52 protein-coding genes and 2 pseudogenes (2 of these 54 cut by a window edge) are annotated in these 57,671 nt (G+C 52.4%); 20 read left to right on the top strand and 34 right to left on the bottom strand.

Going from position 1 to position 57,671, the window contains the following annotated elements; translation table 11 throughout:
- From PD282_RS14110 to PD282_RS14065, 10 genes are all read left to right on the top strand, one after another.
- On the top strand, positions 1-262 hold the 3' portion of the coding sequence (locus PD282_RS14110) for an aldo/keto reductase (protein ID WP_274651308.1). The gene continues 635 nt to the left of window position 1, outside the view; 262 of the gene's 897 nt are visible here — the last part of the coding sequence; its start codon lies beyond the left edge, outside the window; it ends in the stop codon at positions 260-262.
- Positions 263-617: 355 nt separating this feature from the next.
- The gene (locus PD282_RS14105) at positions 618-1,358 is read left to right on the top strand and encodes an SDR family NAD(P)-dependent oxidoreductase (protein WP_274655221.1); all 741 of its coding nucleotides are present in this window, start codon (positions 618-620) and stop codon (positions 1,356-1,358) included.
- A 286-nt stretch (positions 1,359-1,644) separates the two neighbouring features.
- Complete coding sequence (locus PD282_RS14100) at positions 1,645-3,369, top strand: sensor histidine kinase (protein WP_274655219.1); 1,725 nt, start codon at positions 1,645-1,647, stop codon at positions 3,367-3,369.
- The gene (locus tag PD282_RS14095; RefSeq protein WP_274651307.1) at positions 3,366-4,793 is read left to right on the top strand and encodes a helix-turn-helix domain-containing protein; all 1,428 of its coding nucleotides are present in this window, start codon (positions 3,366-3,368) and stop codon (positions 4,791-4,793) included. The genes PD282_RS14100 and PD282_RS14095 overlap by 4 nt, the downstream gene beginning before the upstream one ends.
- A 121-nt stretch (positions 4,794-4,914) precedes the next feature.
- Complete coding sequence (locus PD282_RS14090) at positions 4,915-6,666, top strand: extracellular solute-binding protein (RefSeq protein ID WP_420832295.1); 1,752 nt, start codon at positions 4,915-4,917, stop codon at positions 6,664-6,666.
- Between the two features lie 78 nt (positions 6,667-6,744).
- A complete protein-coding gene (locus PD282_RS14085) occupies positions 6,745-7,635 on the top strand; it encodes an ABC transporter permease (protein WP_274651306.1) in 891 nt (296 codons plus the stop codon).
- Positions 7,636-7,653: 18 nt separating this feature from the next.
- Positions 7,654-8,538 (top strand): carbohydrate ABC transporter permease, encoded by an 885-nt coding sequence (locus PD282_RS14080; RefSeq protein WP_274651305.1) that lies wholly within the window; start codon positions 7,654-7,656, stop codon positions 8,536-8,538.
- Between the two features lie 357 nt (positions 8,539-8,895).
- On the top strand, positions 8,896-9,747 hold the full coding sequence (locus tag PD282_RS14075; RefSeq protein WP_274651304.1) for an NAD-dependent epimerase/dehydratase family protein: 852 nt from the start codon (positions 8,896-8,898) through the stop codon (positions 9,745-9,747).
- A 74-nt stretch (positions 9,748-9,821) separates the two neighbouring features.
- Positions 9,822-10,127, top strand: a complete 306-nt coding sequence (locus PD282_RS14070; protein WP_338045191.1) for an NAD-dependent epimerase/dehydratase family protein — start codon at positions 9,822-9,824, stop codon at positions 10,125-10,127.
- Positions 10,128-10,261: 134 nt separating this feature from the next.
- Positions 10,262-10,648, top strand: a complete 387-nt coding sequence (locus PD282_RS14065) for an IDEAL domain-containing protein (RefSeq protein ID WP_274651303.1) — start codon at positions 10,262-10,264, stop codon at positions 10,646-10,648.
- A 185-nt stretch (positions 10,649-10,833) separates the two neighbouring features.
- Here the strand turns inward: PD282_RS14065 and PD282_RS14060 are convergent, their stop codons facing one another.
- The 6 genes and pseudogenes from PD282_RS14060 to PD282_RS14035 form a co-directional block, all read right to left on the bottom strand.
- On the bottom strand, positions 10,834-10,998 hold the full coding sequence (locus PD282_RS14060) for a hypothetical protein (protein ID WP_274651302.1): 165 nt from the start codon (positions 10,996-10,998) through the stop codon (positions 10,834-10,836).
- Between the two features lie 197 nt (positions 10,999-11,195).
- Entirely contained in the window at positions 11,196-11,369 is a 174-nt protein-coding gene (locus PD282_RS14055) for a hypothetical protein (RefSeq protein WP_274651301.1), read from the bottom strand.
- A 697-nt stretch (positions 11,370-12,066) separates the two neighbouring features.
- Positions 12,067-12,630, bottom strand: coding sequence for an NAD(P)H-dependent oxidoreductase (locus PD282_RS14050; RefSeq protein WP_274651300.1), 564 nt, complete (start codon positions 12,628-12,630; stop codon positions 12,067-12,069).
- 41 nt (positions 12,631-12,671) lie between these two features.
- The gene (locus PD282_RS14045; RefSeq protein ID WP_274651299.1) at positions 12,672-14,429 is read right to left on the bottom strand and encodes a DHA2 family efflux MFS transporter permease subunit; all 1,758 of its coding nucleotides are present in this window, start codon (positions 14,427-14,429) and stop codon (positions 12,672-12,674) included.
- Between the two features lie 715 nt (positions 14,430-15,144).
- Positions 15,145-16,393, bottom strand: a pseudogene (locus PD282_RS14040) (IS110 family RNA-guided transposase).
- Positions 16,394-16,600: 207 nt separating this feature from the next.
- Positions 16,601-17,188 (bottom strand): DUF421 domain-containing protein, encoded by a 588-nt coding sequence (locus PD282_RS14035; protein WP_274651298.1) that lies wholly within the window; start codon positions 17,186-17,188, stop codon positions 16,601-16,603.
- A gap of 251 nt (positions 17,189-17,439) precedes the next feature.
- Here PD282_RS14035 and PD282_RS14030 point away from each other — a divergent pair, with 251 nt between their 5' ends.
- Complete coding sequence (locus PD282_RS14030; protein WP_274651297.1) at positions 17,440-17,580, top strand: MerR family DNA-binding transcriptional regulator; 141 nt, start codon at positions 17,440-17,442, stop codon at positions 17,578-17,580.
- A gap of 781 nt (positions 17,581-18,361) precedes the next feature.
- Here the strand turns inward: PD282_RS14030 and PD282_RS14025 are convergent.
- Entirely contained in the window at positions 18,362-19,354 is a 993-nt protein-coding gene (locus tag PD282_RS14025; RefSeq protein ID WP_274651296.1) for a D-2-hydroxyacid dehydrogenase, read from the bottom strand.
- 456 nt (positions 19,355-19,810) lie between these two features.
- Here PD282_RS14025 and PD282_RS14020 point away from each other — a divergent pair, with 456 nt between their 5' ends.
- The 4 genes from PD282_RS14020 (at position 19,811) to PD282_RS14005 (ending at position 25,349) form a co-directional block, all read left to right on the top strand.
- A complete protein-coding gene (locus PD282_RS14020; RefSeq protein ID WP_274651295.1) occupies positions 19,811-21,835 on the top strand; it encodes a beta-galactosidase trimerization domain-containing protein in 2,025 nt (674 codons plus the stop codon).
- A 14-nt stretch (positions 21,836-21,849) separates the two neighbouring features.
- Positions 21,850-23,382, top strand: a complete 1,533-nt coding sequence (locus PD282_RS14015; RefSeq protein WP_274651294.1) for an extracellular solute-binding protein — start codon at positions 21,850-21,852, stop codon at positions 23,380-23,382.
- 129 nt (positions 23,383-23,511) lie between these two features.
- Entirely contained in the window at positions 23,512-24,435 is a 924-nt protein-coding gene (locus tag PD282_RS14010) for an ABC transporter permease (RefSeq protein ID WP_274651293.1), read from the top strand.
- Positions 24,436-24,476: 41 nt separating this feature from the next.
- Positions 24,477-25,349, top strand: a complete 873-nt coding sequence (locus tag PD282_RS14005) for a carbohydrate ABC transporter permease (RefSeq protein ID WP_274651292.1) — start codon at positions 24,477-24,479, stop codon at positions 25,347-25,349.
- 4 nt (positions 25,350-25,353) lie between these two features.
- Here the strand turns inward: PD282_RS14005 and PD282_RS14000 are convergent, their stop codons facing one another.
- The 6 genes and pseudogenes from PD282_RS14000 to PD282_RS13980 form a co-directional block, all read right to left on the bottom strand.
- A complete protein-coding gene (locus PD282_RS14000; RefSeq protein WP_274651291.1) occupies positions 25,354-27,618 on the bottom strand; it encodes a helix-turn-helix domain-containing protein in 2,265 nt (754 codons plus the stop codon).
- A 735-nt stretch (positions 27,619-28,353) separates the two neighbouring features.
- Positions 28,354-30,504 carry a beta-N-acetylhexosaminidase family protein gene (locus PD282_RS13995; protein ID WP_274651290.1) on the bottom strand — a complete coding sequence of 717 codons (2,151 nt, stop codon included), beginning with the start codon at positions 30,502-30,504 and terminating at the stop codon, positions 28,354-28,356.
- Between the two features lie 331 nt (positions 30,505-30,835).
- Positions 30,836-31,375: pseudogene (locus tag PD282_RS13990) on the bottom strand (alpha-N-arabinofuranosidase); the annotation flags it as partial.
- 93 nt (positions 31,376-31,468) lie between these two features.
- Positions 31,469-32,272 carry an alpha-L-fucosidase gene (locus PD282_RS13985; RefSeq protein ID WP_274651289.1) on the bottom strand — a complete coding sequence of 268 codons (804 nt, stop codon included), beginning with the start codon at positions 32,270-32,272 and terminating at the stop codon, positions 31,469-31,471.
- A 7-nt stretch (positions 32,273-32,279) separates the two neighbouring features.
- Positions 32,280-32,465: an alpha-L-fucosidase gene (locus tag PD282_RS27570; protein ID WP_476703960.1), complete on the bottom strand. Its 186-nt coding sequence runs from the start codon at positions 32,463-32,465 to the stop codon at positions 32,280-32,282.
- The gene (locus tag PD282_RS13980) at positions 32,389-33,582 is read right to left on the bottom strand and encodes a zinc-dependent alcohol dehydrogenase family protein (protein ID WP_274651288.1); all 1,194 of its coding nucleotides are present in this window, start codon (positions 33,580-33,582) and stop codon (positions 32,389-32,391) included. Before PD282_RS13980 ends, PD282_RS27570 begins: the two co-directional genes overlap by 77 nt.
- A 115-nt stretch (positions 33,583-33,697) precedes the next feature.
- Between PD282_RS13980 and PD282_RS13975 the strand changes: the two genes are divergently transcribed.
- Entirely contained in the window at positions 33,698-34,144 is a 447-nt protein-coding gene (locus PD282_RS13975; RefSeq protein WP_274651287.1) for a winged helix-turn-helix transcriptional regulator, read from the top strand.
- Here PD282_RS13975 and PD282_RS13970 read toward each other — a convergent pair.
- Positions 34,029-34,373, bottom strand: a complete 345-nt coding sequence (locus tag PD282_RS13970; protein WP_274651286.1) for a peptide-methionine (S)-S-oxide reductase — start codon at positions 34,371-34,373, stop codon at positions 34,029-34,031. The two genes, PD282_RS13975 and PD282_RS13970, sit on opposite strands and share 116 nt — an antisense overlap.
- A 250-nt stretch (positions 34,374-34,623) precedes the next feature.
- Positions 34,624-35,454: an SDR family oxidoreductase gene (locus PD282_RS13965; RefSeq protein WP_274651285.1), complete on the bottom strand. Its 831-nt coding sequence runs from the start codon at positions 35,452-35,454 to the stop codon at positions 34,624-34,626.
- A 96-nt stretch (positions 35,455-35,550) separates the two neighbouring features.
- Between PD282_RS13965 and PD282_RS13960 the strand changes: the two genes are divergently transcribed.
- Positions 35,551-35,964, top strand: a complete 414-nt coding sequence (locus PD282_RS13960; RefSeq protein WP_274651284.1) for a MerR family transcriptional regulator — start codon at positions 35,551-35,553, stop codon at positions 35,962-35,964.
- Between the two features lie 404 nt (positions 35,965-36,368).
- Here the strand turns inward: PD282_RS13960 and PD282_RS13955 are convergent, their stop codons facing one another.
- Positions 36,369-37,166: an SDR family NAD(P)-dependent oxidoreductase gene (locus tag PD282_RS13955; protein ID WP_274655215.1), complete on the bottom strand. Its 798-nt coding sequence runs from the start codon at positions 37,164-37,166 to the stop codon at positions 36,369-36,371.
- A gap of 342 nt (positions 37,167-37,508) precedes the next feature.
- Entirely contained in the window at positions 37,509-37,667 is a 159-nt protein-coding gene (locus PD282_RS13950) for a hypothetical protein (protein WP_274651283.1), read from the bottom strand.
- 153 nt (positions 37,668-37,820) lie between these two features.
- Between PD282_RS13950 and PD282_RS13945 the strand changes: the two genes are divergently transcribed.
- Positions 37,821-38,237: a VOC family protein gene (locus PD282_RS13945; RefSeq protein ID WP_274651282.1), complete on the top strand. Its 417-nt coding sequence runs from the start codon at positions 37,821-37,823 to the stop codon at positions 38,235-38,237.
- A 79-nt stretch (positions 38,238-38,316) separates the two neighbouring features.
- Here the strand turns inward: PD282_RS13945 and PD282_RS13940 are convergent, their stop codons facing one another.
- The 7 genes from PD282_RS13940 to PD282_RS13910 all read right to left on the bottom strand — a co-directional run bounded on the left by PD282_RS13940 (position 38,317) and on the right by PD282_RS13910 (position 43,978).
- A complete protein-coding gene (locus tag PD282_RS13940; protein WP_274651281.1) occupies positions 38,317-38,742 on the bottom strand; it encodes an SRPBCC family protein in 426 nt (141 codons plus the stop codon).
- Between the two features lie 76 nt (positions 38,743-38,818).
- Positions 38,819-39,775: a sigma-70 family RNA polymerase sigma factor gene (locus PD282_RS13935; protein WP_274651280.1), complete on the bottom strand. Its 957-nt coding sequence runs from the start codon at positions 39,773-39,775 to the stop codon at positions 38,819-38,821.
- Positions 39,776-39,930: 155 nt separating this feature from the next.
- Entirely contained in the window at positions 39,931-40,536 is a 606-nt protein-coding gene (locus tag PD282_RS13930) for a flavin reductase family protein (protein ID WP_274651279.1), read from the bottom strand.
- An 87-nt stretch (positions 40,537-40,623) separates the two neighbouring features.
- Positions 40,624-41,310, bottom strand: a complete 687-nt coding sequence (locus PD282_RS13925) for an ArsR/SmtB family transcription factor (RefSeq protein ID WP_274651278.1) — start codon at positions 41,308-41,310, stop codon at positions 40,624-40,626.
- Positions 41,311-41,625: 315 nt separating this feature from the next.
- Positions 41,626-42,543, bottom strand: a complete 918-nt coding sequence (locus PD282_RS13920; protein WP_274651277.1) for a LysR family transcriptional regulator — start codon at positions 42,541-42,543, stop codon at positions 41,626-41,628.
- A gap of 223 nt (positions 42,544-42,766) precedes the next feature.
- On the bottom strand, positions 42,767-43,579 hold the full coding sequence (locus PD282_RS13915; RefSeq protein ID WP_274651276.1) for an MOSC domain-containing protein: 813 nt from the start codon (positions 43,577-43,579) through the stop codon (positions 42,767-42,769).
- 249 nt (positions 43,580-43,828) lie between these two features.
- A complete protein-coding gene (locus PD282_RS13910; RefSeq protein ID WP_274651275.1) occupies positions 43,829-43,978 on the bottom strand; it encodes a hypothetical protein in 150 nt (49 codons plus the stop codon).
- Between the two features lie 685 nt (positions 43,979-44,663).
- On the opposite strand from PD282_RS13910, the gene PD282_RS13905 reads away from it, so the two are divergent.
- Complete coding sequence (locus tag PD282_RS13905; protein ID WP_274651274.1) at positions 44,664-45,299, top strand: peptide-methionine (S)-S-oxide reductase MsrA; 636 nt, start codon at positions 44,664-44,666, stop codon at positions 45,297-45,299.
- Positions 45,300-45,534: 235 nt separating this feature from the next.
- Here PD282_RS13905 and PD282_RS13900 read toward each other — a convergent pair whose 3' ends face one another.
- The 10 genes from PD282_RS13900 to PD282_RS13855 all read right to left on the bottom strand — a co-directional run bounded on the left by PD282_RS13900 (position 45,535) and on the right by PD282_RS13855 (position 57,003).
- The gene (locus tag PD282_RS13900; protein ID WP_274651273.1) at positions 45,535-47,004 is read right to left on the bottom strand and encodes a sulfatase family protein; all 1,470 of its coding nucleotides are present in this window, start codon (positions 47,002-47,004) and stop codon (positions 45,535-45,537) included.
- 818 nt (positions 47,005-47,822) lie between these two features.
- Positions 47,823-48,161, bottom strand: coding sequence for a carbohydrate ABC transporter permease (locus tag PD282_RS13895; RefSeq protein WP_274651272.1), 339 nt, complete (start codon positions 48,159-48,161; stop codon positions 47,823-47,825).
- 415 nt (positions 48,162-48,576) lie between these two features.
- On the bottom strand, positions 48,577-50,004 hold the full coding sequence (locus PD282_RS13890; RefSeq protein WP_274651271.1) for a glycoside hydrolase family 36 protein: 1,428 nt from the start codon (positions 50,002-50,004) through the stop codon (positions 48,577-48,579).
- Between the two features lie 29 nt (positions 50,005-50,033).
- The gene (locus tag PD282_RS13885) at positions 50,034-50,726 is read right to left on the bottom strand and encodes a GntR family transcriptional regulator (RefSeq protein ID WP_274651270.1); all 693 of its coding nucleotides are present in this window, start codon (positions 50,724-50,726) and stop codon (positions 50,034-50,036) included.
- A gap of 377 nt (positions 50,727-51,103) precedes the next feature.
- A complete protein-coding gene (locus PD282_RS13880) occupies positions 51,104-51,688 on the bottom strand; it encodes a PspA/IM30 family protein (RefSeq protein ID WP_274651269.1) in 585 nt (194 codons plus the stop codon).
- Positions 51,689-51,694: 6 nt separating this feature from the next.
- On the bottom strand, positions 51,695-52,795 hold the full coding sequence (locus PD282_RS13875; RefSeq protein ID WP_274651268.1) for a hypothetical protein: 1,101 nt from the start codon (positions 52,793-52,795) through the stop codon (positions 51,695-51,697).
- 141 nt (positions 52,796-52,936) lie between these two features.
- Positions 52,937-54,193, bottom strand: coding sequence for a mechanosensitive ion channel family protein (locus PD282_RS13870; RefSeq protein WP_274651267.1), 1,257 nt, complete (start codon positions 54,191-54,193; stop codon positions 52,937-52,939).
- Positions 54,194-54,424: 231 nt separating this feature from the next.
- A complete protein-coding gene (locus tag PD282_RS13865) occupies positions 54,425-56,008 on the bottom strand; it encodes a GMC family oxidoreductase (RefSeq protein WP_274651266.1) in 1,584 nt (527 codons plus the stop codon).
- A complete protein-coding gene (locus tag PD282_RS13860) occupies positions 56,005-56,601 on the bottom strand; it encodes a gluconate 2-dehydrogenase subunit 3 family protein (RefSeq protein WP_274651265.1) in 597 nt (198 codons plus the stop codon). The genes PD282_RS13865 and PD282_RS13860 overlap by 4 nt, the downstream gene beginning before the upstream one ends.
- A 3-nt stretch (positions 56,602-56,604) precedes the next feature.
- Positions 56,605-57,003 carry a hypothetical protein gene (locus tag PD282_RS13855; protein ID WP_274651264.1) on the bottom strand — a complete coding sequence of 133 codons (399 nt, stop codon included), beginning with the start codon at positions 57,001-57,003 and terminating at the stop codon, positions 56,605-56,607.
- Between the two features lie 170 nt (positions 57,004-57,173).
- Between PD282_RS13855 and PD282_RS13850 the strand changes: the two genes are divergently transcribed.
- Positions 57,174-57,671: the start of a thiamine pyrophosphate-binding protein gene (locus PD282_RS13850; RefSeq protein ID WP_274651263.1), read on the top strand. 1,161 nt of this gene lie beyond the right edge of the window; 498 of the gene's 1,659 nt are visible here — the first part of the coding sequence; its start codon is at positions 57,174-57,176; its stop codon lies off the right edge, out of view.

Here is a 57,671-nt window from a genome sequence, read left to right as displayed (position 1 = left end):
CGCTCATACCTATTGGGACCGCCTGAGCGAGCTGAAATACGATTTTCTGCAGGCCGATTTGAAGGAATCGGTCGGTACGGCGCTTCGTTTTACGCTTTCGGTCCCCGGCGTTCAAACGGCGATTGTCGGTACGGCCAATCCGGACCGCTGGCTCGAGAACGCGAAGCTGCTGGAAGGCGGCCCGCTGCCTCAGGAGCTGTATAATGCCATTCGCGCCCGCTGGAAGGAAGTGGCGGCAGCCGAGTGGGTCGGACAAGGATAACGCTTTATCGGATCTCGCAATCATAGTGCTATTGAAGCCGCTCTCTCGTTCGGGAGAGCGGCTTTTTGCCGCCATGTGGTAAGGTGAAGACTTGCTAAAGCATATATGGAGAAGGATTTTTGCCAGTAGGAGTAAAACATGCTGCCTATTGCTGCAGTTGTTCTTCTTCGGCCGTTTTCACGAAACTGATCCTGCCGATCCGCCAGCGGATGCTTTCAGGTCCATTTGCTCATCTCCGTAAATTCATTCAGTAAAATTGAATTTAAAGTTCGTTTCTTTCAATTATACAAAACCGGCGGTGTGCTTTAAACTGATCTGGGGAACGAAAATTCGAAGCAAGGAGCGATGAAGGATGATCGAATTACAAGGAAAAGCGGCGCTGGTGACGGGCGGCGGGACCGGCATCGGAAGAGAAGTCAGCCTGCTGCTGGCGAAACGGGGAGCGGCGGTTGCCGTTAACTATTCGCGTTCCAGGACCGAGGCGGAGGAAACGGTCCGGATGATCGAGTCCGAGGGCGGCCGGGCAATCGCCATCCAGGCGGATGTATCCAAGAACGAAGAAGTGAAAGCGATGACGGCTTCGGTCGCCGAACAATTCGGCACGATTGATTTCCTGGTTAACAATGCCAGCATTACCCGACATATCGAGCTCGGCGATTTGGATGCGGCGGAGGGGGACGTTTGGGACGAACTGTACAATGTGAACGTCAAAGGGATGTTTTTCTGCGCGCGGGCCGCTGCTGCTTACATGAAAGGCAGCAAAAACGGAGCGATCGTCAATGTCGGCAGTATCGCAGGGAGTACGGGAGTCGGCTCATCGATGCCGTACGCCGTATCCAAAGCGGCGGTGCACGGGCTGACGAAATCGCTGGCGCATGCGCTCGCTCCGGAAATCCGGGTCAACTGCGTCGCTCCGGGCGCGGTGGCCACCAGATGGTGGGCGGGACGGGAGGAGAATATGGGCCGGCTCACCGGCAGCATACCGCTGCAGCGCATTTCGACCGCCAACGATATCGCCGCGCTTATTGTTGCGATTCTAGAGCAGGAATCGATGACGGGTCAAATCGTGACGGCCGACTGCGGTCAGACGATGTAAAGGTTCCCTGAAACGATTTAGAAACATAATTATATTTATGTTAACTAAATAGGATCTGCCAGTTTTAGGGTGAGGCCTCGTAAAATGTCTTTTATCTTACACTACATAATTAACATTATGTAAACTGAAGCTCTGTACAAGCGTACAGAGCTTTTTTGCGCTGCGTTCATTTTTGCGTAAACGGTTCTCGAAAAAGAAGAATAGATGATATGATTCAGTTCGAGACCCTATTTCGACAAGGAGGCCGCAATGATTGATCAAGCGAAAGAAAGCTTCACATCGTTCCATGACCCTGAAGCGCAGAATTATGATCATTTTTTTGTCCAGCTCGTTCGTTCCGTTCGTCTGTATCGCCCTGATTTCGTATTACGCTATCTATTCCATCCTGACGAACAAAATTCATGCCGGCATTCAGAGCAATCTGAGGCAGGTGGAGCTGTCGCTCGAAGGCTCGATCAACAACCTGAATCATGTTTCGCAGCAATTGGCGATCGGAGGCTCGGTCGGCAACAATCTCGATCTGCTGCTGTCGACGAACCAGCCGTTCCAGAAATCGGTCATCCGCGACGATATCAAGCGGGATTTGAACCTCAGCCTGTTCGCCAACCCGAATATCGGACTGACGATGTATTATTTCGCGGACGACGGGACGTACGATTTCGAGTCGCTTCCGGTCAAAGACCATTTTTCACCCAAAAAGCTGCCGCTGCTGGCACAATATTACATGATCGATTATTACGGTCCGCACATCAGCGAAAGCCGGTTCGACAATCAATACGTGCTATCCGCGCTGCGGAAGGTCAATTTGCCCGAACGCGACGATGTATACGTATACATCGAATCGGGATTTCAGCTGACGCAGAGCATCCTCGACAATGCGCAGTTCGGAAGCGGCGGCATTCATCTGTTCCTGGACAATAACGGACGGATCGCTTACAGCGACAACCAGGACGTCTTCAAAATCGACAGTTATTTCCCGGAAACGGCGGAGAACGTCCATTCCGGCACATTCAAAGGGTATTACTGGTTCCGTGAAGTAAGCAATCAAGGCTGGAGCGTCGTTTCCGTCATTCCGAAAGCCGATTACAATCGGGAAATCAACCGATGGCTGAAGGAGATCAGCCTGATCGCGCTGTTTTTTCTGGTTGTCAGCTTTGTTCTTGCCTGGCTGCTCTGGAAAATGGTGTACAAGCCGTTGACGAAATTTAACGGGGAAATGAAGCGTTTGACGCAAAGCGAAGCGCAGTTCGCGCCGGCTGCCGTCATCCAGACCGCCGCCACGCGGATTCCCGAATTCGATTATTTGCTGTATCAATTTCATGAGATGAAGAAGCAAATTTGGAATTTATTTCGCGAAGTGGAGCAAAAGGAAAAACGCCGGGTCGATCTGGAGGTGGAAAAGCTGCTGTACCAGATCAATCCGCATTTCCTGATGAATACGCTCGATACGGTGCATTGGCTCGCCGTCATGAACGGCCAGGACGAAATCGACCGGCTCGTGTCGTCGCTCAACAAGCTGCTTCATTATAACCTGGGCAAGCTGGGGCAGGTTTCGACGATCCGGGAGGAAATCGGCGCCCTGCAGGAATATTTGGCGCTGCAGCAGGTCCGTTACGATTTTCATTTCGATGTGCGAATCCATGTGGACGAAGAAGTGCTGCAGCTGAAGGTGCCCCGGTTCATCCTGCAGCCGCTTGTCGAGAATGCGCTGTATCACGGGCTGCGGGACGACGGCTGCATTCAGGTCGATGTCAGGCTGGAGGAACGGATCGAAATATCCATTCGCGACAACGGCGCGGGCATGACGGAAGAGGCGGTCCGCAAGCTGTTGGACAGCGGGCAGGTCGAGCACGAGCGGGTCGGGATGGGAATCGGCATGAATTACGTGAAACGCATGATCGACGCGCAGTATGGCAGCCGTGCCGAGCTCGTCATCGAAAGCGCGGTCGGTCAAGGAACGACCGTTTTTTTAAGGCTTCCAACCGATTATGAAGGAGGAATTCGCGGATGAAGGATGTTTTGGTGGTTGAAGACGACAAATTGGTGCGGATGGGTATCATTTCGGCCGTTCCCTGGCACGATTACGGCATGCGTATTGTCGGCGAAGCGAAAAACGGAGCGAAAGCGATGGAGTTTCTCGAAACCCGTCAGGTCGATTTAATCTTGACCGACCTGGCCATGCCGGTGATGTCGGGCATTGAGCTGATGCGCGAGGTTCGGGTGCGGTACCCGGACATCCTGTTTATCGTGCTGACGATGCACCAGGATTTCGAATACATCCAGGAAGCGCTTCGGCTCGGCGCGATCGATTATATCGCCAAAGTCGAGCTCGAGAAGGACAAGTTTGAAACGATTCTGGCCCGCATCGTGAAAAGAATGGAGGAGCGAACCGCCGGGTTTAAGCAGGAACGCAAGCCGGATGCGCCGGAACGATTAACGGCCGGCGAAATTTTCGCCTGCGTCAGGCTGGACCGTTCCGAGAAAACGGCGCCGATGCCTGAATCGGTCGCGAATCTGGCGGCGGAGCTTGGAATCGACGCTCTCGAAGCCGGACCCGGGCTTTGGCTTTGGATTCCGCAGCCGGAGGCGAGCATGGCCCAACAGCTGAAGGAGCGATTATCCGGCATGTCCGGCTTCGCTTTGATCCGATTGCATGGACTGGCGGAAATGCACCTGGAGGAAGCGAAGCGCCGGCTGCGCGATTACGTGGAGAACGATTTTTTCTATGATTATGTTCCGCTGCAGCCGGTCAGTATTGTGGATCTTCGTCAATCGGAACGAGAGGCAGGCGATGATGACAATCTTTCGCAGCTGCGTAACGAATGGCTCTCCCGCGAGTGGATTTACAGCTTCCCGCTGTTTCAGCGTCTGATCGGAGAGCTGAAAGCGATGCGCCTGCCGCAGCCGAGACTGCTGGGACTGCTTTACTCGCTGTCCGACGAGTGGAATCGGCGGTTTTCCGCCGTCGAAGGAGCCGTAATCGAAGCACCGGAACGGCTCGATTATTGGTACCAGGCAGAGGAATGGCTCGCGCATATCCGCGATGCGGCCATACGGTCGGTTGACCGACATACGTATTCCGAGGAAGTAACGCTATGCGTTATGAAAGCCGTCGCGATTTTGCACGAAGAGCTGGATCGTCCGATCACGGCGGGCGAAACGGCGCGAAGGGTCAACATGAGCCGCAGCTATTTCAGCCAATGCTTCCGGGATGTTACGGGCCGGACGTTCAACGATTATGTAAGACATATCCGGATCGACAAAGCCAGGGAGCTGCTGCTCTATTCGAATAAAACGGTGCAATGGATCGCCGAGCATACCGGTTACCGGGACGAGAAATATTTCAGCCGGCTGTTCCGGGAAGAAACCGGCATGCTGCCAAGCGAATACCGGCAGTCGGGCAGAAAAGGAGAGAATTGTTCGCCCAAGGGGTAGACAAATGATCGGAACCGGGCGACAGATCGATGCGCAACTGCGAACATCGCCCCCACTGCTTTTGAAACGGCTATCTATCTAAAGCTTCGCTAAGAATATGGTACGTTTTGGATGCGGCAAAATGAAAAGGAAGGCAGGGACGAAAATGCGTTATGTGAAAATCAGTGTTATGGCTGCAGTCGCGGCATCTCTTGTATTCGTAAGCGCTTGCAGCGACAAGTCTTCCGGCGGCTCTTCGGAGGCAAGCTCGGGAAACGGTTCAAATTCGGGAAGCGGGGGACAGACAAACAGCGGGAAGCCGGGGGATCCGTTCGGCAAATACGATCAGACCGTTACGATCAAGATCGGGCAGGCCGTCGATCCGACTGACAAAAGTCTGCCCGCCGGCGATACGCCGGCCAACAATCAGTATACGCGCTACGTGAAGGACAACCTCAATATCGACACGCAGGTCGCTTGGCAGGCGGCTACCGGAACGAACTACGATCAAAAGGTCAACCTGTCGATCGCCAGCAACGACCTTCCGGATGCGATGGTCGTCAACGACGCCCAGCTGCGGCAGATGGCCAAAGCGGGCGAGCTGCAGGACTTGTCGGATGCCTACAACAATTATGCGTCCGAGCCGCTGAAAAAAATTATCGACTCGACGAACGGCGTGGCGATGAAATCCGTTACGTTCGACGGCAAAATGCTCGCGCTGCCGAACGTAACGGTTCAGGCGGACGGCATTCACGAGATGTGGATCCGCAAGGATTGGCTGGACAAGCTGCACCTTCAGCCGCCGAAAACAATGGACGATCTCGAGAAAGTGGCAAAAGCGTTCGTTGAGCAGGACCCGGACGGCGACGGCAAAGCGGATACGATCGGCATCGTCGGTCCGCAAAGCGGCGGTCATATGTACGCGACCTTCCTGCTGTCGACGAACAACTTATACGGCTTCGACCCGATTTTCGCGGCTTACGACTCCTATCCGGGCTTCTGGCTGAAAGGGGACGATGGTAAGCCGGTATACGGATCCATTCAGCCGCAAACGAAGGAAGCGCTTGCGAAGCTGCGCGACCTGTATGCCAAAGGACTGATCGACCAGCAGACCGGCGTACGCAAGGATTCCTCCGAGCCGATCATCAGCGGCCAGGCGGGTATTTTCTTCGGGCCCTGGTGGATGGGCTACGGTCCGCTCGGCAACGCGGTCAAGAACGATCCGAAAGCGAACTGGCAGGCTTATGCGCTGCCGCTTGACGGGAACGGTCAATTCAGTCCGCATGTCGGCACGCCTTCGAGCCAATTCCTCGTTGTCCGCAAAGGTTACGAGCATCCGGAAGCGGCGATTAAAATGGAGAACCTGCTGCTGCGCGACGAATCCAAGTTCGACGTCAGCGTCGCCATCGGCAACTATCCGCTGCGTATCGTTTATGCGCCGAACGATGAAACCGAATTTACGGTGAAAGCGCTCCGCGAGGTGCTGGCCGGCACGAAGAAGCCGGAAGATTTCGCGAACAATCCGGAATACAAGCTGCTGAATAACGATGTGAATACGGTCAAAAAAGTCAAGCTGCAGCCGTACGACAAAATGGATATTCAGTATTGGAAGCCGACGGCGGATTGGGGCGTGTGGAACCGGATGTATTCGCTGCTCGTCGGCGATGCGCCGATCGTCGATCAGCCGATGAACAAGGTGCCGAGCCTGATTTATTCCCAGACGAAAACGATGGAAAGCCGCTGGGCAAACCTTCAGAAGATGGAAGACGAGACGTTCCTGAAGATCATTTTGGGAGCCGCACCTTTGGACGATTTCGACAAGTTCGTCAAGGACTGGAAAGCGCAGGGCGGCGAACGGATTACAGACGAGGTTGCGGAGGAAGCGAAGCAATAGGAAATCGCGGGCGCCGGAGGAGCAAACTCCGGCGCGCTGCCGCTTATCCGGCAATCGCTTCAGGAGAGGAGAGGAAGCATGCAAAACAAAGGGTTCGCCAAACATTATTACCTCATGCTGCTGCCGGGATTTGTCTGGCTTGCGATCTTCAGCATCGTGCCGATGTTCGGGCTGGTCATCGCCTTTCAGGATTACAATCCCGGCGTCGGCGTGTTTCATTCCGACTGGATAGGGTTCGATAATTTCAGCTACATGTTTTCGCTGAACGACAGTAGGACCATTTTCTTCAATACGATCTTCATCGCCGTCTTGAAAATTATTGCCAACCTGATCGTGCCGCTCGTGTTCGCCTTGATGCTGAACGAGCTGCGGATTACGGTATTTAAACGCTGGATCCAGACGATCGTTTATTTGCCTCATTTTCTGTCATGGGTCATTCTGGCCGGCATTCTGCTCGATATTTTATCCTATACCGGTCCGGTCAACCAGGTGCTGTCGCTGTTCGGGGTGAAGCCGATCCTATTCTTCGCCAAAGCGTCGTGGTTTCCCGGCATCGTCGTCGGCAGCGACGTGTGGAAGGAGTTCGGGTTTAACACGATCATTTATTTGGCGGCGCTCACCGGAATCAACCCGTCGCTTTACGAAGCGGCAGCGGTCGACGGCGCGACGCGGCTGCAGCGGCTGCGAAACGTAACGCTGCCCGGCATTTCCGCAACGATCGTGCTGCTGGCCGCACTCAGTCTCGGCAACGTGCTGAATGCGAATTTCGATCAAATTTTCAACCTGTACAATCCGCTTGTCTACTCGACCGGCGATATTATCGATACGTGGGTGTACCGCACGGGCCTGCTTAATCTGCAGTACGGCCTCGCGACCGCCGTGGGCCTGCTCAAGTCCGTGGTCAGTTTCCTCCTGATTACGCTGTCCTATATTCTGGCGTCCAAATTCGCCAATTACCGAATTTTCTAACGTAAAAGGAGCATCGTTATGGTCAGAGAAAAAACGTTCGGCTCCCAGGCGTTTGACGTGCTGCTGATCGTCCTGCTGTCGCTGATTGCGCTGGTCTGCATTTTGCCGATCTGGTACACGCTGGCCGTTTCGCTCAGCCAGAAAACGGCGGCCGCCGCCGGTCTCGTGCATTTGTGGCCGGTCGGTTTTAATTTCAATTCGTACAATGAAATCATGGGCGACCGCAAATTTTTTCATGCTTTCGGCATCTCCATCGAGCGGGTGCTGCTTGGCGCCTCGATCTCCTTCATTGTGACGGTGCTGATGGCGTATCCGCTGTCCAAAAACACGCGCGATTTCCGCATGCGCAACGCGATCATGTGGATTCTCGTATTCTGCATGCTGTTCAACGGCGGCCTCATCCCGTGGTACGAAACCGTCAAATCGATCGGGCTGATCAATTCGATTTGGGGGCTGGTGCTGGCCAATTCCGTCCCGTTCTTCAACGTGATTCTGGTCGTCAACTATTTCCGCAATTTGCCGAAGGAACTGGAGGAAGCCGCGCTGGTCGACGGCGCCGGTCCCTGGTATATTTTGTTCAGGCTGTTCGTCCCGCTGTCCGTTCCGGTGCTTGCGACGGTCACGCTGTTTATGATCGTGTATCATTGGAACGAGTTTTTCAACGGACTGGTGCTCACGTCAACCGTCGACCATTACCCGCTGCAAACGTACATTCAACAGCTGGTGGTCGTGATCGATACGCAAAACATGACGGAGGATCAGCTCAGGAAGCTGAGCGAGCTGTCCAACCAAACGCTGAACGCCGCAAAAATCTTTATCGCGATGATACCCGTGCTGGTTGTTTACCCGTTTCTGCAGCGCTTCTTCATCCACGGAATCACGCTCGGTTCGGTTAAGGAATAACCGAATTTCCGAGAAAACTGCATAGGAGATAGGGGAGCCGCATCGTGCGGCTTTCCTTGTTTTATGGAGGATTACCGCGGTCTGGTCGTTGTGTTTCTTCATTAATATATGGAACGCTTAAACGAAATTATCGAAACGAACGAGCTCAGGTGTACGGCCGCCTGCCGCCAGGCAATCTGCTGCCGCCTGAATCCGAAACCACAGGGGGGGGAAGGGAGAGGAAGCGGCCGGTATAAATTTTATAGTACATATATTCAATATCATTAAATAATAATTTATTCACTACTATTCAGTGTATAGGACTCAATTTATAATGAAGGAGTTATGGCGCGAATTCATACCAAGGAGGGCAACATCATGGCAAAAGTGGTTGTAACCGGCGGAAGCGGCATGCTGGGCAAATGGGTGGTCAAGCATTTTGTCGAGCAGGGGTACGATGTGGTGAATGCGGACGTGAAGCGCCCGGAGGAACAGCTGTGCCCGACGCTGGTCGTCGATTTGAACAATTTGGGCGAGGCTTACGGCGTGCTCGCCGGTGCGGATGCCGTCGTTCATTTGGCAGCGGTTCCAGCGGCCCATATTGTGCCGAGTGAAGTGACTTTCCGGAATAACGTCATGTCGACGTACAACATTTTGGAAGCGGCTGCAGGACTCGGTATCCGAAAAGCGGTCATCGCTTCGAGCGAATCGTCGTACGGCATCGTGTTCGCGGTTAACCGGTTCGGCCCGCAGTATGTGCCGGTAGACGAAGATCATCCGCAGCTGCCGCAGGACAGCTACGGCTTATCCAAAGTCGTGAACGAGAAGACGGCGGACATGTTTCATGAGCGGACAGGCATGCAGATCGTTTCTTTCCGGATCGGCAACGTCATCCCGCCGGAGCGGTACGAGCGATTCCCGTCGTTCATCCACGATTCCAAACAGCGCGACCGTATCCTGTGGAGCTATGTCGATACCCGGGATATCGCGGAAGCATGCCGGCTTGCCATCGAGGCCGAGGGACTTGGATCCGTTGCGATCAACTTGGCTGCGGACGATACCAGCATGGCGATCTCGAGCCGCGAGCTGCTGGCTGCACAGTTCCCGGAGGTAACGGATTTCCGTGCGCCGCTTGACGGATTCGAGACGATTTTAAGCAATGCGCGAGCGAAAAAGCTGCTGGGCTGGCAGCCCAAGCATGCATGGCGCAGCTATGTAAAACAAGACTGAGTTTTAACCGTAAGTGAGATCGTTGCCCTTCAATCCGGCTTCAGTACGGATCGAAGGGCATTTTTAAATGGGGATTGCAATTCGATTCCAAACAGCGCGACCGTATCCTGTGGAGCTATGTCGATACCCGGGATATCGCGGAAGCATGCCGGCTTGCCATCGAGGCCGAGGGACTTGGATCCGTTGCGATCAACTTGGCTGCGGACGATACCAGCATGGCGATCTCGAGCCGCGAGCTGCTGGCTGCACAGTTCCCGGAGGTAACGGATTTCCGTGCGCCGCTTGACGGATTCGAGACGATTTTAAGCAATGCGCGAGCGAAAAAGCTGCTGGGCTGGCAGCCCAAGCATGCATGGCGCAGCTATGTAAAACAAGACTGAGTTTTAACCGTAAGTGAGATCGTTGCCCTTCAATCCGGCTTCAGTACGGATCGAAGGGCATTTTTAAATGGGGATTGCAATTCTTAACTGTAACTATTATAATTACAGTAACAAAACGACAGGCGGTGAGGGCAATGAAATTTCAGATTGGCGATTGGGTAAAAGGAAACACGCATCAAGGCGAATTGGTACACGGATACATCGGCACATTGAATACGGCCAAACATACGGTAGGCGTTCACGTTGTGGCCTCGGATCATGAAGCCGCCATCGGTCAGCTGGTCGAAATTCAGGACCAATCGGTTAGTAAACTGGCCGACGCGCCGCTCGATCAAGAGGAACAGTTCAATAGTTTAATCGATCTTGCGCTGGCTACACGGGACGAACCATGGTTTAACGAGCTTACCGCACAACTGATTTCCCTGCGCGGGCAGCAAGCAAAACGTTCCGCTAACGCCAATCGGCAGCGCAGCACGTCAATCAACAATCGATTGGGTCGTTTGGGTCACGGAACGGTATGAACGTGAACAAAGATGAGCAGGATTATTGAAAATCCTTTTCCAATATAATGGAGAGGGATTTTATTTTTTGTCTGGAGTTTTTTATATAGAACTGCACAAAACCCGTATTTTGTACATATGTCGTTTTGTTCTAAGCCATGAAAAAACCGACGCATTCCTGGAATTCGGATACGTCGGCTTGCCTTCTATCTGTACAGGGAGTCTGTTGCATTATCGTAACGTATCTCCTCGGACTGAACTTTCGTATCATCCCTTTGCGGGTGTTCCGTCGATTGTTCAAATTCGGGAAAGTTTTGCTGTTCGATTTCAGGGCTGTCGGGTTGCTTGATTTCCGACTCGCGATCCGGCATATCGGATCACCTCCTATACAAATTGGTTGAACTCTTTGAGTTTAGAATGCCACAGCGAATGGAAGTTATTCATGCTCGTACCAAATTCCCATAAACTGGCTTCGGCGCATGTGAATCGGCCAGTCACAGCGGGGCTATTAAATAAGCCGATTAATTTATTTGAAAAAACAAGGGATAATTTCCTTCCACCCATTCACTTATTTTACTTTGTGCTGCAGCGCCTCAGGCAGCGATTCCTCGGGCGGTAATGAAGCGATACGAAGCAACAGCTGTACATCATTCGCTACAGGATAGCGCCTAAGTCCTCCTTTTTTTCGAAATTTATAAGTTTTCCCTCCGTTGGAGAACACCTTGGAAATATCGTCTGACATTTGATTCCAGCTTCCATCATTTGATCGATCTAACTTTACGGAAACTTTCGTCTCCCCCATTTGTCTCTGATAAACCGAATCCTTACTCCGGATTGTGACCGTTCGATCAACATATCTCTAATCAGGTTTCCCACCTGACCGTTTCGATATATCCATATCAATGATTTTTTCGCCTTCTGCGGGGATTCTGGAGCTTCGCATAGGTTTCAATGCCGTTCATTAGAATTTGGACGCGGCTTTTACTCAGCCTGTGCACACTCATTTTCCGCTGTGTTTGTGCACCGGGTTTGCAAGGATGAGATACGAAGCAAGCCAATTATGCCGGAATTCTGAATCGGCGGGTCGACTCCCGCAACGCCGAACATGGGATCGTTCAGGAGAGCCGCGCCGGCAGTCCAGCCAAAGCGTCGCATGGTGAATGAGCTTGATTTTCATAAGATGCACCTCTTCTCGGGTAAATAATCTGTTACTCTGACCTTGGTAGCATGTTCGTCGGCGACATCCTGCGCTCTCATTGGTGTACGTCCGGCTATGGGTGTCATTTAGGGTGTAAGCCCAACGGGGCTGGGAAAGCCTAACGCAGCCAAGGGAAATGGCTGCCGCAGCCGGACGAGTCACCTTGCCAAGACGAAAGCCGAAGCCGCCGATGTCTGTAGCAGTAAACTTTGGCGGTCGCGGGGTACTTGACTTTGGTAAATCAATTCATATCATGAGATTTTTTACCTGCTGCAAATGTGATTGCCGCGTTGGCCACACGGTTACCTAAGATTTCTCCTAACGCGAGACCCTTCCCAAAAAGCGACTGACTAAGCGCATCATCGGTATCTTCAACTGGAGATGTAACCCCTACTCCATAATAACTGCCGTATAGCGCATTCTCTGGAATATTGGCCGGCAAGCCGACAATCATCATGCCTTGATGCAGCATCGGCGTAATCAGGTTAAGCAAGGTTGCTTCGTTACCGCCATGTATGGATGCCGTTGTGCAGAATACAGCACCGATTTTATCAACTAATGTCCCATTTGCCCATAAATATCCGAGCCTATCGATCCATTCTTTTAATCCGGAGCTAATCGTGCCGAAGTGTCCGGGACATCCCCAGACAATCGCATCCATCTGTTCAAGATCTCTGACATTTGCCTTTTTGACGTGATTAATGAAAACCTCTGCCCCTTCTACACGTTCAGCCCCTTTGGCAATGGATCGGGCAAGTTGTTCCGTATGACCCGCTTCGCTATCGTAAACAATATAAATTTTCATGTTTAATCTCCTCTCTTTAATGGGCATTCAAGCGCGATTCCTCACTCGTTTTCATTTAGAGGTCCCGTCAATTTCTTAAGCGTCTCCCGGTATCCTTTATCGTTCATTTCTTCCTCTTTGTGTGTATCCTTGAGAGCGGTACCCTTTAACTTAAGAAGTGCCTTCCGATAATCTATATCGTTAAAATGCTTATCGTCATTCGCGGGTTGAGGTGTCTTTAAAAATCCTCTGATGGCATTGCGAAATTCACCGTCCGCGCTGTGCCGGTCCGTGTACTCCTGGTTTTCCGCTCGTTTCGGTATCGGCGCCACACCACTCTCTTCCGACACCTTAACCGGTTCCTGCACCGCATCCTCTTGAGGTTTCACCTTGCGGATGAAGAACGCCAGGACGAGTGCGGCGACAGTCACCCAAGTCGCGACGACGAAGGACTGATTGATGCCGTAGATGGTGGCTTGCTGCGTGACTTCGCCCATTTTGGCGGCATCGTTCGGATCGATCTGGCCTGCAATAATTAGATCCTTGGCGTGCGCGGACGCTTTGTTAGTCATAACCGTGACGAGCAGGGCCGTACCGAGCGCGCCGGATACGTTCCGCAGCGTCTGGGACATCGCCGAGCCGTGCGCGTTCAGGCGGCGCGGCAGCTGGTTGAGGCCGGCGGTCTGGATCGGCATCATCAGCATGGACAACCCGAACATCCGAGCCGAATAGACGATCATCATGTGGGCATACGTCGTGGTTGCTTCCAAATGACTGAATTCGTACGTGGTGAAGGTCGTGATGGCGAGTCCGATGACGGCGAGCCAACGTGCTCCGATCTTGTCAAACACTATGCCCGTGATCGGCGACATGATGCCCATCAGAATCGCGCCCGGCAGCAGCAGCAAACCGGATTCGAGGGGCGTGAAGTGCCGAATGTTCTGAAGGAAGATCGGCAGCAGGATCATGCCGGAAAACATCACCATCGTGATGATGACATTGATCAGCGACGTGAGCGAGAACATGGAATACTTGAACACGCGCATTTCAAGCAGCGGGGTCTTCACCAAGATCGAACGCGCGATGAACAGGATGAGCGCGAGGGCGCCGACGCCCAGGCAGACGATGACTTCGGTCGTGTCCCAGCCCTTGGCGCCCGCTTCGCTGAACCCATACAGCAGGCTGCCAAAGCCGAGGGTCGACGCGATAACGCTCAGAATATCGAGCTTCGGTCTGGAGGTCTTGATGACGTCCTTCATAAAGAAGGCGCCGAAAATAACGGCGATGATGGCGAGCGGCAGCACGATGTAAAACAGCACGTGCCAGTCGTAGTTCTCGACGATCCACCCGGAGAGCGTCGGACCGACCGCCGGCGCGAAAATCATCGCGACGCCCATGAGTCCCATCGCTTTCCCGCGTTCCTCGACGGGGAAGATTGTAAGCGCGACGACGGTCATGAGCGGCATAAGGATGCCGGCGCCAACGGCCTGCACGAGGCGACCGGTCAGCAGGACGCTGAAATCGCCGGAGACGGCGCAAACGATCGTGCCGACTGCGAATACAGATGAAGCCGTAAGAAACAGCTTCCGGGTCGTAAACCGGTTGACGAGGAAGGCGCTGATCGGCACGAGCACCCCGTTTGCCAGCAGATAGCCGTTGGACAGCCACTGGATCGTGCTTTCTCCTACGTTAAGATCCACCATCATTTTCGGCAGCGCGACGTTAAGCACGGTCTGGCTTAACAGTGCCACGAACGCGGCAATGAGCAAGGAGGCCATGATCGGCCATGTGCGCAATTTATTGGATATCATAGTAGTCATGGCTAAGCCTCCTCTCTGGATTTTCTTAGAATGCGTAAAACGACTTGCTGAATGCGCTCGATCTCCCCCAGGTCATACCTGTGTTCTCCTGGTCAATTAAGCCTCAATTATTAATGACGGCAATGCGGCGCTAATAAGCCATACCATCAAAGGAAATGAGATTCATGCCGAAATGGCATTCAAGGTAATTTTGTGTCTCGAGTAACCCACACTGAATTTCGTCGTCATTGTACTATTGTACCCCCGTTAGCATAATAACTCGCGTATTTTAATCCCATCGGCCTTGTATAAAAGTTCTTGGCCTAATACCGGCTCTGTATAGAAGTTCTTATCTTGAACTCCCTCGGTTCGATTCAGTTTTCTCACGAATGCTCGTTTATTCGCAGGATCTCCCCAATGGATAAATCGTTATTCGGATAGAAGAGGGGATGTACCGTCAAATTCAGCAACCGAAGCGCATGCGGGAACAGAAGGGGCGAGTTTTCGCTCCTTTTTTACGGCTCTGTTGCACGCTGCTCCACGTACCTCCGGAGGCTTTCACTCCCATTTCTCGACGGGTCGATGCCCTTTCATTCCTTCGTTACGCCTATCCGGTGGGTGGAGGCCGGTTATCCTAACGGTACGGGTCCATGCCCTTTTGTTCAACGCAATCCGGTACTCCGTGCAGTCTTGAGATCCCGCGAATAAGCCAGTATTCGTGCGAATTGAGAAGCGGTTAAGCAGATTGTTTCATAGGAAGAGCTCGATCCGGTTCGTAAGCTTCGCCGCTCTTTGCCATGGCAACCAGAAGGCGTGCCAACTTGCCGCAAAGCTTCATAACCGAGCGCATTGGCTTCATACCTTTTGTCTTCACATTCACTTCGTGCTGTCGTTTAAACGATACATCGTTCATGATGAGGGCCATGGTTGCCATGAACAGGGCATGCCGAAGCCGTGGTCGGCCACGTTTGCTGATGGACATCTGGCCTTTCCATTTGCCTGAACTCGCTTCAGCCAGGTTGAGGCCGGCATGCCGTAGCAACGCATTGCCATGTGCATAGCCGCTGAGGTCGCCAGCTTCACCGAGAATGCCGGCGACAGACAAGATGCTGCTTAGCCAGTGGGATCCGGGCCAGTGCGGCCGTCACTTCATCTTCGATGACCTGCAACTGCTCCATGGTCAAATCATATTCGGCCAGCAGTTGTTGCAGATGAAGCTTGTAGGCTTTCTCTGCATGCTTGGCGCCGACCGAGCGAGCTGAAAGAGCCAGCAGCTCGCGAGCTCTTCGTTCACCACTGTGGCGCTTCATGACCGTTTTCCAGCCGTCGACTACCTGTTGAACGGTGAGTTTTTGAAGATCGGCAGGCGTAGGAAAGAGACGCAATGTGGCAAGCGATCCGGAGCCCATGAGGTGTTTGTATACCTGCCGCAGCTCCGGAAACACCATGTCGACCCAGCGGTGGATTTGGTTTTTCACGCTGACGAGACGATGGACGATGGTCTCCCGATTTGCCATGAGCACGCGCAGCTCCATGAACACTTCACTGGTGTCTTTGATGGAGGTGTAGTAGCCATTTTTCACCATGTCGGCGATAACCAAGGCATCCTTGACGTCGCTTTTTGAAGGCGTGTTGTCGCGGTTCTCCTTGTTCTTTTTGACCAAATGAGGGTTTACCAACACTACCTCGAGGCTCCGGTCCTTGAGCCAGGCAGCTAGACTGAGCCAGTAGTGGCCGGTTGGTTCCATGCCGATGATGGTGTCGCTTAGCTGGTGCGTTTCCTGCAGATCTTTTATCCACTGCAGCAGTTGGCCGAAGCCGGCATCGTCGTTGGAGAAGTGAAGCGGAGTGCCGAGTAGGATTCCGCGAAAGTTGACGGCACGAGCAACGTGGGACTGCTGGGCGATGTCGATACCGATGACAATGTGCTGGGTTGAAATGCGTTCAAGCAGTTGATTTTGTTTGGCTTGGGCTTTAAACTTCAAGATAGAGCGACCTCCTTAAGATGGCTAAAGGGCTATGACCCATGACTACCCCATCGTACCGGAGGCGCTCGTTTTTGTGCAAAGCGCAAAATTAACGCTCTACAGGAATCCTAACGAATAAGAACTTCTTACACAATAAATAAAAGCCGCATTTTATTTATGCGACTTTTTATGTATAATAAAAATGTTCTTGTCTTCTGACACTTTTCATTGAAGTTGTTCGAGAACCTTATCGGGATGAGAATTGGTTTCCACTTCGGAAAAAATGCTCTCCTTGTCAGGTGCGGACTGCGTTTTAATCTGCGGGAAATAAGCTTTTAGCAGTTTTTCCAAATCCCCCTTAGTTAGGGGTTTAGCGTCAGAATACAGGTCATAACCAAGGTCGCCGTTACTTTCGATTGTACCTGATTCCACATCTTCGATACGCGAGATCCCTGCAATACGCAGCCGCTTTTCCAAGTCGTCAACAGACATTCGGAGCTTGCGTAGGTTCTGAATAACCAGTTTCCCTTCTTGTATGATAGGCACTGCTTTTCCTTTCAAGATCGTCTCCGCTCGATTCCAATGTAAAGTTACCCACTCGACAGCAATCAGGAACACAATAAACGTACCCAACGCTAAAATCGTCTTCGCCATCCCCTTGCCGCTCACCTCAGTGCCGATCACAGTTCCAATGCTCAGTAAAATTACAAACTGCTGTGCCGTCATCTGTGAAATCGATTTTCGCCCACTTATCCTTAAAAACAAGGTACCGACACATGCCAAAAGAATTGAGCTCCAAATAATGGACCACATCTTTACCCCTCCAACTGTTATATCGCTTTTCGCTTTGTTAGAAAGCATTCCCTAACAGTGGAAAATAATAATAAAAATGGTGGCTTTGAAAAAAGATCGGGACAACAAGGATGATCGTTTCCCCCTTGGCCCGCAGATCGGTTCGCTATACGCATAATCGTGTACGCCTCCTTAAGCGTTTGACGAAGATATGACTTCAGTCTAAACTATGAAGTACACTCTAAGGTAAGCATTTGGAGGTATGTAATCATATGAAAATTCAAGAATTAGTCGACTTGATGAGTTTAACACCCCACGCCATTCGTTTTTATGAGAAAGAAGGCTTGCTTGACAGCAGGCATGTTCAGCGAGAGAAGAATAATTACCGCAACTACTCAGACGAAGCAAACTGAGCGGTTAAAGCTGATTAAGAAATTTCAAGGCATCGGCTGTTCGTTAACTGAGCTGAAGACGATTTTGCAGGATCACGATACGAACGCACGTACGAACCAAGTTTATGGCATAGAAGTCGTTAACAGTAAACAACGTCTCTTGGCCATTCCGCCTGTTGAAACCCAAAGACTAGTTGAGTTATACTATGCACAAGCGAGTTGATGCTCATGCGCAAATCAAAACCTTTAGTCGCCGGCCGGGTATCAATTTCTGGTCGTCGTCCTGTTATTCGTCCACTCAAATGATGGAATCATGGCTGTTCCGATCTCGAATGATCAACGTGTGGATGCAGATGCAGAAATGAAGGATTTTATTAATCGTCATAATCAAAAAACAAAATTTTTGAAAAAATAGAGTTCCTATATTCTAAGGTTATTAAAGAGCCCAGTTACTATGGGCTCTTTTTCTGGATGCGAGATTTTCCCCCTGGCGGCGTTTGCCGATCAGCTCCTCTGCCCCATTCCATCCCTTCAATTTCGAGGCTTACGCCAACGCATGTTCATGAATCTTCCCTCTCGTGTTTTGATCCATGCTTTCATTAGCGATCAGTAGGAAATCCGTTTGATTGTGACGAATATTGTCATCCTAGTCCCCTAAGGTCTTTTTATATTCATATCCAGCCCCTGTTGTATCCAGGACTTCAACTTGATTGTCAGATCCTCCCCTCTAGTCGGGCCTATAGCCGTTTCCGTTTGCCATTCGCCAGGCTTCTCGTCCGCCGCGGCTTCGCGCGGGCGCAATTTACAGGTTTGAAGGGGTGTAGACATCCTCCGGCCGCAGCGCATTGAGTAACGGCAGCTCTTCGCGGTACCGCCGGACATTTTCGCATATGATGTCCAGCGACCGCCCCGTACGGTCGGGAACCTGCGGCGTGGTGTGCGGCGTAATCAGCGTGCGCGGCGCATCCCACAACGGGCTATCCGGGGGAAGCGGCTCCTGCGAAAAGGTATCCAGTCCGGCGCCGCCCAGCTTGCCGGCGCGCAGGGCGGACAGTAGCGCGGCTTCATCGACCACCGCTCCGCGGGCCATGTTGATGATGCAGGCCGAAGGCTTCATCAGCGCCAGCTCCCGCTCGCCGATGAGATGATGCGTCGCATTGGACAGAGGAAGGGCGAGCACGACAAAATCGCACTCGGGCAGCATGTCCTCCAGTCCCTCCCCCCTCTCCTGAAAGAACAGGCGGTCGACTCCCGACGGAGGCGTACCGGCGCTTCGCCGATAACCGAGCACCCGCATGCCCATCGCCTTCGCGCGAACCGCCAGCTCCGTCCCGATATGGCCCATGCCGGCAATGCCAACCGTCCTACCGTACAACCCCCTCAGCTTATCCTGCTCCGGAATGCCCCACCTGCGGGCCCGCTGCGCGTCGAGAAACTCCGGATACCGGTACGCCAGAGCCAACATGAAGAATAGGGCGTGCTCCGCCAATACCGGCGCCGACCGTCCCGCGGAGCTCGTAACCTGCAGACCGCGATCGAACAGCTCGGGCCAGGCACACTTATTCAGTCCCGCATGATCGCAATGAACCCATCGAAGCTGCGGCGCATTCAGAAACCGCTCATCCAGATCGCCGCTCAGAACGGCCGCATCGGCGCGCTCCAGCGCCGCCGCTATTCCCGGCGAGTCGTCTTGAAGGAGCCGGATAATCTCCGCCGGCTCGAAGGCTTGGCGGAGCCTCTCCCAATGCTTATCCTCATACCGCACCGTTGTCAGGACGACATTAATAGATCTCATGTCTATTCCCTCCGACTGTAAATGGATTTTGACTCCAACCGTTTACCGTCAACTATAACGGCTCCACGATCCGGCGCGGTATAGTCAATTTGTGACTTTCGCGCCCAGCATCCATAATCGGCCAGGCGCCGCCGATCATTCGCCGCGAGACGCGCTCGACCCGACTGCGAACCGCATCTCGTCGGTAGGTTCGCCCGACCCGGACAATTATTGACTTGGTCCGCGGAAAGCCTGTTTTTTTGCGGAAGTCATAGGAAGTCCATTGAAGGCCGCACGGTTAAACCGATAAGCTGGAGGAAGCAAGCCGGATTGACGACAGTGCTTGAAGGAGGGATGCCGCCGATCTTGACGATCGCAGGAACAGACTCAGGGGCGATTATATTTGCAGGACGGCATAGCGGAGAGTTAGCCCAAGCAAGCAATTATCCTAAAGAACGTAACGGAGGTATTATTTCAATGTCCATAGAAGCGGGAAGCAGATCGAATTGGTGGACCAAGCGGCCATGGAGGCAAATTCAGACGAACCTGCGCGAAATCGATATGATCGATATCGACGCCGACCGGTTTGTCGCCGACCTTCAGGAGTTTAAAACAACTTCGGTCTTGATAAACGCGGCGGGCATCATTGCCAGCTATCCGACCAAGCTGCCGTTTCATTTCCAAAGTCCGTATCTGCAGGGAGACAGCCTGAAGGATATTATTGAAGCCTGCCATGAAGCGGATATTGCGGTGACGGCTCGAACCGACTTTTCCAAGGTCCGCAAACCGATCTACGAGCAGCATCCGGAATGGGCGTACAAGAGCGTCCAGGGAAACATCGTCGACTATAACGGCGACGTCCATGTGTGCCTCAACAGCGAATACCAGCAGAGCTATGCGATCGAGATTATCCGGGAGCTTCTGACGACTCACGATTTTGACGGCATCTTCTTCAATATGGGCGGCTATCAGGTGAAGGATTACAGCTACAATTACCATGGCATCTGCCAGTGCGACAGCTGCAAGCGCAAGTTCGGCGACATGTTCGGCCTCCCGCTGCCGACCAGGGAGGATATGAGCGATCCGGTATTCCGTAAATACAAAATTTTTAAAAACATGACGTTGAAGGAGCATTCCAAGCGGATTTACGACGCGATCATGGCCATTAATCCCGATCTGCTCGTCTCCAACAACCTGAACCAACGCGGCGTATTCAGGCAGGAATCAAACACGGCGATCGCCCGCGCGTTGCCCCATTGGCAGTACGATGCTTCCGACAACACCAAATATGTGGTCAGCTCCTACAAGCCGATGGTCTCTTCAAACACGACGGTCGACTTCATCGATTATCAGTACCGTCACGTCACCGTATCGCCGCATCAGCAGGAGCTCCGCCTGTACCAGAACCTGGCCAACGGAGGAGGACTCGACTATTATCTGATCGGCCGGCTGGACAATCACGAGGACAAGTCGGGTTACGAGCGGATCAAGCAAGCCTTCGCATTCCATTCTGAGCATCAAGACGAATTCAGGAACATTATGTCGAAGTCGACCATCGCCCTGCTGCGGGGCCCGGACGGCAACACGGCCGAATACCAGGGGTGGTTCCGAATCCTGACGGAAAATCATTTCCCGTTCGACGCCGTCATGGTGCCGGCAGCGACCGGGGTACCGCTGGATAAATATAAGGCAATCATAATTCCGGACTATCAGCCGATCGGCGACGAGCTTGCCCGGAAGCTGGACGCCTTCGCCCATGCAGGAGGCGTTGTCATCTCCGTCTCGCGCAGTGGATTTGCCGACGAGTCCTACGAAAATCGCTCCGCTCCTGCATTGAAATGTCTCGGCATCCGCAGAGTGAACGAGATTGCCCCGGATATGACCTCCGCCTGCTTCAAGCTGAATGACAAGACGGGGCTGACCCGTTTCCCTGTTACCGACCTGGCATATCTGGACGGAAGCTATATATACGCCGATTACGAAGATACTGCGGAGAAGCAACTGCAGCTGATCCCCCCGCATATGTTCGGGCCGCCGGAGCGCTGCTATTACACGCAGATCACGGATCATCCCGGATTTACTATCAATTCATACGGCAAGGGCAAAGGCATCTTCATCCCCTGGCAGCCGGGGGCGCTGTTCCACCGTCAGGGACATACGAATACGATCGATCTGATGGCTGACCTGCTGGAGCATGCAGCAGGACTTCAGCCGATCGGAGGCAACCTGTCGCCGATGGTCGAGGCGACGGTGTTTGCCAAGGAGGACGGCTCCTCGGAGCTGCTTCAGCTGGTGAACGCGTCGGGGCATTTCGGCGTTACCTTTTACGCCCCCGTAACGATGTCCGATCTGGAGGTCTCGATTCCCTATGATAAGACCCAGCCGCCGCAGTCCGTGAGAAGCCTCGTAACCGGCAAGGACTGCGAGTTCACGGCAGACAGCGGCACGTTAACGGTAAAAATCCCAAGTCTTAAACTTTTCGAGGCGATCAAAATCAGCTGATCGGGGTGGATGCAATGACTAGGAAATGGGTGAAATTCAGCCTGCCCTTCATACTCGGTCTTCTGGTGCTGAACGGCTGCAGCGGAGGCGGCGCAGGCAATAAAACGCCCGGCACGGCTGAAGGCGGCAAGGAGTCCAAGACGGAGGATTCAGGGCCAGTTCCCATCGAGATCATGACCAATTTTACGAATACGATACCGAAGCTGGACAATGCGTTTTATACAGAATTGCAAAGGCTTACTAATACGAAACTGAACATCTCCTTCGTGCTGGACGGAAACGATTATAACTCCAAGCTGGACCTGGTACTCGCATCCGGGGACATTCCCGAGGTGCTGAAGGCGGACTTTACCCGGCCGACGCTTGTCAATGCGATCCAGGAGGGCGCCTTCTGGGATCTGACTCCCTTCCTCGGCGATTTCTCCAAATACCCGAATTTGCGTGACAACATGGTGCCCGGCTCATGGAATTACGTCAAGTACGACGGCAAAATTATGGGCATTCCGAGAAGCCGGGCGCAGATCGACAATACGATCATGATCCGCAAGGATTGGCTGGATAAAGCCCATATTCCGATGCCGACGACGGTCGACGAGTTCAAGGAGGCGCTGAAGGCCATCGTCAAGGCCAACCCCGCCGGCGGAAGCGGCACGATCGGTTACGACATCGCCGATGCGACCAGCTCGCCCTCCCTGAATGCGGCCTTCGGCGTGGCCGATCCAACCTATGACGCGGACGGCGGCCTGATGTATTCCTATTTGACGCCGCAGTTCACTGAGCTGGTTGCCTGGTTCCGCGATCTGTATGCGGAAGGGCTGCTGGCGAAGGAATTTTCCGCGCTCACCGTCACACAGCAGAAAGACATGTTCAGCTCGGGCCGTGCGTTTGCCTTCGACGCCAGTGCCTATTACAGCTTCGTCTATACGGATAATGTGAAGAAGACGCAGCCGGAGGGTAACGTCGTGTCGCTGCAGCCTCTTAAGGGCCCCAAGGGCTACGGGGCGATGCTGGATATCGGTACCCGCGGCGGCCAATATATCAGCAAGAAGGTACCCGAGGAAAAGGTGCCGAAGATTCTGGATTATTTCGAAAAGACCGCCTCGAAGGAGCTGACCGACCTCGGATACTACGGCAAGGAAGGCGTTCATTACAATGTCGTGAACGGCGATAGGGTGATGACCGACCTGGGCAAGCAGGAAATTACGGTCGATACGATTGCGGCCATGACGCCGGCTTACTCCAAGTGGGGCAAGGTCGCTTACGCGGGCGCCTCACAGGCCGCCAACGAGGCCAAGGAGAAGGAAATGGAAATTTACGGTAAGCTCGGCAAGACCGACATGTTCGGCTACCTGTACTCCCCGACCTGGGTCGACGTCTGGCCGACCTATGAAGCGGAATTAAAGAGCACCCGGATCAAGGCGATCGTCGGTCAAATTACGATGGATCAATACAAGCAGTACGTCGACAAGATCAACAGCGACCCAAAGATCAAGAAGGCGTACCAGGAATTCGCCGCCGACCTGAAGTCGCGGACGCAGAAGCAGTAACGCAAGGCGTCGTTTCACGTTTCTAAAAATCTATAAGAGGGGCCGGGGCTTTCAGCTTCTGTCGATCATCTTCTGCCAGCAACCCTGAAAATCCGGCCCTTCCTGCCGTTTCTCGAATGGAGGGAAGTCATGGAGCGGACAGCGACAACCGGTAAGCGGTGGGCCCGCATCAAGAGGAATCGCTACATCTACCTGATGATGTCGGCGGGAATCATCTATTTTTTCCTGTTCAAGTTTTTGCCTGTCTGGGGCCTGCTCCTGTCGTTTCAGGACTACAGCCCTTTCAAGGGCTTTTTCGGTAGCAGCTGGGTCGGGTTCAGCCATTTCACCGAGCTGTTTCAGAGCGAGAAATTTTATACTATGGCCCGCAATACGTTTGTTATCAGCATGTTCAACCTCGTATTCTTCTTCCCGCTGCCGATTGTGCTGGCGCTGATGCTGAACGAGGTCAGGCATGAAGCGTTCAAGAAATGGAACCAGTCAATCGTCTACCTGCCACACTTTTTGTCCTGGGTGATGCTGGTCAGTTTAACTTTCTTCGTGTTTTCTTCGGACATCGGCATCATCAACAAGCTGATCGTCGCCTCGGGCGGCCAGCCCGTACTGTTTATGTCGGAGCCGAAATTTTTCTGGATTCTGCTGACGCTGCAGAACATATGGAAGGATACCGGATGGGGCACGATTATCTTTCTCGCCGCCATCGCCGGAGTCGATCCCGCCCGCTACGAAGCCGCCGCCATCGACGGGGCGAGCCGCTTTCGGCAGATCTGGCATATTACACTTCCGGCGATTCGTCCCACCATTATTATTCTCCTCATCCTCCGGTTCGGGAATATGGCCGACGTCGGGTTCGAGCAGGTACTTCTGATGATGAATCCGCTCGTCAACTCGGTGGCGGAAGTATTCGATACGTATTCCTATACGCAGGGTATCATCGGCGGGAAGATCAGTGAGGGCATCGCCGTCGGGATGTTCAAGGGCGTGATCGGGCTCGTTATGGTCGTCGCTGCCAACCGGATCGTCAAGCGGCTGGGCTATGAGGGCATTTACTGACGTAAATCGGCTAATCATTGAAGACGAAGAAGGTGATACGAATGAGCTTCGTGTACAGAAAAAGGCTGACGGCGGCGGACTGGATCAATTACAGTGTGCTGGCCCTCCTGTCCCTGATCTGCCTCTTTCCGTTTATTTATATTTTCAGCGTTTCCTTCACGGATCCAGACGTCTACGTGCCCTTAAAATTTTACCTGTTTCCTCCCAGATGGTCGCTTGATGCCTACAAGTACATCCTGTCGACGAACAGCTTCATCAATGCTATCAAGAGTACGGTATTCATTACGGCTGTCGGCACGGTGCTGCAGGTTATCGCCACCTTCTCCATGGCTTACGGACTGACGCGCAAGGACCTCGACGGACGGAGTGTCGTGCTCGGCTTCGTCGTCTTCACGCTGGTGTTCCACGCGGGCATTGTACCCAATTATTTGATCGTAAAAGGGCTCGGCCTGCTCAACTCGTACTGGGCCTTAATCTGGCCTAATCTGACGAACGCCTGGACGCTCATCGTCGTCAAGAGCTTCCTCGATTCGCTACCTCCGGAGCTTGAGGAGTCAGCCAAGATCGACGGAAGCAATGATGTCGGCATTTTTTTCAAAATCGTCCTCCCACTGTCGATGCCGGCTATCGCAGCCTTTACGCTGTTTTTTGCGGTGGCGCAATGGAACATTTATTTCAATGCGCTCATCTATATTTCCGACGCGAACAAGTGGACGCTGCAGGTGCTGATCAAGGCGCTCGTGCTGGATTCCACGCCGCTCGGCGCTTCCGGCACGGCGGCGGACGGCATTCCGCCGCTCGAGACCGTCCGCATGGCCGCGGTCATGTTCGCGATGGCGCCGATTCTGATCGTCTATCCTTTCCTGCAAAAGTATTTCGCCAAAGGCGTCATGCTCGGCTCGGTCAAGGGCTAGCCGTCTACCTGTGATGATTCCGGTAGTCGCTGGGCGACATTTTATACAGCCGCTGAAAGACGCGGTTGAACGAACGGTGCGAGAAGCCCGTCATTGAGGCGATCTGGCTGATGGTCCGGTCGCTGTCGAGCAGCAGCCTCGTCGCTTCGCCCAGCTTACGATTGATCAGATAATCGTGGAAGGTGACGCCCGTTTCTTTTTTGAACAGCCGGCTCAGGTAAGAAACGTTGATATGGAACAAGGAGGAGCATTCGGTTAGGGAAATGTCCTTTTCCAGATTATCGCCGATGTACCTGCACACTTCCCTGACCGCCGCCTTACCTGCCGTATTATTGTTCTCTCTCATAATCTTCAGGTATAGCGGCAGCACCGTATCGATAAACCACTGGCAGATTTCTTCCGTGCTCTGGTATGCTCTCAATTGATTGAACAGGTCGTATTCCAGTATGCCGAGTGCGGTACCGCATTTCTTCTCTGCCGAGGACACGAGGGTGGCGAGCAGGACGTGATAGCTCTGGTAGACAAAATAGTAGGACTCCGTTCGGATGAGGAATTGGTTGAATTCCCGCACCCCCTGCTCGAACCTGGCGGAGTCTCCGTTAACCAGCGCTTCCGTAATGACCGCTTCGATCTCATGCGGATATTTGGGAAACGTCATCTTCTCGGGCACGCCATCGTCGTATGTTAGAATCGATTCCGAGTCCTTGAGCAGGCGGAGCTGCAGGGCTAGCTGGGCTTCGCGGTAGGATAATGCGATATCCGCGATATGCGGATACGGCCTGCCGATTCCGACTGACGCCTTGACGTTTAGGTAGGTTTGTAGGGCGGACTGTATTTTCCAGGCATAGGTCCAGGTTTCCTGATTGACGCTCTCCGCTGCGGCGTCGCGGTCGAAGAGGAGTACGGCTACGCCGTAACCGCGAAAATCGTGCAAAACGTAGCTGTTGCGTGAAGATACTCCGCCCAGCAGCTCATTCATTACATTCATCAGCGCATAACTCAACAGCGGCTTATCCTTGGGCTGGAACCGGCCGTTTTTGCCGAAATCCTCCACTCGAACTAGCAGTACGATATACATGCAGTCGGTTTGGATGCCGTAGTCCCTGCAATCCTCGTACAGCGAATCCGGGGACAAGTAATCCCCCTGCAGCAGCTGCTGCATGAACCGTTCGATCAAGGACGGCTCCGACCTCTTGATCCATTCGCTCGACAACTGCAGCTGGGTGTTGAAGTAGTCGAGGCATTCCCCGATATACGATATTTCCTCCTTCGGAGTGCCGATCCGGTTCTGACTAAGCCGCCTGCCGAAGTTCACCAGTTGGCCGATCGGATGGTAGGCCCACTTGGAGTTAAAGATTGTCAGAAAGATGCCCATCGCCAGAAATACGGTAACGGCGAAGATCGTCGTCCATAATATCCACCCCAGATCCTTGACAATTTCGGCGCGGGAAATGACCGATACGTACGTGATGCCGAGGTCGGATTTTCGATAGGAGTAAAAATATTCGTTCCCGTCGACGTCCATGACCGAGGCATTGCTCGATTGCAGCGCGCTGGAAGCGGTTGCACGGGCGACCTGTTCTCCGACCAGCTTGTCGGTGCTCGTCTGCTTGTTAGATTGAAACAATACCTGGTCGGTCCTATTCACGACGAAGATCGACTCGTTCCGGGTGAGTGACAGAATGGTGGAAAGATATTCGTTTATTTGCTCCACTTCTACCTGGGCCACAAGCATGCCCTGTGGATTTTGCGACGTCGTGGGCAAGGTCATAATTAATGAGATGTAGCCGTCTTTCCGGCTGGCCGGAAGGTAGAGCCAGTAAGCAGACTTGTGAATTTCGCTCAGCGCCGCCAAATCTTCTTTATATTTGAAATAAGGTTCGGACACGTTTCCCTGCTCGCTGGAGAGGATGAGCCCGGAATTTCTGTTCAGGTAATAGACGTTCTTAATAAATTTGTTGCGACCCAGAAGATCGGACACTTCCGTCAATATGGAAATGTTGTTTTGGACTCTCGAAGACTCGTCCAGCGTCAGGAAGGATTCGTATATGGCGGGCTTCAGGGCGCTCTTGGACAACTGCTCCACCACATCGAACATGGCGTCGTCGATAAACTTCTCGATAATATCCAGCGAATTCTGGTTGTTCGTCTGAATATGCGCGATTTCTCGCTTCATTGAAGTGTTGTAATAGACGATGCTGGCCAGCACCAGGGGCAGACAGACGGATAGGCATCCCAGCCAGATCAGACGATACAAGTAAGATTTCATCCCGTACGTCCTCCTTTAGCACCTCAACTGATGATAGACAGCTCCATTCTAGTCCCTGTGGGCACGCGCCAACAATAGACAATTGTTTGCCTCGCCCATTGCACGAAGTAAAAAGCGTTCAAAAAAGCTGCTCCGGGAAGAGCAGCTTTTGCATCGTGCGAATGTTCATCACTTGTACAAGTCATATTCGACGGCCGGTGCGATTATGCCGGCTGATCTCCGGAAGCTGCTTCAACCGTCCGGCAATACTAGCCGTCAGGAATATCCCTCCAGATGGAATGCGGAGCAGCGGTCAAGGGCTTACTTCCGGTCGCCCGGTTGATCAAGCCTCCGCGCTGCTCCGTGAACCGCGTCTGTACGCACATAGCCGCGGGATTACGGGGCTGTTTTGAAGTTCTTTTCCTAATACGGCTTTGTATAGAAGTTCTTGTCTTGAGCAAACGACAAGAACTTTTATACATAAAATAAAAATGCCGCAGTTTATGCGACTTCCGTTGTGTAGATATTGTTGTCGTCCGACACCGGAGGAGCTGCTGCGTCAGACGGACCGGACGTTTGATTTAATAAAACGGCAGCGCCGCGGCTGAGCGTCTGCGCAAAGGCGTTGCCGGCCATACGTACAAACAAGAGGCCGGGAATCTTCTTGGCCTCTTGTTTGTGCCCCGTCTGTCTCCCAAAGTCTGGAGGCGAGCGTCGCATACGCTCTAGCCCGCCGACCGAAGAGGATATGCGCGCCTACGCGTTCTCAGCTATGGCGATATCCTCGTCTACCCGCGCCTGGAGCGCCGCAATGTCAACAACATTCCATCCCTGGCGCGTCAACTGCTGTGGCACGTATTGGCTCACGGTTTGCGCGACGTAATCCTGCCAATGTTCGGACGCCGACCGCAGATGAGCAACCGCCTGCGCTTGACAAGATGGATCGTCCGTCTGCCGGAATAGGCACAGCTGCAGCGCGCCGGATATTTTGGCTGCGTAATATCTGCCCAGGTACGCCATCGCCCGCAGATCGCCGAGCGTCAGGCGGAGCTGCTTGTCATCCCCCGGATCAATTCCACCCGCCAGCTGCAGCGCGCGCTCCGCATATTCGCGCAGATCCTGCGCTACCCTCTCCGGCGTTATGCCGTCGAGGGCGCGATTGCCACTCAGATGCGCGCAATAATCGGGAATGCTCATCAGTCCGCTCCCAGGCATCGGCGCATCGTTTATGAAGTGCTCCACCGTATGGAACCCCTTGGCGATTCTCGGATTGCTGTAGCACGCCTCGGGATACCATTGAAAATCCAGATGGTTCTCTTCCCAGTGGAACGTTGTGACGAGCGGCAAAATGCGCGACGCCGCCGACCAGGCTTCAAGCAGCGCATGGCTCGGCGCTTCCGGAAAACGGAACGCAAGCTGTCGCTCGAAACAGGAGTCAGGAAGCGTCGGCTCGTACGCCAGCCGGCCCCACAGCATGAAGCTGTACCAGCGCTTGCGAATGATCGACTGGCGAGGCGTATCCGGCTCTGTACTGACGAATTCACGCCCCCAGACGACCCCGTCCGGTCCCATATAGAAGCCTGCCAATTGCTCGGCCGGAGGCATGTTCAATATATACTGCCGGGCAAATGTGGGATCGCCCCAGCGGAAATAGTAATAATCGTCGTCCCGCACGGTAAGCCACGTCTTGCGGCCCTCCGGCAGCTCGGTCAGGAAGCTGCCTTCCAGCTCCTTGTAGCCGCTCGTCTGATAAATGAACGGTGGATGAGCCGACGAATACATGTGCGCCAGCGAATATTTGTAGCTGTAATCGAACGTATCCGGGTATGCGGCGAACGCGCGGTCGATGGTGGACAGCGCCGACTGGTGCGCCCGGTGGATGAACCTGATCTTGCGCGAGGGGTCCTTGCGCTTGATATCCATTACGCCTTCTCCGTATGTGCGCCACAGCCAGTCCTCATTGGCAAGCGGTTCGCCGTGCTTCATGTTTTCGCCGGCGGTCACGCCGATTCCGGCAAGCAGCGGATACGAGTCCAGCAAGGCGCGGACGCTAGCCCGGAAGTAGTCGACGGTCGTTTCGTTGTCCTGAGCGCAGGAGATGCCGTAGCTGTTGCCCTCTGTGCCGTATGTGAACATATTCCACGTGATGATGAAGACCTCGATGTTGCGGTTCTTCGCATGCTGCATAACCTCGCGCCAGAAGTCAACCTTTTCCTCGATGCTCATAACGCGGACGGTCTCAAGCGAAGCGAGCGTCTTCTCGGTTGACATGTCGGTTCCCATCAGGCTCGCTTGAATCGGAACGGTAGTACGCTTCACGTCGCTGAGGGCGATGTCGGGATATTCGGGCACGCGGACCATCGATGGGAACGGGTGAAGATTCCACAGAGACAGCGCATTGTACCGGTACAGCGCCATATCGTCCAGAAACTCCTTCCAGAAGTCCATGCTCCACATCTCGGGGATATTGTGCTGCGCGGAGTCGCCGTTGTCGGAATAGCTCGGCGTGCGCGCGTCAAGGGGGAGGTTGAATTTGATCCCGCGTCCGGCGATATGCGGCTTGCTCGACTTGTTCAAGAGATTGACGACGCTCGTTCCGGCATTGATCGAATCCGCGACATCAAGCCCTCCATACATTGCTCCGGCCGGATCGGCGCCGGTCACACGGCACAGCGCAACGCCGTCTCCCCGTTCCATCCGGATCGTGTAGCCTTCCGCCGCGAGAGCGGCGTCCCCCTCCTGCGCAACGGTAAGCGCAATACGAATCGAGGCATCCGTTTCGGCCAGCGCGGAGAGCGAGATACCGGCAACGGTCGCGCCACGCTTTTCCAGCGCCTCCCGTAGCTTCGCAGCCGCAAAGGAAACGGCCGGGATCGTTTCATCCCAAGCAATAACAATCCGTTCCATCTTCCACATTCCTTTCCTGTCCGCTGCGTGCGGACGTTCTATGTTCAGTTCGGCGTTCAGTGAGAGTTCGGGCGGCTATGTTCTATTCCATTTCCAGTACGGCGACGGACATCGGCGAATTTCGGCGGAGAACCCGCTGCCGGCCAGGCGCGCGCCGGTCAAGAACACGGGCTGCACCCGATCCGGATGATCAAATGAATTATGGCTGCTCATTCCGGGGGCTGTCAGCGCCCTGCCGGAAACATGGTTCCCGCGAAGCCGCCGGTATCGCATTCCACCTGTGCGGGTCGGTATTGCAGAGCGTGCTGTAATCCTGCACCCGTATATATTAATGGAGCGCCAGACCGTCCATGAAATAAACTGCTTCCCGCATCAGCACCTCCGTCCAGTGGTAATCGTCGCCGCGCGGTCCGGCGGCGATTTTGTACAGCGGGGGCGCCGTAATCGCGGCAGTACATGCTGTACTGCCGGTAAGCGTCAGCGTACGCTTCCGCGCGCATCCGCCCGCCACAGCCCCAGTTTTCATTGCCGACGCCGAAAAAAGCAAGCCGCCACGGCTTCTCCCGGTCGTTTTGCGGCGCAGTTCGGACATTGGCGATTTGCCGCCGAAATTCATGTACTGCACCCACTGCTCATCTCAAGGACCGTCCCGCTGCCGTCCATCCAGTGGTATTCGTCGGCGAAACAGCCGCCCGGCCAGCGCAGAATCGGAATATTCAGCTGTTTAAGCGCTTTCACGATATTGCTCCGAATGCCGCGCGTATTCGGAATGGACGAATCCTCCCCACCCAGAGTCCCTGGTAAATACAGCGCCCAGATGCTCTGCAAAATGCCCATAAATCTTACGATCGATTGTGTGCTTGCCGGCCATGGCGTCAATTTGACGACGTTTCTCATCATCTGCTTCCTCCTCTGCATTAGCCCTTCAGGGGACGCCTGAAGGGCTAATGCAGAAGTCTAGGCGTCAATCGCTTAACGATTCGTCAAAGTCAAGCCTGATGACCAGTACTTCGTCCGTCAATTCATTGACAGGCAGATTTCGAATTCTCAGATAAGGTTTCTCTCTCCAGTGCGAGGGAATTAAATCGACACGGGCTTCCAGCTCCTGTCCGTTGTTCAGAAGCACCGCTCTATTAGGCAGAATATCCCAAGGCTTCAGCACGATCGCCGTGGCTTGGATATCCCGGTACAGATGAACGTAGAGCGTGTGTCCTTTTTTCGTCGCCAGTACATGGTCTCTTTCAATCCTGTCTCCGCCGGACGTGACAACGACATCCTTGTGAATCAAAGCTGAGGCGGGGAGCGCCTGTTCGAACGACTCTTTGACTGTATTATACCATTTTCCAATTATTTGCAAAGCCTGAATGCTCTCTTCAGGGAATGAGCCGTCCGCCTTGGGACCGACATTCAGCAAATAATTTCCACCCATCGCCAAAATTTTATCAATGCTCTGCATCAGAAATTTGTGGCTGTAATAATCCTCGTCGCTTTTGTAGGACCAGCTTTCCCTGCCGAGTGACTGGTTGGCCTCCGCCGGCGAGCGGAATTCGTTCCCTTCGGGAAGAATCCGTTCCGGGGTGCTGTAATCACCCTCGCCCGGTCCGCGATTGTTGATCAGAATGCAAACTCGTAATACCGGTCGATATCGGGCTCTTCGCCGGCCCGGGGAGCGAACATCTCGTGATGCCGGTCCATGTTCGGATAATTGGGATGATGCCAATCCGGACAGGAGTAGTAGAGACTGAACGGAAAGTTTCTCCGCTCGCACGCCTCAGCTAGCATTGCGAGTATGTCTTTGCCGAAAACCGGGTGTCCCACAGGCAGAAGCCGTCATGATGCTTGGTTGTAAAGCAGATATATTGCATACCCGCGGCTTCCGCCATATCAATCCAGGCGTCCGGATCGAAGCGGCCAGGATTGAATTGATTGATCAGCAGCTCGTATTCGCTGCGCTTCAACATCCCTTTTCCGCGCCACAAAATCTGTTCGTGCCAAGCAGGGATGGCATATAAGCAGCAAGGATAAAAGGGCTTGCCAAGGCAGCCCTTCATCGCTTGATCGGATCATTACATTTAAATACAAACTTTCCCATAATGTGTTCCCTGTCCAAAATACCGAATTCGCTTCGATGGACTGGTCAAACGGGAATACACGGTCGATGACCGGACGGAGCCCGCTCTGTTCGATTGCCTGGTTCATATTCTCAAACATGCTGCGGCTGCCAACATTAATCGCTTGAAGGCGAGCCTTCTTTAAGAGGGCAGGCACGATATCCAACTCCGCGCGAGCCCCCGAAAGAAGGCCGACGATGCTGATCTGACCACCCACTATCAAGGCAGAGAGCGAGCGGTTCAGTGTAGCGGCTCCGCCAAGATCGAGAATAAGATCGGCTCCCCGATCATGCGTCTGCTCCAGAACGGCCTTGTCCCAATCGGGTGACAGCTTATAATTGATGCCGTAATCCGCTCCAAGTGACTTGGCTCTCTCCAGCTTTTCGTCGCTGCTCGAAGTGATGATCACATTGGCACCATGCAGCTTGGCGAATTGCAACGCGAACAAGGAGACACCGCTTGTGCCTTGAATGACGACTGAATCTCCGGGCTTGACTCTGCCTTCCTCGACGATAGCATGCCACGCCGTCACTCCTGCGCAAGGAAGGGCAGCAGCCTCTTCGTCCGTCAAATGTTCAGGGACACGGACCAAACCTTCCTCCGGCAAAACGGCATATTCTGCAAGAAGCCCTTGCAACGGAGACCCCAATGTGCTGCCCCAGTTCGCCTGTGTCGGTTCATCGGAAATCCAACTTTGGGTAAATATAGCGCTGACCCGGTCTCCCGGTTTGAATTTATTGGAGCGTCCCCCCATGCTTACGACTTCACCGACACCATGGGATAACGGGATAAGCGGCATTTTCAGGTTCGGTTCATACACTCCGTTAATTACACCAATATCACGGGAATTAAGTGAAACCGCACGCAAGCGGATAAGAACTTCACCTGGTCCGGGAACCGGAATTTCACGTTCGACGGATTGTACATGTTCAAGACCGAATCCGCCTTGAATTTCGAATACTTTCATTAATCTATACCTCCATTCAAGAATGTAGACAAATCATAATTTAAAAAACTAAAATAAAGTAAGTAGGCACTTTAAAGTTCGTTAGTATCCCGTAAGTGGAGAAGGAGGCCGTGGAATGAGGGAAAACGTCGAAAGCATCCGTTCCGACCTTTCGGTGAAGGTCTGCGCTAAGGCTCTCGATATAATCGCCAATAAATGGACCGTGCTGGTTGTTTATACATTGGAAGGGGGCAACCTGAGGTACGGGGAAATGAAAAGAAGAATCGACGGTATATCGCAGAAGATGCTGACCCAAACGCTGCGGCTGCTGGAACGAGACGGATTGGTCAGACGTGTCGTCACGTTGTCTGTTCCTCCAGCCGTTGACTATTCGCTTACACCGCTAGGGGTTACGTTAGTGGGCCATCTGCAACCCTTAAAGAAATGGGCAAATACTGTCTTCCCGATTATCGAAAGTGCGAGAGAGAATTATGACCGGAATACTGGTGTGACCACCATAAATTCCGAAGATGACGAAGGTAAAGATTCAAACACGAAATCCGAATCCCCCTTCGTTGTATAGAGCCGCGGGAATTGTCTTCTTGCGCGGCACGCTTGGCATGGGCTGTTTTTGGGGTCCCGATGCCTTGTTCGGACAAATAAGAGGAATTATAAGTATCATAATCCATTTCGACCGTTTCCGTATGATCTCCAAGCTGCCGATAAGTAGGATGAACCTGGGTTCCTCCGGCATAACCAACGCGGGTTGTACATGGCCGATCAGTGAGGAAGAAAAAGGAAACATACTCCATCTTATTAAACAAATCATATGGTGATTGCTTTTCTCCACACTTGGCGGTTCTGACAATGAATCAAGATAATTCTGCTATATCCGAATGGATATTTTAACACCCACCTTTCGGCAAAAAATTACGGTCTAACTGACTTGAGAAATTGAAACAGCGACAGCCGAGAACGAGAAAATATAGTCCTGGACTACCGCTGTTTTATAGAATTTACGTTCTTACGATCGCTTAATGATCTGTCTATCCAGGTCTTACACTATATTTTGAAATAATGTCCTTGCTCCAGATCTGCGAGAAGTCCATGTTGGATAGGCTTCCAGCCGAGCAGCTCCTTCGTTTCATCACTCGATCTTGCTAAGTCAAGCGACGCGACCATGCCTAGAAAACCGTAAATTGCTTGCGCCTCTTCACGTGTGATGCTGACTACCGGCACATCTATGTGACGACCGATGACTCCGGCAATGTCGCGGAATGGAATACCTTCGTCGTCCACGCCATCCAGTCGTGAGCCTGCAGGCGCAGATTCAACAGCAAGGCGGAACAAAACTGCGGCATCCAAGCGATGAATCGCTGGCCAACGGTTGGTTCCGTCTCCAATGTAAGCCGATAGGCCTCTTTCCCGGGCGATCCGGATTAATTGCGGCACGAAGCCTTTATCTCCCTCTCCATGAACGGAAGGTGCAAGCGAGACGATTGATGCTCTCACGCCTTGTTCTATAAACGCAAGTGCTGCATCCTCGGATGCCTTGCCATTTGCATGAGCTGTGATAACAAGTGGTTTACCGGAGCCCGCAAGCCCCTCTCCCATTGCTTCGATGGCACGAAGATCAGCTGCTAGTGATGCGGCGAAATTAAAGAAATCGTGGTTAAAAGCCAGATGAATAACACCGTCTGAAGCGGCTGCATTGCTTCGCATTAAACCCAGGTCCTCTAATACACCGCGAGCCACCTCGGCTCCCAAGCTTTCTAATACATGAGCACCACTCTCTGAACGGGTCAGACCAACCACCTGATGGCCCGCACCGATGAGTTCGCGGACAACTGCTGTACCAATGAAACCTGCTGCACCCGTAACGAATATACGCATAATTGTGTACGCCTCCTTAAGCATTTGACGAAGATATGACTTCAGTCTAAACTATGAAGTGCACTCTAAGGCAAGTATTTGGAGGTATGAAATCATATGAAAATTCAAGAATTAGCCGACTTGATGGGATTAACACCCCACACCATTCGTTTCTATGAGAAAGAAGGCTTGCTTGACAGCAGGCATGTTCAGCGAGAGAAGAATAATTATCGCAACTACTCAGACGAAGCAACTGAGCGGTTAAAGCTGATTAAGAAATTTCAAGGCATCGGCTGCTCGTTAACTGAGCTGAAGACGATTTTGCAGGATCACGATACGAACGCACGTACGAACCAAGAAGTAATAGAATGGATTCTTCAGAAGATCAATGAGATTGAGCGCAAGAAGGACGAATACGATCATATGCTTGTAACGCTGAACTGGATGCTGACATACAGGAAGCTGCTGAATGAAGATCCACAGCAAGCTGAGGCTATGATGGCGGAATTACGTCTTAGAATTAACAGCTAGCCTTATGATCGTGAAAAGCGTCAGCAGAAAACGCAAAGCTCGGATTTTGTACAAATGTTTATAAAAAGGTGATCAACCTTGCTGCCCGCCGGGATTTTTGTCCGTACGTATGTTCCTTATGATAGTTCAGTTCCGACTCATAACCGTATCTCGGCCAACCTCTTTGATACGTTATAGGTTTTGATCCTGTCGGATGTGGGCAACCAATCGATCTCGTAACACAGTCAATTGTAATTGTTCTGTTTCAGCAAAATATTTGAGATGCAAATAAACCAGCTCCGAAAGGATCTGGTTTATTTGATTGGCTATGAGTTAAAGCCCATACTTTTATGATTTGATACTGTCCAATGCGTTTTATCACACCTTGACTCTTGTCCGAAAATCCTTCCGGACTAGATTTTCATTTAAATCATCTTGGTCATATTCCCATCGATGATATAATTGGCACCGGTTATCATGGAGGCCTGTTTCGAAGAAAGGAAAATAGTCAAATTAGCAATATCCTCAGGTTCAGCAAAGCGGCCTAACGTTATACCGGCCATCTCTGGTAGCTTAGTCATGACTTCATCTGGTGTCATGCTTGCCGCGGAAGCGATCGAGCTGGCCATGCCGTTTTCTGCGTTCCACAAAGGAGTTACTACCGGACCAGGTGAAATCGAATTCACTCTGATTTGGCGAGGCCCGAACTCACCAGCAAGCATTTTTGTTAGATTATTTATAGCCGCTTTTGTTGTACCATAGATAGGCAGCATGAGCTCTGGCATTTGAGCGTTGATGGAAGAAATGTTAATCACCGCACCTACATTCTGTTTTAACATATGGGGTAACGCGGCTTGTGTCATTCTTACAATACTAAAGAGATTCAATTGGTATAACTGCTCCCATTCTTCGATCGAGGTTGCCAGAAAACCCTGCCCCCTTCTTTCGTCGATTGCGCCAACATTGTTAACCAAAATGTCTATTCTTCCAAACGCGCTGCCAAGGAGGTCCGATAATTGTTGCGTATCCCGTTCTTCATTGAGATCAATTGCAAAATATTTAACAGCATCCGCATTACTTTCGATTAATTGGGCCAATTCATTTGTAACTGTCCGGGAAATGGCAATAACGTTGGCACCTTCCTCCACAAACTTCTTAACGATAGCGAGTCCAATCCCTTTACTTGCTCCTGTAACAACTGCTACTTGGTTTTTCAAATGCATATCCACAAGCATTTCCTCCTTTTTTTGAATGGATGTTCAAGAAATGGGATAAAAAAGTCAGCCATCCCTTAGTCTAACTGACTTATCAGTGCATGAATGATGGATTCTAGGCTGGTTTTATCCAAATTTGATTTAACTAGAGCCTTTAATCCGACTAAATTGTTGACAAAAAACAACGCCATAGCAATCTCGTTCAGGTCTCGGCGGAATTCGCCGGTTTCTTTGACAATTAACCAGCCTTTTTTGGCCACTGACTCGTCCAGGATCGAGAATAACATTTGATTTAAAAGCCATTGACGTAACCTTCTCAAGATGGCTTAGAATATCTGGGCTTTGTGTGGTTTAACGCGTGATTTCAGGTATAATTGTATTTATCTCCAAAATAATCCTCATGCATTCCGTTAATTGCTGCACGGAAGTTTTCTCATAATCTTGGTTCCAGAAGAGATGCTTCGCATTATCCAAAGCATCGTTATAATCAAACTCTTGATTACGTCCCATATGAGACAACTCCTTCAAATATGACAATATGCTTTTTTGAACTTAAGTCAAGAAATACTCCAACATAGACCGATGATTTCCCGGATCGGCTGTCGTCTATATAACGAAGGCATAAAGGAACACAAACTAATTTGACGAAGAGGTGTTTTGAAAATGGCATTAACGTCCGCATTCACGAGCTTCAACCTGCCTGTAAAAAACGTAGAACAATCGAAAGCGTTCTTCACCGGACTCGGATTCGAGCTCAACCCGCAATTCCCCGAGAATGAGAATTCGGCAGCCATCGTGATCGGCGACAACCTGCAGGTCATGCTGATCATTCAAGCCTTCTTTAATACGCTCACAGAGAAGGAATCTGTCGATACGAGCAAGTATGCGCAGATGACGATCGCATTGGCCTTCGAGAGCCGGGAAAAGGTCGATGAAATCGTGAATACCGCGGTCTCCTTGGGCGGGAAATTACACGCTGAACCTGAAGATCATGGGTCCATGTATCATTGGGGCTTCGTGGATTTGGACGGCCATCTGTGGGCCATTAACTACATGAACATGGATGCAGCACGAGGTTAAGGCTAACGGAGAGTACGCTCGTATTAGGGTGCAAAAAGAAAGACGCCGGGCATCTTCCCCGGCGTCTTCTTTGCGATGATTAGTTTTGTTCGGTATAGGCTTTGAAATTGTTCATGATCGCTTGCCAGCCTGCTTGCTGGAGCTCGACGGGATTGGAGCTTTCCGGGTCGAACGTTTCAATGACCTTCGTCTCATTCCCTTGATCGACGAAAGCAATATCCACCTTTCTTCCGTCTTCCATCGTGTAGCCGATCGCCTCATGCCGATTCACGACATCGTAGACGCCGCCAAAATCAAAGCCCATGCTGCCATCCTTCGCTTCCATCCGTGTCAGAAACTTGCCGCCGGCCCGCAGATCGTTTTCGGCTCTCGGCGCATGCCAGTCCTCGGACGCTTGATTCCACTTCGTGATGTGATCCGGCTCGGTCCAATAGCGCCATACCTTCTCGACAGGGGCTTGAATGACGACTTGCACAGTTACTTTCGTCGGTTGATTCGTTTCCAATTGAATTCGACACCTCTTTCATGATATTCATCGTTTGGCCATTCTTAATGATATAGACGTAAACCAATGACGAAATTCATCGGTCAATTCGCTCAGGCAGCCCAAATCGCGAAAATAATGGTGTATGAATGAAGTTTTGAACGTGCAGGATTTGATTATCTTTGGTTTCGATAACGTGGATGCCCCATGGTACAAGGCCGGAGCCCTCTTTGCCCGGCATATACTGGGCCAACGCCGGATAACCGCCATTCACCGTAATGGGCACAAATCGCGAACCTTCGCAATGCCAGCGAGTAAGCGAATAGAAGGCGGACAAATCCTCCTTGCCGCGGATCCACATCTCGAAGGGCGGCATCGACATGCAGCCTTCCTCGTGGAACAGCGCGACGAGCGCAGCAATATCGAATTTCTCAAAGGCCTCCACATACCGGGACAGCAGCTGCTGCTCCGGTTGAACGTCCATGCTGCTGAGCTCATCCGAGCGAAGCTGCGCCCGGTCCATCGTCTCTCGGGCTCTTTGCAAGGCGCTGTTTACCGCTGCCGGCGACATCGCCAACGTTTCCGCGATCTGCTTGGAGGACCATTCAAATACATCCTTCAAAATGAGTACCGCGCGCTGCCGCGGAGGCAAGGTCTGCAGGAGAGCGATGAAGCACAGTTGAAGGGTATCTCTGCGGACGAGCCGGTCCTCCGGATTGCCCCCAAAGTCGGGAGACGGCCAGATCCAGGCAGAGTCCGGCAGCGTATCGCGCGGCTCGACGATGGCGACTGCCGGATCGAACAGATCAACGGGAAGCGCGCGGCGTTTGGATTGTCTCAACTTGTCCAAGCACAGGTTGGAGGCAATCCGATAGACCCAAGTTTTGAACGAGGATTCCTGTCTGAACGTGCTCCAGCTCTGCCAGACCCGAATACTCGTCTCCTGAACGGCATCATCCGCATCATCTATAGAGCCTAGCATTCGGTAACAGAACGAGGTTAAGCCCGGCTTCAAGCTTGCAAATAAAGATTCGTCAAATGCGGTCTCGTTCATCGCGGCCTCCCTTAACGATCTCCCCGAAGGGCGGTACCTTCATTATATGCAATGAAGCGGACAGCCTCAATAGAATAAATAGGCAGGATTATGGGATCACGAAAAATGGAGCAGCTGCGCCGCGGCAGATTGCTCCATTATCTCCATCCGTCCATTCATGTCTCTGACTTAAAAGTCTTGCCCAACCCTTGATCCAAGCCAAAGTAGTGGCGAAAGCTATAAATCAGCGGGTTCCACGCGACAGGATTGACATGCTGCTCGCTCAGCACAATCGCTTCGTGAGCGTGGACTTTATGCACCTCTACCTCGATGATGGCAAATCCCTCCGACTTGTGGAGGTTGACAACTTTGGCCTCGATTTGCAAAGGGCATTCTTCCACTCGATGCGGTTGCACGACATCCGAAGAAAGCGGTGTGAAACCACTGGCTGAAAATTTATCGTGTTCAAAACGGTACTGTTCCCGTTTGTAGTCTGGCACCGGATTGGCACCGGTTAACCTGGCCAATTTTTCTACGTGCCCCCAGTCCGACGCATCCGGCAGGTTGACAACGCATTCCCCGCACCGAAGCAGATTGGCTAATCCCTTCCCGCCCCCGCCAAGCCCGAGAACAATGCGATTCCCTAGCGCCCAGGCAGATGACATCGGTGTGAGGTTTGTCGTCCCATCCTCATTCAAGGTTGAGAGCAATACGACCGGAGTGCCAAAGTACAGTATTTTTGGCTGAATGACCCGTATTGCCGATTTCGTTTGTTTATTCATTTCAATCACCTCAACTAGCATTATAGCCGGACAAATATTCGACCATCATCGAATAATGAAAGCAATGCATTGTTGAAGTGTTTCGTATCAAAGTTTTAGGCCAAACTCGTCAGCCAAGCCATACAGACCTTCGGCCGTTACGCGTACCGCACGCCCGCCGGGAATACGCGCAATCCACCCGAGTTCAAACAATCGGTTGGTAATTGCGGCACCCAGACCGCCGGCGAGATGGTGCCGCCTCTCGCTCCAATCCAGACATTGCCTGGCAAAATGGCGCTTTCCTTTTTGAACGGCATCTACATCGATGCCGAAGTGTTTAAAACGGTCATAGCCCTGATTGCTCACGACAAAGTCTCGACCGGATTGTTCGATCATTCCCAATGCAAGCAGCCGATCTGTCAGCCCCACGCCTACTTTTCCCGCGATGTGGTCGTAGCAAGTGCGGGCATACCGCAATACTTTTGTCCGGTCGTATTCCTTGAGTGACCGAATCGGCTTTTGCGTTGCAATGGCATTCAGCGCTTCAAGCGCGTATACTACTTCGGGCCCGGCCAACCGATAATAGCGGTGTCGCCCACTCATTTCCTTGATGAGCAAGGCCCCCTCGATCAATTTTGCCAGATGCGAACTTGCCGTTTGTGGCGTAATACGCGCGGCACGCGCAAGTTCGCTGGCCGGAAGAGCTTTGCCGCCTAACAATTCCAGCAGCATCGTAACGCGCGAAGGGTCGCCGACCAGCGCCGCTACTTCTACGATATTCGGTATTGCTGCCATCTTGTCCCCTCCCATTAACATGTGTCATCTGTTGATATCGTACCACAATTATATTTCGATGGCGGCCGAAGTCATGGATATATAAACCGGTTATCTACAAAGAGCAGGAGTTGCATCTTCCCTGCCGGTTAAAGCCGTAGAGACGTCAAAACGGAGAGTCCGAGTGCCAGCCAGCATCCGAATGCCGGTTAACTAGAAGCCGGGTCAAAATACGCTCGGCTGATCGAAAGCCGACTTAAGGTTGAAATAATAAAGAAGTGACTGATCGAGTACTCGCGAACCCCGTTCAGTCACTTTATTTTATGGGTGCAGCGGTCAAGTCGTTATGTCCGGCTGCATAGGCGTTTGTTTGATACGATGGATCCGTTCCGACAAAAGCGCGATAAACGCCGATGCGGCCTTCCCCAAATACCGGTCCTTCAAATAGATGACCCCTACTTCCCTGCGCAAGGCGGGGTGCAGAAGCGGGATCGCTTTCAAATCGGGATGCGGATACAGCTCCAGTAACGTCTTCGAAAGAATCGATAAACCGGCGCCTGACCGGACCAGCATCAGCAGCGATTCGATGGTTGTCGTCTCAATTTTCGGCTTCAATCCAATGCCAAGCGCAGAACAGGCCCAATCGATCGTCTGACGGCAGCGGTGCGTGTAAGGGAACAGAATAACGGGTTCCTTCTGAATATCCTTAAACTCGAACGATTCGCGACCGGCAAGCGGATGATCCGATTTTATCACGACATAGAAATCTTCTTCGTACAGCGGCACCTTTGTGAACCGTTCATCCTCCAGCGGCAGGATTGTCACCGCGAAATCGAGGTCGTTCCGGAGGAGAGGCTCCACGACATCCTCCGCGCCATGCAGCTTGATTTGGATATCGGGATATTGCTGGTTAAAGCCGATCAGCACGCCGGACACGAGCTCGTTAATTTCGCCGATCAGCGCTCCGATCGCCAGCATGCCGCGCTTCATCTGCTGCAGCTCGAAAATCTCTTCGCGCGCTCCGGCCAGCGAACCGAAAATTTCCTTGGAATGCTTGTACAGGATGGAGCCGGCCTCTGTGACCGTGATTTTCTTTTTGCCGATGCGGTTAAACAGCGGGATGCCCAGCTCGTCTTCGAGCAGCTTGATTTGGTAGCTGAGAGTTGGCTGCGTGATGCCCAGTTTCTCGGATGCCCGGGTAAAATGCAGCTCTTCGCATACCGCGTTAAAGCACTCCAGCTGTTTGAATTCCATGGAACCCCCTCCTTGGCGGCACGGCTTTCGTCAGATCCTGCCCAGGCTGTTCCAGCCGTGCGGTCATGCGCTTTCATCCCCCGAGCTTCGCCCCGTATCTCCGGTCTGCAAGAACCGCCCCGATATTCACATTCCGTCATGAATCCAATTATAGTGCAATAACCTACACAGGGGACAAAACCTGTATAGGTTTACGAATTATTTTTTCGACCATCGAGAAACGTTATTCAATTACAATCGAATCTCTGCGATGAATGCACCCAGCGCGGATGACTTTGGCATAGACGCCGACGGCTCCTTTATTGTGCTTCACAGCCGCCTTCAGGACCAAAGGATCGTTTGGCAGGTCTCCCTGAGCCAAAGTGGTCATAATGCATCGGACACAGGGCTGCGTCACTTCGAGCACGACATCGCCGCCGATTCGAATCCGTTTGCCTACCCAGTCGTTTTCGACAAAACCTTCTTCACCCGGTACATCGATAACGATATTCGTCCTGAAGCGCCTGGCCTCGATCCGGCTTTCCGGAATAAGGGACTTCATTTTGTTAAGGCTTGCCGTCGTTAATACGTGCACGATATCGATATCGTAAAAGGTGCCTTTCGGAGAGCTGCGCGTAAAGACGGACTTCCGGTTATCCAGTCCTTCGATGTCCGGTATATAGCCCTCAAACTGAACCTCGCCGGCTTCCGTGGATATGGCGGTCACTTTGACCGGCCTGGCCAGTTTGTCCGTCAGCCTTTCGTCCAGATCGTCGTCCGTCGTCAAGCCCCAGCTGCCGTCGGGAAACGTGATTCGAACTGCGGGCAGTTTCGCCGGATCTTGAGGCGGCTCGACGTAAGCGGCGCGATAATCGAACATGTTCGGCCATTTGATCGGATTCTTGGCATTCGCGAGCTTGCCGGTCAAAGTATCAATTAGCGCAAACTTTCGGTCCCCTGCCAGTCCTTTTTCCGTAATATCGGTTGCATTCAACTCCTCACCAATCATTGATTTGACGGGATATCTCCATAACGAGACGACATAAGGCTTACTCATTGCAGCATCTCCTTTACCTGCAACGTATATCGTTGACTGTAACCACTTTATTAATATTTATGGAATAGATCAATACTCAATTTTAAATCAAAATAATAGATGGAATGAATCGAAACTTCGCCGAACAAAAAAGTGCTCAACACCAGCTATTCAAAGCCAACGTTAAACACTTGTCACTCGGTCGGTTCTAGGTTTTTCAGTTTGCACCCCGTTTTTTCCGTCTTATCATCTCTAACGGTTGAAATTCGGTTAACTCCAGTTGCTCTCCATCTCCTGAATGCGCCTTGCCTGTTCTTCGGGCGTCAGATCCTCGATATGCGTCGCGACCCACCAAATGTTGCCGAACGGGTCGAGCACCCCTCCGTATCGTTCCCCGGCATGACTCATAACTTCTGTCATATCCTTTCCCCCGCTGCCAAACGGTTCCGTCCTCTTTAAGACCGAGACTATCGCTATCACCTGCTGCAACCATCGTTACGCCGGATTCGAACTCCCTTCTAGCGACGCGGAACCGGCCTCCGTGGATCGTTGTCTCACCCATCTTCACTTCCCTCATTTTTCCTTAAATCTACCAAAGGACCAAAATTTATAAAATTACCCTTTGTACGATTAAATAAAACTAATTGTTACTGGGTAGAATAAAATATATAATTTACCATTTTATTTATTTCGATTGAACTGATCGTTAAAGCAGCATACCCTTTTTACCATCCGGTTTGTCTTAACACTTTATCGATTCCCTGAACATTCCTTTCCAAGCATCGTTATAATCCAGCAAGGTTATCAACGAAAAAAAGGGCTCGAAACAGTTGTGTAAGCATCGGAACGCATTTGTATAGAAGTTCTTGTCTTCAGTTCACGACAAGAACTTCTATACAAAATAAAAGAGCCGCAGTTTATGCGACTGGCGGATGCACGAACGAAAGCGCAATGATGCAGTATGGGCAAGGGAACTGCCCTGAACAATGGCTGAACACTGCCGCTGCCGCAAAACTCTTACGTGATCCCAATAGCCGGTTTGCTGTTCATGGCTCAGTCGTGATAAGATGGCGGCAAAGTATAAGGGTTAGCGGAGGTGACTTTGATGTTTGACAATAATATAAGCACAGTGACGCTTGGCATGGGCTGTTTTTGGGGTCCCGACGCCTTGTTCGGTCAATTAAGAGGAATTATAAGAACTCGCGTTGGCTATGCCGGAGGAACCCTAATCGATCCTACTTATCGGCAGCTTGGAGATCATACGGAAACGGTTGAAATGGATTATGATACCCGGACCCTTTCATTGGAGAACGTTCTGGATGTATTTTGGAGCAACCATAATCCTGTTAATATCAGCGGGTATAAAGGCCGTCAGTATCAATCCCTGGTTTTGTATCGTGACCAAACTCAGCTAAACGTGATCCAGAATGTCATGAAAATACGGGAAGAACAAGGTAAAGGAATGCCTTGTACTGAAATTGCTCCATTTAACCGTTTTTATCCTGCTGAGGATCGACATCAGAAATATTATTTGAAACGCTATCCTAATGCGATTGACATACTGAGCAGCCTTTTTCCAACCCCTCAAGAACTGACGGATGCAACCTTGGCAGCAAGGCTAAACGGTTTGGCGAAAGGGTATACCAATCTACATACCATCCTAGACGAAATCAGTTCATGGCCGATTAGCGAGGAAGAAAAAGGAAACATGCTCGATCTTATTAAACGAATCAAATGGTGATTGCTTTCACTACATTTGGCGGTTCTGACAACGGCTCAAGATAATTCTGATGTATCCGACACGGAAGTTTCAACACGGTGAATAAATTAGTTGAAGCCGGGAACTTTTTAACGGTTTTTAGCCGGGTACGGGAAATCTGCGAAAAGGCGCATACAAATGGGACGGTGAAACGATGCGCCCTTAACGCAAGCGAAGCTGCAGCGGAACAATCCCTGCAGCTTCGAACGGGGATTTATTAGCGCTCATTCGTCTCGTGAGGTACTGCGTCGCAGGTTTCGACGTAAAACGTTAGCAGGCGGTGCTTCAGCGCCTTCAATACATCCTCCAGCTCGGGATCGTCGATTCGATTGGACGTCTCTCCGGGATCATCCATCAAGTCGTACAGTTCGTCCATTTCGTACAAACGGTAAACGTACTTGTACCGGTCCGTGCGGACCATCACCGCTTTCGTATGCTCGGGACCGTCTCCCCATTGATATTTCAAACGCGGATAGTAGAGAAAATCCGGTGACTGCGGGCCTTCCATTTCCTTACACTGGTTCTCCTCCCTCAGCCTCCCTCCTTCGCAGAACACAGCATCGCGGTGCACCCCAGTTTCACCCGCGATGAGCGGAAGCAGGGAACGCCCGTAATGGGAATGCTTCGGGGCGATGCCGGTCAGTTCCTCAACCGTTGCCGGAAAATCGACTAGCTCCACCAGCGCATCGCGGATACCGGGCTTGGTTGCTGACCAGGCAGGAGGCTTGACGATGAAGGGCACCCGGGTCAGGCAATCCTCAAACGTATTTTGCGTTTTCTCGACCAGCCCGTAATCGCCGGTGAAATCGCCGTGATCGGAGAAGAAGAATATCGCCGTATCTTCGTATATCCCTTTTTCCCGTAGAGCCTCAACGACCAATCCGAATTGACGATCGACTCTGGCGCACATGCCGTAGTAGGTCGCACGCAGTTCCGTCCAGCGTTCTTCCGTCCAGCCCTGAAGTCCTTGGCTTTTGCTTATACCCTTCAGCAAGCTGGGCTTGCGGCTCCAATCGGCTGGCGCAGGAATGCGGAGCGGCAGCTTGCCACGGTCGATCAAGCCGAAGAAGGGCTCCTCGACCCCATAAGGGGGATGTGGGTATCCGAGCGGCAAATAAATGCACAGCGGCTGATCCTCCGGAGCGTTGTGGATCTGTTCCACCGCACCGAGAACGTTGGCCCAGTCCGAATCGTAATAGGGCTCTTCATCATGCTCGTTCCCGATTTTGCCGGCGAAGAAGGAAAAGTAATTGTCCCCGCCTGGCAAACCGCGCCAATCGTCGGAAGTATGCAAATTGGTGCGCGGGTCAGGCTTCCGTTCCGGAATATATTTGACATCACAATAGTCCTCAAAGCCGTTTTCGGCTGGGACTAGGTCGTTTTTGCCGCCCCACCAGACGAAATAGCCGTTTTCTTTCAGTGTTTTCAGCAGAACCGGTTCGTCTGGCCGCATCATGTGAAACATCGTACGGTGACCTCGAACGTGCGGATACCACCCGCTCATGAACGAACACCGGCTTGGCGTACAAACCGGGTTTTGGCAGAATGCGCGGCTGAAGGATACGGCATCCGTTTCCACGATTCGGTCCAAATTCGGAGTTACGGCCGCTTTGTTGCCAAGATGGCCCATAACGTCTCCGCGCCATTGATCGGGGTTGAATAACACGATATGTGGTTTGCGACTCACAATCAATCAGCCTCCCTGGAAAGGAATGACGGTCAATATCGTTTGGCAGGCCAGGCAGGTCCGTCAATTAGCCTTTTACGGAGCCCGAGATGCCCTCGATAAAGAACCGTTGAAAAACAACGAATACCAGCAAAACCGGAAGGAGTGAAATGGTTGCGGCGGCCGCCATACCGGAATAATCAATAGAAAACTCTCCAGTAAAAGAAAACATGCCGACGGCCAATGTCCGCAGTTCCGGTGGCACCCGACGATTCGGCCAGGATGACGCCGGTTCGTGTGTTAAGAAGCCCCAGATGCTTAATTATTTGAAAAACCGGAATGATCGTATAGCCTTTCGGGATGAACATGGTTGCAAAAGCCAACGTAAGGACTTACCTGGAAAATTCACGCGGCGAAGCGCGTAGCCGGTTAATCCGCTGAGCACGACCACCAATACTACCGAGATAGTAATAACGACAGAATTCAGGAAATATACCGAGAAATGGGCACCGTGCCACGCACGGGCGATATTTTCCCACTGCGGCTGTTTCAGCAGAAGGCTAAACCGGCAGTGACGAATTCCAAATTGGTCTTCAAAGCAGAAGAAATATCCAAATAAACGGATATATCCAAATAAAGCCTATAATGATCAGCATAATATGAATCGTAATATTAGTCCATTAGCGTTTTTTATGAATGGGCCGCCCCGTCTTCCGTCAAACCGTTTAATTTCCCTCCAGACTGCCCGCTTTTCCGTGCAAGCCTTGCCAGCCCACCGATCATTAGTGTCAGCATGAAAATGGTCAATCCGAATAGGATGCCTGCCGCGGAGGCGTATCCTATCTGCGGGAAAAGAATGCGTACCGGAAAATGTAAAGATCCGCCGTCTTTGTTGCGTGCAACGGCCCGCCGCCAGTCAGAATCTTCACCAAATCAAACACGTTCATGCTGTTGACGATGGTCAGCAGCAGAATGACGACCGCGTAAGGCGCGAGCAACGGCAGCGTAATATACTGAAGCACTGCCCAACTACTTGCCCCGTCCACTTTGGCGGTTTCGTATACATCCGTAGGCAGCGATTGCAGCCCGGCCAGCCAGTAGACCATCATCATGCCGAAAAACTTCCAGGAACCGACGAAATTCAACACGACCATCGCCGTAAAAGGCTTGCCGAGCAAGGGGATCGGGCTGCGGATGAGACCGAAATCATCAGCGCCGTACTCATGGCTTTGTTTGCACGATCATGGTACTCTTTTCTGCCGCAAATCAGCAATCGGCCATTCGTATCCCGATATGTCAAAAGGAACAACAACGTTACATCGTGCTCCGGCTAGCCGCATAAACAAGCCGCTTCAGCAAGTAACTCTTCTGGAGAGTGGGGGTTCGTCAACGAGGCGGCGGTAGAGGGAAACTACAGGTGGAATGGATCAATGCGCGAAATCCCGCGAGCAAGCCATCGACCGCCCTTGCTCTTCACTCAATAAGCCAAAACCAAGAATATCAGGGTCATTCGACCATAAATGGTTATGCATGTAATAACGCTTTGCTATCGCCGGCACGTTGCTTTCCAATTCTTTCGTATATTGCCGCCAGTTAAGACGGTCGAAATCCCATTCGATTCGCCAGCTGTCGGCCTACAGCGTTCATCGGACCGCAGTCAAGCAGGTGACAATCGTTTCCGATGGCGTCTCGAACCGCTTGCAGACCCGCTCGATAAGCCCCCGCGCGACCCTTTGTATTGTCATGAAACTCTTCAATCTCAAGGATACTGCTGTACGAAAAGTCAATCTTGACCATTTCATAGCCCCACTCGTGTCGAATGCGACGCATCACGCCTTTCATCCATTCAAGCGCTTCCGGATGAGTCGGATCGAGCGAGTACCCGCTGCCTACTTTTTTCTGTATCCCGTTCACATCTTTGCCGCACCAGTCCGGATGCGTTCTGGCGACTTCGGAATCCACGGCCAAGCTGTACGGCGCAACCCATAATCCCGGCTTCAAGCCCAATTTGCGGATCTCATCCGCCAGCCATTTCATTCCATGCGGGAAGCGCTCGTTAGCCTCCCAGTCTCCATGCCTTCGCTGGTATCCGTCGTCAATCTGAACAACTGTTAAACCATAGTCTTTCAGATGATCCGCAATGAATCGGGCATTGCGCAGAATCTCTTCTTCAGATGTATTAAGAAAGGTGTAATACCAGGAACACCAGCCCATTAAAGGAGCCTTAGGCTTCACCTGATACTGCGTTTGAATGCGCTTCGCATACTCGATGAGTGCTTCATGGGCGGAATTCTCCCACACCAACGCGAACCAATCCGAGCTCAGCTCAGCGCCTGTTGGCAGCATGCATTTCATGGCATAATGCGAACGCGAAGTGAGACCGAGTCCGAACTTTCCATGCTGCGGCTGAACGCGCCAGTCGCTTTCAACGATGACCTCTCCCTCAGATGCATCAAAGCTTACATAACCTGCTACGAAAGCCTTTCCTGTAGCTCTGCTTACTGCCGCGACATTCCATCGGCTTTGGATGCTGCGTCCGATCATAATCGGTTCGACACGCCCCGGATCCATAAACATATATCCGTTCGTCAGCAGCCAGATCCTCCAGCTGTCATCCTGAGGAATATAGATCGCCCCGCGCTCCTGCGAGCTTGCTGTGCAAGGTTGAAGATCGATAATCGCGAGCGGTTCCGATCCTTGGTTGGACGCCGTCGCCTCGAAGAAAATCCCTAACAGCTCGTCATACATTTTCACTTTGACCGTTAACGTACATTGCTTCGCCGAATCTATGCACGTCAGTGTCACCAGCCGGCCGCGCCCGTTTTCATCGGAGAGCTCCTCGTCCCTGACGCTGCGGATGAGACTGCTGTCTGAAGTAGACAGCTCCCCGCCCTTCCACTTCACCTTGCTGACGGCATTGAGCAGAAGCGGTGAACCATCCTTCAACCAAGCGCTAAAGGTTCCCTTTGCAGGGTTAATATTTAATGTGATTAAATTTGTCATTACGACGCCATTATCCACCGTATATCCTCCTCATCCATTCCGATCAATTAAAACCAATCCATTTCGTCAAGCTGTTCATGGTTATCGAACTTATTGGACTTCACGAATTGCAAATAGGCCTGCCGGATATGCTCCCGCATCACCTTCTCAGCGTAATCCGGGTCCCCCTTCTTCAACGCCACCACAAGCGGCCAATGCTGCTCGACTTCTTGCTCCTTCGTGTAGTTGAAGCTCAAGATCCGATTGGCTAACGCAATCTTGAAAGAGATCGATTCATGCATGATTAGCAGCTGTGAATGATTGGCCAGCTTGTAAATAAACTCATGAATGTACTCGGCATCTGGGGAAAGCGTTTTCACATTGTTGTCGAATACCTTCTCTTTCATTTTCCCAAAGAAACGTTCTAATTCGCTGATGTCCGCAGCATCAGCTCTTAGGGTAGCCAAGCGAATAGCCAGCCCTTCTATAACGGCGCGAATCGAGTAAATTTCAAAAATATCTCTGGCAGTCAAATTGCGTACCACAGCGCCTTTATTCGGAAGAATCGTAATGATCCCTTCGCCGGCTAAGCGATTGATCGCTTCCCGCACTGGTGTCTGGCTGATTCCCAGCTCCTTGGCCAGCTTGGTTTCAACAATGCGATCTCCCGGGCTCCATATGCCGTTCAAAATCGATAGTTTCATGTAGTGTACGATCTCTTTGCTTAAACTTTGCTTTTCTTTAAACAACGGTCGTTCCATTAGAAATACCACCACTCCATTCACCGATCTAATATTATATATAATCGATTATATAATCTACTGTCAACCTTCTTTGGTAATAAAAAAAGGCACCTGATATGCACGTGCGATAGAGTAATACCCGCCTTCTACCATGAAGGAAATGACCGGCGCATTCTTTTTCTCGCGTAGCCAAGGGTGAAAACCTGCGAATTCATGAGTCTGAGTGAGGAAACGGAATGATATCGAGGGATCTCAAAAAACAATAAATCCATCCTTGGGTTACTAAAAAAAACGGCTCCTGGAGAAAAGAATAGGCCGTGGATATCACCACGGCCCGTTCTTCTTATCTTCCATACCTGTTTATATATGTTTAGTGATCGTCACCGTCCGGGTCTTCAATCCGTTTTGTTTCGGTGAAGCTTTTCGATTTCTCGGTCAAGGTAATCGCCCCGGCTGATCTCGGCCGCTTCCAGTCTTGCTTCGGCCAGCACGGCTTCATTTTTTTGACGCTCGAATTCCGCATTCAATTGCTGTCCGGAAATGACTTTATTGACTTCCCATTCCGCCGCCGCGCCGGCCTGTCTCATCAGCAGCAGATCGCGCTTCGCGCCGGCTTCCTCGACGATGGTTTTGAACCGCATATACCGCTCCTTGGTGGCCATGACGCTTGCCTCAAGCTGGCTGACATCCTTCAGCATGGAGGCCAGAAGGTTTTTATTCACCAGCTCCCGTTCCAGAAAAAGCCGTGCCGTCTCCGCATCCTGACGCTGCGCCGCATGCTCAGCCTGCTGACGGCAGGACGCGGCCTGCTTCTCGACACTTCGCAGCCGCTCCTTGGCCGATACCAGGCCTGATTCTGCACGGCTCATGGCAACGGCGAATTCCCGCAGACGTTCGTTGGCGGATTCCATATACGTTTCAAACGATTCCTCGCTTGAACCGGACTGAAACAATCTCTTTAAACGCCCGAAAACTCCCATTCTGGCCTAATCCTCGCAGTACTGCCGCGAATCCGCCGTTTGGAAGGAAGCTCTCGTAATGAATTGTCCCGGCGCGCCGTCGTCCCCGTATTCGAACACCATGACGTGACCTCTCGGAATGAGTTTTCCCAGTACTCTTACGGACTCCGCGCGGACACGATAGACGGATGGGAACGGACAGCAGTACCAGTAGGCGGTTTCTTCGATATCGCCCTTCTTCAGCAGCTCCTCGACCGTCGATTCATATTCGCGTTCGACCGGCGTCTCATTGAACAGCTCCCAGTGCTCCTCCAGGTCGTGCACGGCCTGCTCCCATTCACCGGCCTGCTTGATATCACGGATCGCCAGGTGAGAGGTCACCTTCCAAATATCGCTGGAATCCAGCTTGCACTTCCGCGCCTGCGGCCGTGCTTCAAAATCCGTTCCCGATCGGACTCCCTTGAGCAAATCCGGAGCCTTAAGCCCCTGCGCCACCAGAATATAGCTCGTTAGCGCCATCCAATACTGCTTCTCGGCGTCTTCATGGCTTTCCGCGGATACGCGCCGTCCATTCGTGATGGTGCCTACGATGGAATCGCCCGATTGTTTCCGAGTTCTAGCTTCTTCGTAAAGCAAAATGGCATCCCTGAACCTTTCCTTCTCCGCACGGGCCGTTTCCACCTCCATGGATAGAAGCTCCTCCATGCCGGCAGCGGCCCGGCGGAGTCCTGACAGATGTGCCACCGGACAAGGCTCCGGGCCATCGACCTGATTGCCTAGCCGAATCGGCAGCGTAAGCCGCGTCGAGTTCGGAAAGGAAGCCTCCTGTCTGGCCCCAATCATAATATCGGGAATCATCCCGTACCAGACGTCAGCCTGATCGTGCGACACGATGGGGACGGGCTTCGGCTTATCCTCCGAAAAGGCGTCGCCGAGCATCGCATCCGCCATCGTCTGAACGCTTCTGGCCGCCTGCACCAGCGCAAGTGCGCGCGGGGAGTCGTTTTCTGCAAGCTCCACATGGAGTGAATAGACCTGCTCGCCCAATCTTTTGAAGCTCTCCAAATGCTCAATCGGACAATATTTTTCCCCAGTCAAGCTTTCCCGGATTCTGTCGAACAACCCCATGGGTTATTCCTCCTCCAATTCTTAGTGTAATGAATGGTACGCATTAAGAATCTGAATGTTTCGCGATATCCAAAAAAATCCTATCCATGACAGCAGCGATCAAGTTCGGTAGCTCAATAAGACCACCGGACCTCCAGGCGGTTAATCCCCCTTCACGTACACTCTCTCCCGCTCCACCGCATTTTTCAAATCATGCCCGGTCGGATTCTGGAACACCCGGAGTCCGAACTCCGGTGCGACGGCGAGGATATGGTCGAAAATGTCCGACTGCGCCTCTTCGTACACGACCCAGGCGGTTGAGTTCGTGAAGGCGTAGATTTCCAAAGGCAACCCGGTTTCCCCGGGGGCCAGCTGTCTGACGATCTTCGTCATGCCTTGATGGATATTCGGGTGATGCTCGATATACCGCTCAACATACGCTCTGAAGACGCCGATATTCGTCAGCGCTCTTCCGTTCACGCGAACGGACCGGTCGATTCCGTTCTCTTCGTTGTACCGCTCGATTTCGTTTTCTTTTCCGGCGATATAGTCGGTCAGCAAATGAATTTTTTTGAATTTTTCGATCATGTCAGGACTGCAGAACATGATGCTGCTCATGTCGATGAAGACCGAGCGCTTGATACGCCGGCCGCCCGAAGCCTGCATGCCCCGCCAGTTTTTGAAGGAATCGGAGACCAGTGCGTACGTCGGGATGGTCGTAATCGTTTTATCCCAATTCTGCACTTTGACCGTATTCAAGGAAATATCGGTAATGTCGCCGTCCGCACCATACTTCGGCATCTCAATCCAGTCGCCGACGCGCACCATGTCGTTGGAAGTCAGCTGTACGCCCGCCACCAGGCCCAGGATGGAATCTTTGAAAATGAGCATCATGACCGCCGACAATGCGCCGATCCCGCTGAGCAGAATGAGGGGACTTTCGCCAATCAGATTGGAGATGACCAGTATGCCGCCGATAATGAAAATAAAAATTTTGACGACCTGAATATAGCCTCGAATCGGTCTCGCCTTGGATACCTCGAAGGTAACGTAAATGTCGTTCAAAGCGTTCAGGAAAGCGTTCAACACGAAAATCATGACGACAATCATATAGACGGCGATGCCTTTTACGATCAAATGCTGATACGCGGGAAACATGTAGGAAAAGGAGTAGATGAGAATGGCTGGAACCATATGGGCAAGCTTCTGAAAAACCTTCCGTTCCAGCAAATAATTATCCCACGTTATCCGGTTGTTTCGAATATAATGGGCCAATACTTTCTGCACGGTCCACTTGGTGATAAAATACGCTGCGACGCTCAGCGCGGCGATTCCGGCAACCATGATCGCGTTGGACAGATAGACCGCCATACCGGCCCGGACTCCAAGATCCTCCAGTAAAGCTTTAAGAAATTCCATATTCGCCCCCTTAAAAAGAAAGACCCACTTGGCGCGCATGAGTTCAATGCGCAGTGGGAGATGTTATGTCATATGTTACCGGATGCGGCCCTCCCCCGTCAACGTTTTCGGGAGGATGGACACAGCCCGGGAGCGTCCTGCTGATGCATGGCGAAAACCAGCGGATACGCAGCATTCATATCGTCAGGAACCCGGATAAGCGAAGCTATTTTACAACGTGACCGCCGTCGTCTATCGTCTGGATTGAAATTCCAGTTTTTTTGCTTTTTCCTTGATATAATCTGCCGTCCGGAGCGCTAGCGCCATTACGGTATTCGTCGGATTTCCTCCCCCGGAGGTCACGAACAGGCTTGCATCGCAAATAAACAGATTGTCGATATCGTGCGACTGCCCGTACGAGTTGACCACGGAGGAACGAGGATTGCCGCCCATTCGGCATCCTCCCATCAAATGCGCCGTATCGGGGACGACGAATTCCGTTTTGCCGCCTTCGGCCTCCAGAATGGAGCTCATCGTGCGCACGGCGTGATCGATCAGCATCTTGTCGTTATCCCCGTAGCTGAACGTGACTTTCGCGCGCGGCATCCCGTACTCGTCCTTTTCATCGGCCAAAGTAACCCGGTTGCGTTCGTCGGGCAGCACTTCGCCGACCAACGTGATTCGTCCGTAATAATTGTAATTCAGCAGGGCTTCCCGCAGTCGTTCGCCCCAGATCGGTCCTCCCTGCGCTTTGGCAACGCCGCTCGCAAAACTAACCGGCCTGACGCCGTGTGAATGAAGCGTGTACCCCCGGGCGAATCCGCGATTCGGGTCGGTCCGGTAAAAATCCTGTGTCGTCGCGAGTACCGGCGTTCCTTTGTACAACCTGATTTCGTAATCAAACTTGGCATAGACGTCGTGGCTGCTGTGCACCATAATGGCCTTCCCGACCATGCCGCTGCTGTTGGCCAGCCCGTCCGGAAAATCCGCGGTGGCGGAGTTCAGCAAGAGGCGCGGCGTCTCCACGACGAAAGCGCTGAGAATGACCAGCCTCGCCTTCTGCTCGTAGCTTTTGCCGTCATGAACGAACGCAACTCCCCGGGCCCTCCCGTCCTTCCCCATCAGCACCCGCGTGACCATGCAATCCGCCAGAACTTCGGCACCGGCCTTGATCGCCTTCGGTATATGTACGATTAACGTGCTGAATTTGGCGTCGGGCATGCAGCCTTGGTTGCAAAAGCCGCGGTTGATGCACGGCGGACGGCCTTCGAACGGCGCGGATAAAATGGCGAGCGGCGCCACGGAGGAGCGTATGCCAAGCTTTTCGCAGCCGTTCATGAACATATAAGCGTTCGGACTGAGCGGTTCCCGTTCCGGATAAGGATACGGGCCATGGTAATTTCCCCAGGGAAATTGCTTGGGGCCGGATACGGCGATTTCCTTCTCGTTGCGCGAATAATAGGGCTCAAGATCCTCATAGCCGATCGGCCAATCCTCGCCAACGCCGTCCCACGATTTCGCTTTAAAATCGGCATCGTGAAACCGGAGGAAAACGCCGGTGAAATGCGTCGTCCCGCCCCCGATCCCGCGGCCGGAGTTGTTGTGCCCCATCGTTAACGGGTCGCTGCCGTCGACGATGCGGGTATCCTGCCAGCCCAGCGACTTCATGGCCAGCTCATCGCTGGCAAAGTCCTTCTGCGGGTCGCGGAAAGGTCCGGCATCCAGCACTACGACGCTCATCCCGGCTTCGCTCAGCTCTTTGGCCAATACGCCGCCGGCGGCGCCTGCCCCGACGATGACGACATCGACTTCTTCGTTTCCGTAAGTACGGTTCATAGCTCCTTCTTCGCCTCCCACGGATCCAGTTGACCGAGCTGTACACGCACATAGCCGCGCGGATAAGCGGGTCCCGCGTAACCGATCTCCGACCATACCTGCGGGTGAGAGCAGTACGATTCAACGGCCAAGCCAAGCACCTTCTGAAAAAACGGCTGCTGCGGCGCGTTTATCCAATCCGACGCCGGCTCCGCTTTCCCCTGGCTTACGGCCTGCAGAAGCTGCTTCTGCGCCTCGTTCTCCAATTCGAGAAACGAAGCGGCGAAGCTTCGCCTTGCGTATTGCTCAAGAGCTTGAAGTCCCTGTCGGATCAAATCCTTTCCCGGCGGGACCCCCTGCTTGCGCTGGCTTTCACCGGGTGAGGCATGCAGCGTCTCGTCAAAATGATGGAGCATAAAACGAATGACGCCCGGGCTCTGATCGTTCATCAGCAGGCTGCACATGACCGAAAGCATCCCGGCTTCCTGTTTGCTCAAAAACCGGTGCTGCGGGGATGCGGTTGTTCGGCTTTCGACAATGGATTGCGTATGGTCGTCCCATGCGTCCTGCTCGTCCATCACGTTGAAGGACGGATAATGCGTCTTCTGCGTCACGGTTTACATCCCCTCCCAGCACAAAGCGATCAGTCCGAGGGCACTGAGCGCCGAGAACATTAAGGGCAGTATGACAGGCGGCCCGATCAGGAAATTTCGGAGCGCGTACCCGCCGACGCGAATCCCCACGCCCCGAAAATGAAAATAGAACCCGATCAGTCCGGATACGACGCCAAGCCACATAAGCACGTTAAACACGGTACGAAGCCACTGCGCGTTGTACCAAACGAGCACGATTGCCGCCACGAAAAAAACGGGGGATAAAATGACGGGCACCCACATCGATTTTTGGTGAAAGTTTTGCCGGTAATGGAACAACGTGACCTGGATGCCCAGCAATAGAAAAGCCAGACCGACAAACAGGATCACAACTCGATCCAACGACCAATGCTCCCAGTACATACTCCCTACCTCGCTTCGCGATGATTTCTTGAGCTCGGAAGTATATTTACCATTGAATATATTTTCTATCCATTTTCAGTATAAAATGAAGGCGCGATGACATACTAATCCCGATGATTTCCATGTTTCCGGTTGGCAATTCTGGAATTTCCCGCGGGGAGGTACGCGTGTTGGCAGAAACGAAGACGACGGCGATTGAACCGGCTCTCCCCCATTCAGATCCGCCTTCGCTCACCGTGGCGGAGACGATTCTTCGTCAGCTTCGGTTATGGGGGGTCAGAAGGATTTACGGCGTTGCCGGGGATGCCATATTCGGCCTGTTGGATGCGCTGGCGAAGCAGGACGACCTGGCGTTCATTTCCGTAAAACACGAATCGGTTGCCTCGATGATGGCCTCGGCCGAGGCGAAGCTGACGGGACAGCTGTCCGTCTGCATCGCGCAGATGGGACCGGGACTCGCGAATCTTCTGACAGGCCTAGGGGATGCTTTCATGGACAAGGCGCCGGTACTGGCCATAACCGGGCACGCTCCGCTTGACAAGCTCGGGACGCCGTATAAACAGTCTGTTAATCAACAGTCGATGGTCCAGTCCGTTACGGGCTCGAGCCAATTGGTCGTTCATCCGGACGCCATTATTCCCGCACTCAAGCAGGCACACAAAATCGCG

Source organism: Paenibacillus humicola (assembly GCF_028826105.1).
GTDB lineage: Bacteria > Bacillota > Bacilli > Paenibacillales > Paenibacillaceae > Paenibacillus_Z > Paenibacillus_Z humicola.
Note: the sequence above shows the minus strand (reverse complement) of the source record. Positions and strands in the feature narration are given on the sequence as shown.

What these genes read in the sequence shown, in the direction of transcription:
- PD282_RS14100 (WP_274655219.1), top strand. Translation starts at nt 1,645, where the DNA reads ATGACCCTGAAGCGCAGAATTATGATCATTTTTTTGTCCAGCTCGTTC.
- PD282_RS14095 (WP_274651307.1), top strand. Translation starts at nt 3,366, where the DNA reads ATGAAGGATGTTTTGGTGGTTGAAGACGACAAATTGGTGCGGATGGGT.
- PD282_RS14090 (WP_420832295.1), top strand. Translation starts at nt 4,915, where the DNA reads ATGAAAAGGAAGGCAGGGACGAAAATGCGTTATGTGAAAATCAGTGTT.
- PD282_RS14085 (WP_274651306.1), top strand. Translation starts at nt 6,745, where the DNA reads ATGCAAAACAAAGGGTTCGCCAAACATTATTACCTCATGCTGCTGCCG.
- PD282_RS14080 (WP_274651305.1), top strand. Translation starts at nt 7,654, where the DNA reads ATGGTCAGAGAAAAAACGTTCGGCTCCCAGGCGTTTGACGTGCTGCTG.
- PD282_RS14075 (WP_274651304.1), top strand. Translation starts at nt 8,896, where the DNA reads ATGGCAAAAGTGGTTGTAACCGGCGGAAGCGGCATGCTGGGCAAATGG.
- PD282_RS14065 (WP_274651303.1), top strand. Translation starts at nt 10,262, where the DNA reads ATGAAATTTCAGATTGGCGATTGGGTAAAAGGAAACACGCATCAAGGC.
- PD282_RS14060 (WP_274651302.1), bottom strand. Translation starts at nt 10,998, where the DNA reads ATGCCGGATCGCGAGTCGGAAATCAAGCAACCCGACAGCCCTGAAATC.
- PD282_RS14055 (WP_274651301.1), bottom strand. Translation starts at nt 11,369, where the DNA reads ATGTCAGACGATATTTCCAAGGTGTTCTCCAACGGAGGGAAAACTTAT.
- PD282_RS14050 (WP_274651300.1), bottom strand. Translation starts at nt 12,630, where the DNA reads ATGAAAATTTATATTGTTTACGATAGCGAAGCGGGTCATACGGAACAA.
- PD282_RS14045 (WP_274651299.1), bottom strand. Translation starts at nt 14,429, where the DNA reads ATGACTACTATGATATCCAATAAATTGCGCACATGGCCGATCATGGCC.
- PD282_RS14035 (WP_274651298.1), bottom strand. Translation starts at nt 17,188, where the DNA reads ATGTGGTCCATTATTTGGAGCTCAATTCTTTTGGCATGTGTCGGTACC.
- PD282_RS14030 (WP_274651297.1), top strand. Translation starts at nt 17,440, where the DNA reads ATGAAAATTCAAGAATTAGTCGACTTGATGAGTTTAACACCCCACGCC.
- PD282_RS14025 (WP_274651296.1), bottom strand. Translation starts at nt 19,354, where the DNA reads ATGAGATCTATTAATGTCGTCCTGACAACGGTGCGGTATGAGGATAAG.
- PD282_RS14020 (WP_274651295.1), top strand. Translation starts at nt 19,811, where the DNA reads ATGTCCATAGAAGCGGGAAGCAGATCGAATTGGTGGACCAAGCGGCCA.
- PD282_RS14015 (WP_274651294.1), top strand. Translation starts at nt 21,850, where the DNA reads ATGACTAGGAAATGGGTGAAATTCAGCCTGCCCTTCATACTCGGTCTT.
- PD282_RS14010 (WP_274651293.1), top strand. Translation starts at nt 23,512, where the DNA reads ATGGAGCGGACAGCGACAACCGGTAAGCGGTGGGCCCGCATCAAGAGG.
- PD282_RS14005 (WP_274651292.1), top strand. Translation starts at nt 24,477, where the DNA reads ATGAGCTTCGTGTACAGAAAAAGGCTGACGGCGGCGGACTGGATCAAT.
- PD282_RS14000 (WP_274651291.1), bottom strand. Translation starts at nt 27,618, where the DNA reads ATGAAATCTTACTTGTATCGTCTGATCTGGCTGGGATGCCTATCCGTC.
- PD282_RS13995 (WP_274651290.1), bottom strand. Translation starts at nt 30,504, where the DNA reads ATGGAACGGATTGTTATTGCTTGGGATGAAACGATCCCGGCCGTTTCC.
- PD282_RS27570 (WP_476703960.1), bottom strand. Translation starts at nt 32,465, where the DNA reads ATGTTGAAGCGCAGCGAATACGAGCTGCTGATCAATCAATTCAATCCT.
- PD282_RS13980 (WP_274651288.1), bottom strand. Translation starts at nt 33,582, where the DNA reads ATGAAAGTATTCGAAATTCAAGGCGGATTCGGTCTTGAACATGTACAA.
- PD282_RS13975 (WP_274651287.1), top strand. Translation starts at nt 33,698, where the DNA reads ATGAGGGAAAACGTCGAAAGCATCCGTTCCGACCTTTCGGTGAAGGTC.
- PD282_RS13970 (WP_274651286.1), bottom strand. Translation starts at nt 34,373, where the DNA reads ATGGAGTATGTTTCCTTTTTCTTCCTCACTGATCGGCCATGTACAACC.
- PD282_RS13965 (WP_274651285.1), bottom strand. Translation starts at nt 35,454, where the DNA reads ATGCGTATATTCGTTACGGGTGCAGCAGGTTTCATTGGTACAGCAGTT.
- PD282_RS13960 (WP_274651284.1), top strand. Translation starts at nt 35,551, where the DNA reads ATGAAAATTCAAGAATTAGCCGACTTGATGGGATTAACACCCCACACC.
- PD282_RS13955 (WP_274655215.1), bottom strand. Translation starts at nt 37,166, where the DNA reads ATGCATTTGAAAAACCAAGTAGCAGTTGTTACAGGAGCAAGTAAAGGG.
- PD282_RS13950 (WP_274651283.1), bottom strand. Translation starts at nt 37,667, where the DNA reads ATGGGACGTAATCAAGAGTTTGATTATAACGATGCTTTGGATAATGCG.
- PD282_RS13945 (WP_274651282.1), top strand. Translation starts at nt 37,821, where the DNA reads ATGGCATTAACGTCCGCATTCACGAGCTTCAACCTGCCTGTAAAAAAC.
- PD282_RS13935 (WP_274651280.1), bottom strand. Translation starts at nt 39,775, where the DNA reads ATGAACGAGACCGCATTTGACGAATCTTTATTTGCAAGCTTGAAGCCG.
- PD282_RS13930 (WP_274651279.1), bottom strand. Translation starts at nt 40,536, where the DNA reads ATGAATAAACAAACGAAATCGGCAATACGGGTCATTCAGCCAAAAATA.
- PD282_RS13925 (WP_274651278.1), bottom strand. Translation starts at nt 41,310, where the DNA reads ATGGCAGCAATACCGAATATCGTAGAAGTAGCGGCGCTGGTCGGCGAC.
- PD282_RS13920 (WP_274651277.1), bottom strand. Translation starts at nt 42,543, where the DNA reads ATGGAATTCAAACAGCTGGAGTGCTTTAACGCGGTATGCGAAGAGCTG.
- PD282_RS13915 (WP_274651276.1), bottom strand. Translation starts at nt 43,579, where the DNA reads ATGAGTAAGCCTTATGTCGTCTCGTTATGGAGATATCCCGTCAAATCA.
- PD282_RS13910 (WP_274651275.1), bottom strand. Translation starts at nt 43,978, where the DNA reads ATGACAGAAGTTATGAGTCATGCCGGGGAACGATACGGAGGGGTGCTC.
- PD282_RS13905 (WP_274651274.1), top strand. Translation starts at nt 44,664, where the DNA reads ATGTTTGACAATAATATAAGCACAGTGACGCTTGGCATGGGCTGTTTT.
- PD282_RS13885 (WP_274651270.1), bottom strand. Translation starts at nt 50,726, where the DNA reads ATGGAACGACCGTTGTTTAAAGAAAAGCAAAGTTTAAGCAAAGAGATC.
- PD282_RS13880 (WP_274651269.1), bottom strand. Translation starts at nt 51,688, where the DNA reads ATGGGAGTTTTCGGGCGTTTAAAGAGATTGTTTCAGTCCGGTTCAAGC.
- PD282_RS13875 (WP_274651268.1), bottom strand. Translation starts at nt 52,795, where the DNA reads ATGGGGTTGTTCGACAGAATCCGGGAAAGCTTGACTGGGGAAAAATAT.
- PD282_RS13870 (WP_274651267.1), bottom strand. Translation starts at nt 54,193, where the DNA reads ATGGAATTTCTTAAAGCTTTACTGGAGGATCTTGGAGTCCGGGCCGGT.
- PD282_RS13865 (WP_274651266.1), bottom strand. Translation starts at nt 56,008, where the DNA reads ATGAACCGTACTTACGGAAACGAAGAAGTCGATGTCGTCATCGTCGGG.
- PD282_RS13855 (WP_274651264.1), bottom strand. Translation starts at nt 57,003, where the DNA reads ATGTACTGGGAGCATTGGTCGTTGGATCGAGTTGTGATCCTGTTTGTC.